Origin of the sequence: Ruegeria meonggei (assembly GCF_900172215.1) — a bacterium.
Classification (GTDB): Bacteria; Pseudomonadota; Alphaproteobacteria; order Rhodobacterales; family Rhodobacteraceae; genus Ruegeria; species Ruegeria meonggei.
Map to the genome: position 1 here is coordinate 345,174 of NZ_FWFP01000004.1, position 57,671 is coordinate 402,844.

General features: G+C 56.0%; 52 protein-coding genes (2 of these 52 cut by a window edge). 29 read left to right on the top strand and 23 right to left on the bottom strand.

Annotated elements, in window-relative coordinates; all coding sequences use genetic code 11:
- The 5 genes in view from RUM8411_RS08770 to RUM8411_RS08790 are tightly spaced (at most 3 nt apart) and all read left to right on the top strand, a layout consistent with a single transcriptional unit that may run on beyond the window.
- On the top strand, positions 1 to 5,177 hold the 3' portion of the coding sequence (locus RUM8411_RS08770) for a DUF6603 domain-containing protein (protein ID WP_085822306.1). Its footprint begins 4,591 nt before the window's first position; the window shows 5,177 of its 9,768 coding nt (coding positions 4,592-9,768); the start codon falls outside the window, past its left edge; its stop codon occupies positions 5,175 to 5,177.
- A gap of 2 nt (positions 5,178 to 5,179) precedes the next feature.
- Positions 5,180 to 7,294: a hypothetical protein gene (locus RUM8411_RS08775; protein ID WP_085822307.1), complete on the top strand. Its 2,115-nt coding sequence runs from the start codon at positions 5,180 to 5,182 to the stop codon at positions 7,292 to 7,294.
- Complete coding sequence (locus RUM8411_RS08780; RefSeq protein ID WP_085822308.1) at positions 7,291 to 8,349, top strand: hypothetical protein; 1,059 nt, start codon at positions 7,291 to 7,293, stop codon at positions 8,347 to 8,349. Before RUM8411_RS08775 ends, RUM8411_RS08780 begins: the two co-directional genes overlap by 4 nt.
- A 3-nt stretch (positions 8,350 to 8,352) precedes the next feature.
- Complete coding sequence (locus RUM8411_RS08785; protein WP_085822309.1) at positions 8,353 to 12,207, top strand: hypothetical protein; 3,855 nt, start codon at positions 8,353 to 8,355, stop codon at positions 12,205 to 12,207.
- On the top strand, positions 12,207 to 15,671 hold the full coding sequence (locus RUM8411_RS08790) for a hypothetical protein (protein WP_085822310.1): 3,465 nt from the start codon (positions 12,207 to 12,209) through the stop codon (positions 15,669 to 15,671). The genes RUM8411_RS08785 and RUM8411_RS08790 overlap by 1 nt, the downstream gene beginning before the upstream one ends.
- A gap of 553 nt (positions 15,672 to 16,224) precedes the next feature.
- On the opposite strand, the gene RUM8411_RS08795 is transcribed toward RUM8411_RS08790, so the two are convergent.
- Complete coding sequence (locus tag RUM8411_RS08795) at positions 16,225 to 16,857, bottom strand: tyrosine-type recombinase/integrase (protein WP_085822311.1); 633 nt, start codon at positions 16,855 to 16,857, stop codon at positions 16,225 to 16,227.
- Positions 16,858 to 17,040: 183 nt separating this feature from the next.
- Here RUM8411_RS08795 and RUM8411_RS08800 point away from each other — a divergent pair, with 183 nt between their 5' ends.
- The gene (locus RUM8411_RS08800; RefSeq protein WP_234995179.1) at positions 17,041 to 17,997 is read left to right on the top strand and encodes a helix-turn-helix domain-containing GNAT family N-acetyltransferase; all 957 of its coding nucleotides are present in this window, start codon (positions 17,041 to 17,043) and stop codon (positions 17,995 to 17,997) included.
- Positions 17,998 to 18,112: 115 nt separating this feature from the next.
- Complete coding sequence (locus RUM8411_RS08805) at positions 18,113 to 18,967, top strand: DMT family transporter (protein WP_200818553.1); 855 nt, start codon at positions 18,113 to 18,115, stop codon at positions 18,965 to 18,967.
- 64 nt (positions 18,968 to 19,031) lie between these two features.
- On the opposite strand, the gene RUM8411_RS08810 is transcribed toward RUM8411_RS08805, so the two are convergent.
- Positions 19,032 to 19,859: a LysR family transcriptional regulator gene (locus RUM8411_RS08810; RefSeq protein WP_085822313.1), complete on the bottom strand. Its 828-nt coding sequence runs from the start codon at positions 19,857 to 19,859 to the stop codon at positions 19,032 to 19,034.
- 81 nt (positions 19,860 to 19,940) lie between these two features.
- Here RUM8411_RS08810 and RUM8411_RS08815 point away from each other — a divergent pair, with 81 nt between their 5' ends.
- Positions 19,941 to 20,927 carry an aldo/keto reductase gene (locus RUM8411_RS08815; RefSeq protein WP_085822378.1) on the top strand — a complete coding sequence of 329 codons (987 nt, stop codon included), beginning with the start codon at positions 19,941 to 19,943 and terminating at the stop codon, positions 20,925 to 20,927.
- 602 nt (positions 20,928 to 21,529) lie between these two features.
- Here RUM8411_RS08815 and RUM8411_RS08820 read toward each other — a convergent pair.
- The 11 genes from RUM8411_RS08820 to RUM8411_RS08870 all read right to left on the bottom strand — a co-directional run bounded on the left by RUM8411_RS08820 (position 21,530) and on the right by RUM8411_RS08870 (position 30,518).
- Positions 21,530 to 21,955, bottom strand: a complete 426-nt coding sequence (locus RUM8411_RS08820) for a methylglyoxal synthase (protein WP_234995180.1) — start codon at positions 21,953 to 21,955, stop codon at positions 21,530 to 21,532.
- Positions 21,921 to 22,448, bottom strand: coding sequence for a 2,4'-dihydroxyacetophenone dioxygenase family protein (locus RUM8411_RS08825; RefSeq protein WP_085822315.1), 528 nt, complete (start codon positions 22,446 to 22,448; stop codon positions 21,921 to 21,923). Before RUM8411_RS08825 ends, RUM8411_RS08820 begins: the two co-directional genes overlap by 35 nt.
- Positions 22,449 to 22,460: 12 nt before the next feature.
- Positions 22,461 to 23,165, bottom strand: a complete 705-nt coding sequence (locus tag RUM8411_RS08830; RefSeq protein ID WP_085822316.1) for an SDR family NAD(P)-dependent oxidoreductase — start codon at positions 23,163 to 23,165, stop codon at positions 22,461 to 22,463.
- Between the two features lie 3 nt (positions 23,166 to 23,168).
- Positions 23,169 to 24,086 carry a sugar kinase gene (locus RUM8411_RS08835; protein WP_085822317.1) on the bottom strand — a complete coding sequence of 306 codons (918 nt, stop codon included), beginning with the start codon at positions 24,084 to 24,086 and terminating at the stop codon, positions 23,169 to 23,171.
- Between the two features lie 60 nt (positions 24,087 to 24,146).
- Positions 24,147 to 25,337 (bottom strand): L-dopachrome tautomerase-related protein, encoded by a 1,191-nt coding sequence (locus RUM8411_RS08840; protein WP_085822318.1) that lies wholly within the window; start codon positions 25,335 to 25,337, stop codon positions 24,147 to 24,149.
- A 73-nt stretch (positions 25,338 to 25,410) separates the two neighbouring features.
- Positions 25,411 to 26,061: an RraA family protein gene (locus tag RUM8411_RS08845; RefSeq protein WP_085822319.1), complete on the bottom strand. Its 651-nt coding sequence runs from the start codon at positions 26,059 to 26,061 to the stop codon at positions 25,411 to 25,413.
- A gap of 11 nt (positions 26,062 to 26,072) precedes the next feature.
- Entirely contained in the window at positions 26,073 to 26,717 is a 645-nt protein-coding gene (locus RUM8411_RS08850) for a bifunctional 4-hydroxy-2-oxoglutarate aldolase/2-dehydro-3-deoxy-phosphogluconate aldolase (RefSeq protein ID WP_085822320.1), read from the bottom strand.
- A complete protein-coding gene (locus RUM8411_RS08855) occupies positions 26,711 to 27,679 on the bottom strand; it encodes a C-terminal binding protein (RefSeq protein WP_085822321.1) in 969 nt (322 codons plus the stop codon). The genes RUM8411_RS08850 and RUM8411_RS08855 overlap by 7 nt, the downstream gene beginning before the upstream one ends.
- A gap of 21 nt (positions 27,680 to 27,700) precedes the next feature.
- Positions 27,701 to 28,711: a DctP family TRAP transporter solute-binding subunit gene (locus RUM8411_RS08860; protein ID WP_085822322.1), complete on the bottom strand. Its 1,011-nt coding sequence runs from the start codon at positions 28,709 to 28,711 to the stop codon at positions 27,701 to 27,703.
- 19 nt (positions 28,712 to 28,730) lie between these two features.
- Positions 28,731 to 30,017: a TRAP transporter large permease gene (locus tag RUM8411_RS08865; RefSeq protein WP_085822323.1), complete on the bottom strand. Its 1,287-nt coding sequence runs from the start codon at positions 30,015 to 30,017 to the stop codon at positions 28,731 to 28,733.
- Positions 30,018 to 30,020: 3 nt separating this feature from the next.
- Entirely contained in the window at positions 30,021 to 30,518 is a 498-nt protein-coding gene (locus RUM8411_RS08870; RefSeq protein WP_159453874.1) for a TRAP transporter small permease, read from the bottom strand.
- A gap of 121 nt (positions 30,519 to 30,639) precedes the next feature.
- Between RUM8411_RS08870 and RUM8411_RS08875 the strand changes: the two genes are divergently transcribed.
- Positions 30,640 to 31,305: a GntR family transcriptional regulator gene (locus RUM8411_RS08875; RefSeq protein ID WP_159453875.1), complete on the top strand. Its 666-nt coding sequence runs from the start codon at positions 30,640 to 30,642 to the stop codon at positions 31,303 to 31,305.
- A gap of 9 nt (positions 31,306 to 31,314) precedes the next feature.
- Here RUM8411_RS08875 and RUM8411_RS08880 read toward each other — a convergent pair whose 3' ends face one another.
- Entirely contained in the window at positions 31,315 to 31,962 is a 648-nt protein-coding gene (locus RUM8411_RS08880) for a GntR family transcriptional regulator (RefSeq protein ID WP_085822325.1), read from the bottom strand.
- A 143-nt stretch (positions 31,963 to 32,105) separates the two neighbouring features.
- On the opposite strand from RUM8411_RS08880, the gene dctP reads away from it, so the two are divergent.
- The 9 genes from dctP (at position 32,106) to RUM8411_RS08925 (ending at position 41,315) form a co-directional block, all read left to right on the top strand.
- Entirely contained in the window at positions 32,106 to 33,095 is a 990-nt protein-coding gene (gene dctP, locus RUM8411_RS08885) for a TRAP transporter substrate-binding protein DctP (RefSeq protein WP_085822326.1), read from the top strand.
- A 77-nt stretch (positions 33,096 to 33,172) separates the two neighbouring features.
- The gene (locus RUM8411_RS08890) at positions 33,173 to 33,721 is read left to right on the top strand and encodes a TRAP transporter small permease (RefSeq protein ID WP_085822327.1); all 549 of its coding nucleotides are present in this window, start codon (positions 33,173 to 33,175) and stop codon (positions 33,719 to 33,721) included.
- On the top strand, positions 33,721 to 35,037 hold the full coding sequence (locus RUM8411_RS08895) for a TRAP transporter large permease (protein ID WP_085822328.1): 1,317 nt from the start codon (positions 33,721 to 33,723) through the stop codon (positions 35,035 to 35,037). Before RUM8411_RS08890 ends, RUM8411_RS08895 begins: the two co-directional genes overlap by 1 nt.
- Positions 35,034 to 36,272, top strand: a complete 1,239-nt coding sequence (locus tag RUM8411_RS08900; RefSeq protein ID WP_085822329.1) for a malonyl-CoA decarboxylase — start codon at positions 35,034 to 35,036, stop codon at positions 36,270 to 36,272. The genes RUM8411_RS08895 and RUM8411_RS08900 overlap by 4 nt, the downstream gene beginning before the upstream one ends.
- Before the next feature lie 10 nt (positions 36,273 to 36,282).
- Positions 36,283 to 37,800, top strand: a complete 1,518-nt coding sequence (locus tag RUM8411_RS08905) for a malonate--CoA ligase (RefSeq protein ID WP_085822330.1) — start codon at positions 36,283 to 36,285, stop codon at positions 37,798 to 37,800.
- A 107-nt stretch (positions 37,801 to 37,907) separates the two neighbouring features.
- Positions 37,908 to 38,315, top strand: coding sequence for a universal stress protein (locus RUM8411_RS08910; protein ID WP_085822331.1), 408 nt, complete (start codon positions 37,908 to 37,910; stop codon positions 38,313 to 38,315).
- A 76-nt stretch (positions 38,316 to 38,391) separates the two neighbouring features.
- Positions 38,392 to 39,087, top strand: coding sequence for an adenylate kinase (locus RUM8411_RS08915; protein WP_085822332.1), 696 nt, complete (start codon positions 38,392 to 38,394; stop codon positions 39,085 to 39,087).
- 576 nt (positions 39,088 to 39,663) lie between these two features.
- Positions 39,664 to 40,746, top strand: coding sequence for a class I SAM-dependent methyltransferase (locus RUM8411_RS08920; protein WP_085822333.1), 1,083 nt, complete (start codon positions 39,664 to 39,666; stop codon positions 40,744 to 40,746).
- 107 nt (positions 40,747 to 40,853) lie between these two features.
- Positions 40,854 to 41,315, top strand: a complete 462-nt coding sequence (locus RUM8411_RS08925) for a hypothetical protein (RefSeq protein WP_085822334.1) — start codon at positions 40,854 to 40,856, stop codon at positions 41,313 to 41,315.
- Between the two features lie 622 nt (positions 41,316 to 41,937).
- On the opposite strand, the gene RUM8411_RS23225 is transcribed toward RUM8411_RS08925, so the two are convergent.
- Together RUM8411_RS23225 and RUM8411_RS22705 are read right to left on the bottom strand one after the other, a co-directional pair.
- Positions 41,938 to 42,339, bottom strand: a complete 402-nt coding sequence (locus tag RUM8411_RS23225; protein ID WP_370738035.1) for a GNAT family N-acetyltransferase — start codon at positions 42,337 to 42,339, stop codon at positions 41,938 to 41,940.
- Positions 42,258 to 42,437 (bottom strand): hypothetical protein, encoded by a 180-nt coding sequence (locus tag RUM8411_RS22705; protein WP_159453877.1) that lies wholly within the window; start codon positions 42,435 to 42,437, stop codon positions 42,258 to 42,260. The genes RUM8411_RS23225 and RUM8411_RS22705 overlap by 82 nt, the downstream gene beginning before the upstream one ends.
- A 135-nt stretch (positions 42,438 to 42,572) precedes the next feature.
- Between RUM8411_RS22705 and RUM8411_RS08935 the strand changes: the two genes are divergently transcribed.
- Positions 42,573 to 43,061: a GFA family protein gene (locus RUM8411_RS08935; RefSeq protein WP_085822336.1), complete on the top strand. Its 489-nt coding sequence runs from the start codon at positions 42,573 to 42,575 to the stop codon at positions 43,059 to 43,061.
- 143 nt (positions 43,062 to 43,204) lie between these two features.
- Positions 43,205 to 44,212: a class I SAM-dependent methyltransferase gene (locus RUM8411_RS08940; RefSeq protein WP_085822337.1), complete on the top strand. Its 1,008-nt coding sequence runs from the start codon at positions 43,205 to 43,207 to the stop codon at positions 44,210 to 44,212.
- 301 nt (positions 44,213 to 44,513) lie between these two features.
- Here the strand turns inward: RUM8411_RS08940 and RUM8411_RS08945 are convergent, their stop codons facing one another.
- A complete protein-coding gene (locus tag RUM8411_RS08945; RefSeq protein WP_085822338.1) occupies positions 44,514 to 46,493 on the bottom strand; it encodes a bifunctional 2',3'-cyclic-nucleotide 2'-phosphodiesterase/3'-nucleotidase in 1,980 nt (659 codons plus the stop codon).
- 478 nt (positions 46,494 to 46,971) lie between these two features.
- On the opposite strand from RUM8411_RS08945, the gene RUM8411_RS08950 reads away from it, so the two are divergent.
- The 7 genes from RUM8411_RS08950 (at position 46,972) to RUM8411_RS08980 (ending at position 50,962) form a co-directional block, all read left to right on the top strand.
- Complete coding sequence (locus RUM8411_RS08950; protein WP_085822339.1) at positions 46,972 to 47,337, top strand: VOC family protein; 366 nt, start codon at positions 46,972 to 46,974, stop codon at positions 47,335 to 47,337.
- A 121-nt stretch (positions 47,338 to 47,458) separates the two neighbouring features.
- On the top strand, positions 47,459 to 47,830 hold the full coding sequence (locus RUM8411_RS08955) for a YciI family protein (protein ID WP_159453878.1): 372 nt from the start codon (positions 47,459 to 47,461) through the stop codon (positions 47,828 to 47,830).
- A 3-nt stretch (positions 47,831 to 47,833) separates the two neighbouring features.
- The gene (locus RUM8411_RS08960) at positions 47,834 to 49,069 is read left to right on the top strand and encodes an RNA polymerase sigma factor (protein ID WP_085822341.1); all 1,236 of its coding nucleotides are present in this window, start codon (positions 47,834 to 47,836) and stop codon (positions 49,067 to 49,069) included.
- Positions 49,070 to 49,136: 67 nt separating this feature from the next.
- Positions 49,137 to 49,523, top strand: coding sequence for a VOC family protein (locus RUM8411_RS08965; protein ID WP_085822342.1), 387 nt, complete (start codon positions 49,137 to 49,139; stop codon positions 49,521 to 49,523).
- A 24-nt stretch (positions 49,524 to 49,547) separates the two neighbouring features.
- On the top strand, positions 49,548 to 49,946 hold the full coding sequence (locus RUM8411_RS08970) for an MAPEG family protein (RefSeq protein ID WP_085822343.1): 399 nt from the start codon (positions 49,548 to 49,550) through the stop codon (positions 49,944 to 49,946).
- The gene (locus RUM8411_RS08975; protein ID WP_085822344.1) at positions 49,946 to 50,290 is read left to right on the top strand and encodes a TfoX/Sxy family protein; all 345 of its coding nucleotides are present in this window, start codon (positions 49,946 to 49,948) and stop codon (positions 50,288 to 50,290) included. The genes RUM8411_RS08970 and RUM8411_RS08975 overlap by 1 nt, the downstream gene beginning before the upstream one ends.
- A 12-nt stretch (positions 50,291 to 50,302) precedes the next feature.
- The gene (locus RUM8411_RS08980; RefSeq protein ID WP_159453879.1) at positions 50,303 to 50,962 is read left to right on the top strand and encodes a DUF2461 domain-containing protein; all 660 of its coding nucleotides are present in this window, start codon (positions 50,303 to 50,305) and stop codon (positions 50,960 to 50,962) included.
- A 197-nt stretch (positions 50,963 to 51,159) separates the two neighbouring features.
- Here RUM8411_RS08980 and RUM8411_RS08985 read toward each other — a convergent pair whose 3' ends face one another.
- Positions 51,160 to 51,624, bottom strand: coding sequence for an Lrp/AsnC family transcriptional regulator (locus tag RUM8411_RS08985; protein ID WP_085822346.1), 465 nt, complete (start codon positions 51,622 to 51,624; stop codon positions 51,160 to 51,162).
- Between the two features lie 127 nt (positions 51,625 to 51,751).
- Between RUM8411_RS08985 and RUM8411_RS08990 the strand changes: the two genes are divergently transcribed.
- Positions 51,752 to 52,702, top strand: coding sequence for an aminotransferase class IV (locus RUM8411_RS08990; RefSeq protein WP_234995183.1), 951 nt, complete (start codon positions 51,752 to 51,754; stop codon positions 52,700 to 52,702).
- Between the two features lie 241 nt (positions 52,703 to 52,943).
- Here RUM8411_RS08990 and RUM8411_RS08995 read toward each other — a convergent pair whose 3' ends face one another.
- From RUM8411_RS08995 to RUM8411_RS09015, 5 genes are read right to left on the bottom strand one after another with little or no spacing between them, the layout of a single operon-like run.
- Positions 52,944 to 53,513, bottom strand: a complete 570-nt coding sequence (locus tag RUM8411_RS08995; protein ID WP_085822347.1) for a TetR/AcrR family transcriptional regulator — start codon at positions 53,511 to 53,513, stop codon at positions 52,944 to 52,946.
- A gap of 3 nt (positions 53,514 to 53,516) precedes the next feature.
- Positions 53,517 to 54,575, bottom strand: a complete 1,059-nt coding sequence (locus RUM8411_RS09000) for a flavin monoamine oxidase family protein (protein WP_085822348.1) — start codon at positions 54,573 to 54,575, stop codon at positions 53,517 to 53,519.
- Between the two features lie 3 nt (positions 54,576 to 54,578).
- A complete protein-coding gene (locus RUM8411_RS09005; protein WP_085822349.1) occupies positions 54,579 to 55,262 on the bottom strand; it encodes an SDR family NAD(P)-dependent oxidoreductase in 684 nt (227 codons plus the stop codon).
- On the bottom strand, positions 55,262 to 55,930 hold the full coding sequence (locus RUM8411_RS09010; RefSeq protein ID WP_085822350.1) for a cupin domain-containing protein: 669 nt from the start codon (positions 55,928 to 55,930) through the stop codon (positions 55,262 to 55,264). Before RUM8411_RS09010 ends, RUM8411_RS09005 begins: the two co-directional genes overlap by 1 nt.
- Positions 55,931 to 55,963: 33 nt before the next feature.
- Positions 55,964 to 56,584 (bottom strand): glutathione S-transferase family protein, encoded by a 621-nt coding sequence (locus RUM8411_RS09015; RefSeq protein WP_085822351.1) that lies wholly within the window; start codon positions 56,582 to 56,584, stop codon positions 55,964 to 55,966.
- A 911-nt stretch (positions 56,585 to 57,495) separates the two neighbouring features.
- Between RUM8411_RS09015 and RUM8411_RS09020 the strand changes: the two genes are divergently transcribed.
- Positions 57,496 to 57,671, top strand: partial view of a hypothetical protein gene (locus RUM8411_RS09020; RefSeq protein ID WP_085822381.1) — the 5' portion only. The gene runs 178 nt beyond the window's last position; the window shows 176 of its 354 coding nt (coding positions 1-176); it begins with the start codon at positions 57,496 to 57,498; its stop codon lies off the right edge, out of view.

The following is a 57,671-nucleotide window of genomic DNA, read 5'->3' on the forward strand; positions in this document are numbered from 1 at the left end:
CGGGCTTTGCGCTGCGGGCCCGCGACGATGGCGGCCTGGTTCTGGACTTTGCCCTGGACCCGGGTGCGTTTTTGCCTGCGGGCAGTATCGCCTTGGGCGGCGCCTTTGGCCTGCGGTTCCCGATTGCGGCCGGGCCTTCTCGGCCCGAGATTTCTCTTTTTGCCGGCGTACCCGGGGCGGTTGGTGATCGGCAGGCCGCCCATCTGACACTGACGGGCAGCGATCTGCGGGTGTTCCTGCGGCCTGATGCGGGCCCGGATATCGAGATCTACCCGGGGCCACCCAACCTCACGGATCTGCTGGCCACTGCCGTTACAGCAGCTTTGCCGCAAGTTTTGGACGCTATTGTCGATACCGGGTCACCCTTTGGCGCGTTGCTGGGCGACGTGGGTGATGCGCTGGCCTTGCGGTCAGGCGGTGCGTTTGACGGTCCAGCATTGGTGGCCTGGGCTGCTGATCCGGTTGCCAGCCTGGCCGCACGTTGGCCAGCGCTTGTGTCATCGGGCTTGGGTGCATTGAACCCTGTTTTGCCAGCCGGTCTGTCGGTGGCAAACACCGGCACGGGCTTGCGCGTATCGGTGGCCAATGCGGGCACGCCGGGCTCGACACTTGAAATCGAGCTTTTCACAGCCACCCAGGAGGTCGAATTCACCGCTGATCTGGTCGGGATACCTTTTGTCGGCGATATCGAGACCAGCTTGAGCGTCGATGATGGCGGGCTGAACCGGCTGACGGCCATGATCGGCCCCGCCCAGATACCCGTGGCCGATGGCGTGATCTTGCGACCCTTTACAGAGATTGATGTGGGTCGCGGCGCGCCGCCATCCACGCTGAGCACGGGGCTGGCCTTTGATGCGAGTGCCGATCAGGCCTTCCGCCTGCGGTATAATTTTACCTCACAGACATTCTCGCCCAGCGTGGGTGGGGACACGCCGGAAGAGATCGCCGCGGGGCTTATGCATCTGGCCATCGAACTGCTGGGCGGCTTTGTCTTGGGGCTGGATGAAGTCAGCGCACTTTTGGACCGCGACATCGGCTCTGACACGATGCGCGACGTGTTGACCGACGTGATTTTGACACCCGGTGGCGGGCTTGATGCCGAGTTCTTCCGCGCGCTGCCACGGGTCGGCGAGACTCAACAAGATCTTGTGCAGTCCAAGCTTGTGCGGCTTTTGACGCTGATCGAAAAAATTGCTGATGCAGGGCCGGGCATCACCGTGGATAATGCGGTTGAGATCGGTTTGGCCAATCTCGGCGGCTCTGTTGGGCTATCGGTGACCATCATTGACCGTTTTGAAGTCATTGGCGGCGACATTGCGATCTGGTTGGAAAATGACAGCCGTTGGATTGTGGGCGATGTTAACCCTGGTCTTGAAATCGGTCTGTTGAATATCAGTGGCGCCGCGCCTGATTTTGCTCCGGCCCTGTCGGTCAACGGGATTGGTCTGCGCATCGGCAGCTCTAACGCGCCGCTGATCAAAAGCCCGCTTTCATTGGGGTCGATCGCGATTCACGCCTTTGCGCAGGTTGGCTCTGGTCCGCTTCGCGGAGGTGCCCAGGTGGAACTGGCCGAGATCGGGGCGGCTGTCAGTGGCGGCTCTTCCGACAATGCCGTGGCCTCTGGCCTTCTGAGCGAAACGAATGACGGCAATGCCGCCCTGGCCCCCGCCTTTAGCCCGGCGCTGTCGGTGCAAACCCTGAACTCGGGCGATTTGCGCTTTGGCTTCCGCGCAGGTGAGGGATCAGGCCCCTGGTGGCTGCCGATCCGCAAGGGCTTTGGTCCGCTCTATGTCGATCAGATCGGCCTGGGCGCGCAATCTGACGAAGACGCAGGTCTGCAGTCCGTTTCACTGTTGTTTGATGGTTCGGTCACCATTGCCGGGCTTGCCGCTAGCGTCGATGACCTAGAGCTTATCTATCGCACCGATCAGGGCGGGATATTTGACAGCGCGTCCTGGGGGGCTGATCTGGCTGGCTTGGGCGTCTCTGCTGACCTTTCGGGCATCTCGCTGGCAGGTGGTCTGCGCAAGTTCGGTGACGAAGACGACATCGAATATGTCGGCATGCTGGCCGCTCGCTTTGCGGTTTATGGCCTGTCGATCTATGGCGGTTATGCCTCGGCATCGGACGACCAAGGCCGGTATACGTCCTTCTTCGCAGTGGGGTCATTCCTTGGGCCCATCGGCGGCGCGCCTGCCTTTTTCCTGACCGGGATCGGTGGCGGCTTTGGCATCAACAGGGATCTGGTTCCACCCACGGACCTGAGTGACTTTGGCGATTTTGTCCTGATCCAGGCGCTGGACCCGGCGGCTGACTTGCCAACCGATGTCATTGCGTATCTCGAAGAGGTCCGGCGCACATTCCCGGTCATACGTGGCAAGTTCTGGTTTGCAGCCGGCATCAGCTTTACCTCATTTGCTCTGGTCGATGGCATCGCCGTTGTCGCAGTGGAATTTGGCAGTGGCTTTGAATTGTCGATTTTTGGCCTGGCCCGCATGGCGCTGCCACGCCCGGGCTTTGCCTTGGTCTCGATCGAGCTTGGACTGCTTGCACGCTTTTCCACCGAAGAGGGTGTGATTTGGATTCAGGCCCAGCTGACCGACAATTCCTGGCTATTGCATGAAAGCGCCCGACTGACAGGTGGTTTTGCCTATGTCAGCTGGTTCAAAGGCCCCAACAAAGGCCAGTTCGTGCTGACCCTTGGCGGCTATCACCCAGAATTTGAGGCCAGTGGCTATCCGGTTGTTCCGCGTCTGGGGTATAACTGGTCCGTCTCATCGAACATCGTCATCAAGGCAGAGAACTACTTTGCCCTGACGTCTGAGGCGGTGATGGGTGGCGGCGCGTTTGAGGCAACAGCCAAATTCGGCCCGGTCTTTGTCTCGCTCGGTTGGGGCGTGAACGCGATTGTCTACTTTGATCCGTTCAAATACCTGGCCAATGCCTATGTGCGCATTTCGGCAGGTATTCGGATCAAGACCTGGTTCGGGACGATCAAGCTGTCGTTTAGCTTGAGCGCGGAAATCGAGGTTGCAGGGCCAGAGTTCCACGGCAAAGCGCGGGTCAAGGTCGGCCCCATCGACGTCACCGTCAAGTTTGGCAAGCAGGACAACCCCGAGCCGGAATATGTCACCTGGGTCGATTTCGCGGCCAAGTATCTGGAACTGGCTAGCGGTAACCGGGCCGAGGCGCTGTCGGGCATCACCGGGCGCGGCACCCTGCCAGCGGCAAGCGGGAATGGTGATGCATCGGACACCGCTGACGGCAGCCTGTCCAAGCCCTTTGATGTCATGAGCGAGTTTGAGCTGTCGATCACCAGCACCATCCCGCTTACTGTGATTGACCGTCCGGGTCAGAACCTGTTCGAGCGCGATCCCTCTGGGGCGCTTGGCGTTGCACCATCCAATCTGGTCGTCTCTGAAGTCACGCTGGAACTGTCGCTGCTCAAAATTGATCCGGGGTCTGACGAAGAACGACTGGATGATGTCGATAAGATCAAACTGCGCACACGCGATACCGGGGCTTTCCCCGTCGGTGTCTGGGGACCGCCGCAAGGCCTTGATGACAAGAAGGTGCCCAAAGGCGCGATCATCGAGGCAACCGAAGGCGTCGACCTGAGCTTTGGCCCGGAATTCTTTGGCCGCCGTCCTAATCCCGAAACGGGCGGGGTGGCGTTCAATCAGGTTGAGGCCGGGCCTCGCCGGCCGCTGCCCTTGCGCGACAATGGCTTTTTCTTTGGATCAATCGTCGGGTTGGCTGCCACGCATCTCACATTGTTGAACTCGATTGCAGAGGACCGAAATATCGCGCTGGCGGCGGAATTCCAGACCGCCGAGCGCCGTCCGACAGGTGCCACGGGCGCGCGGGCCTGGCGTCAGGCCAGACGTACACCGATGCGCGTCGGGCTTTTGACAGAACGGATCGTCACGGATGCGCCGCGCGGCTCCAAGGACGAGCGTGTTCGAGAGGTCAGACCACGCCGCGACATTCAGTTTGGCCAGCCGCGCCTGCGTGGCCAGTTGAGCTTGCCAAGCGTTGTAGCTGCGGAGGCCGAGGGCGTTTTGACACCGCGCGCAACGCGTGTGCCCCCAGAGTTGGCCCGTGGGCTCAGCCGGATTGAGCCGCCGTCACTGGATGCGGTTTTGGCCGCACGAGGGGTGAGGGCGCCGGCATTCCTGCTGCGCACTGCCACCGCCCCGGCGCAGGTCGGCAAGACAATCGCCGCAGAAGGTCGGGTGCCGCGCACGAAAGCAGCGGGGCTTGATGCTTCAGCCAGTGCCGAACGGTCAACCGGTGCAACCCGCAACCATCTTGCAGGCATCGCCGCGATGGCGGGTGCGCGCGGGCCGCGAGGCACCAAATCCGCGGACAAAACTAGCGGGTTGGCAGCCGGCGAGGTGGTGGTCTTTGACTTGCCGGGAGCCATGCGGTCCCGTCGATTTGAATCGGCTGGCCGTCTGACCCTGAGCGGCGCCGCGCGGGTCTTGGCCATTGGCCTGACAGGCCGGGTTCTGCTGGACAATGCCGGTTCGAAACGCAGCCTTGATTTGCCTGCCGAAACAGCGGCCTATGCGGTGATATCGGGCGACAATGGCAAGGCTTCGGCAGAAATCGCGGGTTGGACGGATGCACAGTCAGTGGCCTATCTGGGCCGTTCGATGGCGCTGTGTCGCGGTGCCATCCTGCGGGCCGAGGGCGCAAGCCGCGTTCGAGGCGGTCGGGCAGGCGGCACAGGCTGGCTGCGTGCCGCGCATATGACCGATCAGGCCACGCTGGTAGAGACCCAGTTTGACCGCGCCGCCAGCGCCGTTGCGGTGCTGTTTGATGGCCGATTGACCGAGCAGGAACTCTCGGCGCTGGCCATTTCGTTCCAGGGGGCAGAGATCGTCGAGAAACGCCCGATGCTGGTGCCCTATGATGGCAAGACGCTGGTGGTCTACACCATCAAATCCAAAGCCGGTTTCGTCGTGCGTCTGTCGGGGCTGACCTCGGGGCGGCTGGACGGTGTCATGGCGGCCAATATGACAGCCGAGCGGTTTGTCTCGCGGCTTGTGAACGAGAGCGTATCTCTCTCGGTCGGGGTTGTGCGCACTGGCAAGGCACCGCTCAAAATCGGCTGGCGCCCGCCCGCTGATGTCACCCCGCGAACCGCAGAACTTGAAAACGGAGAACCTTGATCATGGTCGCGCGAGGGCGTTTCTTTCTCTATGACAGCATTGTCCCAGCGCTGGAGGCGGGGAAGTACCGGCTGCAAGGCGATCTGAAAATCGAGGCCGAAGAAGATGGCGTCGACGTAGATGAGCTGGCTGTCCGCCCGCTTCAGACTCATTTCAACGTGACGGCACCCCGATTAAAACTACCGCCCGATCAAGCACTTATGACTTTCCCGCCGGCCAATTCCGAAGGCGCTTATGAGGCCCGGCTGCCGCAGATTGTGCTCAAGAAGAAAACCCTGCCGTGGGATCGCAAGGCAGCACCAGATGAGACCGCGTTTGGAGATCAGATCACCAGTGAGCGCACACCCTGGCTGGCCCTGGTGGTGATTGCCGAAGGCGAGGGTCAGATCGAGCATGACATTCCCTGGCAGGATTGCGTAAGCGAAGGTGTCGATCTGCCCGGCGACAAAGACGTGCCGACGGCGACACGGTTGTCGGTCCCAGTATCTGTGGTTCGAAATGTTTTCCCCACGGTCGAAGATTTGCCGCTTTTGACCCATGTGCGCGAGGTCAATATCGACGATACCGAGGCCGCGATGGGTGATGATGATGGCTTTCTGGCGGTGGTCATTTCCAATCGCATGCCTCAGTTCGATCGCGAGAATTGTCGGCCCAAGGCATACACGGCCTGTCTGATCAATCTTGAAGGTCAGCTGGGCGAATTGCCAGAACCCTTGCCGCCGCGCAACTTTTTTGACCTCTCGGACCTGGTTTTCAGTACCGAGCTGACAGCCGTGAACGCCGCGATCTCTGATGGTGCAGCGATACCGCTGAAAGCGGTGCCAGAGCCGCGCAACCTGGATGTGCGTGACGGTGACGCCATGGCCGAAGCGATCCGACGCGGCGAAGTGGTGTTTCACGACGGGGCGCTCTTCGACCGGGCCAGCGCCAATGAAGACGGCGTCAGCGCACTGGGACCCATCAGCTCGGCGGCGATGCTTGACGGCGATTTCAGCGCGCTGGAAAGCGGCGCGTTGGAGAACAGCTTTCAGGTGAAAGGCGTGTTTGGTGGCTTCTCCATTCCGCCACAGGTCGTGTTTCAGGAACGGATACTACGGTTTCCTGTACTGACCTCCTGGCGGTTCACCTGCAGTGGGGCCGGTAGTTTTGAGCAGCTGATGCGGAATCTGGATGTCGGGCTCTTGGGCCGGCGCACCGGCAGCGGTTTTGCGCGACCTCTGGCTGACTGCACGCCTGATCGCGGCGGCGCGGATTCCGGCGCGGCGCCATCCACCCGATTGCCTCTGGACGTGGCGGAAAGCGGCCATCTGACCCTGCCGTATCGAACGCGCGTCGGAGACGGTGAAACCGCTTGGTACCGTGGCCCGTTTTCACCGGTGCGGGTGCGCCGTGACATTCCCGGCGTCGGTGATGACGCGTTGGCGCATGTGAGCGACCATTTGCGCCTGATGACCCCCAGTGGAGAGGAAGACGTCTCGCTGGCAGTGGCGTTTGAGACCGGGCGACTTTTGGCGCTTTCGCAACCGTCTTTCATCGCGGCGCTCAAACGTTGGCGGGCCGAACGGTTCGGCGCCGCGCGCGCCAAGACAGGGCTCGATTTTGCGGTGGTGGGAAATCTTGGCCTCTTTGCCGGCGGCGTGGCGACCGTCGATCCAAGCGTTTTGGAAAATTTGGTCCGAGGGCGTTTCGCGCGGGCCCTGGAAGCGGATTTGATCCGCGTCTTGGCAGAGGCGCCAGAGAAAACCATTGCCACGCTCCGGCCCCGGGTCGACGCCGGAAACCCCGTGCCCAACCTTGAAGGTGATCCGCTGGAGTTCTTGGTTCAGGGGCTTGAGTTTGATCCAGGGGTGCTTGAAGGGCTGAAGGCGCGGCCCACCGATACTGCCTCGGTGACGGCGCTTATGGCCGCGAAACCCTTGGTTTCTGGCACTGGAGAGGTGACTCTGGACCGTAGGCTTGAGACTGAGCTGGTCGATACGCTGGATGTCGGGCTCAAACAACTGGTGGAATTTGCCATCGGTGCTGATGCGCTGGCCAGTGGCGATCTCGGTGCGGTTGGTGACATCGATGACCTCGATATCTTTTTGGAAGACCGATTGGAAAGGAACCGACGATGAGCCTTAGTGAGACCCTTGGGGTCGCCCAGGCACGTGCCGCTCTGGAACATGAACTCTTCCTGGCATCACCTGATGGCGAGACGGTGGCCACCGACAGCGTGTTGGAGTTTCTGGCGCGCCTGCGGATGTTGGAGGGTGTGCCGTTTAACACCCTTGTGCCCGATGCGGATTTTCTACCCGTTGAATCCATCAGGTTCTTCTATCTCGATCGCGCGTGGACGGATGCGCTGGTGCAAGGCGCGTTGAGTGTCGGCACCGCCAATTCGCTGGAGCGGGCACAGTTGGAAAAGCTCTATCCCAAGATCGAAGAAGAAATTGACGAGGCAGAGCGCCGCGTCCGATCACCCGGTTCGGAACCGACGCTGACCGGAACGGCCGGGGTTGTGACCGGGTTTCTGATGCGGTCGGCGGCGGTGGCGGGTTGGCCGGGCATGCATATCCGCGCCTATGACACGGAACCTGCCGATCATGACGAAGAGGTTCTGCCCGAATCCAATTCGGACCGGATCAAGCTGCTGCGCCTTGAACGGCTTGCTCCTTCGGTAATTTTGGCGCTTTTTGACGGCATCCCCAACGTTCTGCACATCGAAGAGCCGCGGCAGGGCCTGCAATTCGGCGTGCGTCTGGAAGAGCAATCGTCCGGCCGGTGGCGCGCATTTGTTCCGGCGCGAGACGTGCGCACGGCCGGTTATGTGGATGACGCGGGCGCGCCTGTCGTGCCGGACGAGGATGATCCGACCGCGCCATCGACCCTGGCCGCACAAATCCCCGTGCGGTTCCGGCGCGGCGCGGCGGGCGTGCTTGATCTGTCCAACACAGCCCGGGCTTTTGCGGACGCGGATGGCACAGGTATGACGGCGCCAATCCCGGGCGAGGATTTCGGCGAAGATATCGATGGGGCAGAATTTGCCATGCAGATGCTGCGGTTCCCGTACCGCCAGGTCTTTGCCCAAAGCACAACCACGCCGCAATTTCAGGATGCGGCCTTTGTTCCAAATGTAGCGGTTGTTGCAGATTTCGAAAACATCTTGCGCCAGCGCCTGGAAGAGGATTGACCCATGGCCGACCCGATCGATCCAAGGTTAATGCAAGCACTTCTGGCCCGCCCGGCCTGGAGCATGGCGGTGCATTTGGGCGATACGGCTGTCAATCGGCTCGACCGGTTTGCCATACCACCGCCTCCGCCGCCAGCGCTGGTCGTGCCTGTTGATGTTCGAGCGCTTTATGTGCCGGCGAACCACAGTGAAGAATATGTGCGCCTGCCAATGGAATTGGGCGGCCCGGCCAGCGAAGAAGACATCCCCACACCGCCATTCTCGGACCCAGAGGAACGGGCGCCGGGTATCCATCTGCACTGGGCGTTGCCCGATGGCTTGTTGCAGGGAGAATTGGCGGATGACGACGAACAAGGCTTGCAGTTGCGCAGCCTGCCGAACCGCTGGCTTGTGGTGCGCATGACCGGCCCCGCCAATTCGGCGCTGATGACGCTGAATGCCTGGGTGGTCGCGTCGGAAACCGGTCAGGTTTATGAGTTGGAAGATTTCCCGGAGGGCCCCAGCCTGGGCGATGGTGACCAGCTTGATCCCGAGGCGCTGGACGGGGTTGTGGGCGGATCACCCAGCTGGACGGCTGGTTATGATGCCACCCGCAACCGGTTTTCGTTTTTCGATCCGCTTGAGGGTGTGAATGCCAACACCATCACGTCCCGGTTGGCGAGTTATGTTGTGGTCGGCTGGTGGTCCGAGCGCGCCTCTGATCCGCTTTCGTCCAGCTATTGGCCGTTTTCGGTGTCGCGTGTGCTCGACTCGCTGGGCTGGACCGCGTCGCCCGCGCCGATGGACGGGGCCGTTGCCCAACAGGTGAGCGCGGTTAACGCAGTGAACAATCAGTTTATCGCCCAGCGTCAACAATCAACCAATGATACGGGCAGGGCGGATGCTTTGGGGGTTGCCGCGGCATCGGTTACCTCTGATCTGCGCTTGACCGAGGTTGCCTCTGCCCTGGCGTTCTCCAGTTCGCAAAGTGCCTTGGCGACCGGATATGTCGCGGCGCGGCCGGAAATTTTGACCGTTCCGTTGCATGTCGGGCAGTTTAACACGCTGTTGCATGGGTCCGTTTTTGGTGTCCGGCTGACAGGACCTGTCGGCAAGGATCTGGCGCCGCGCAGTGAGGCCATAGAAGTCGCGCTTGCCCCCACATTAGAGCGATTGATCGCATCGCAGGTGTCCAAAACTTTTGGCCTGGATGACAGCGATGAGCTGGAGTTCTCAGAAAGCCTTTTGACTGCCGTGGCCAACGGAATGATCCGCCGGCTGGGCGAGCCGGATGGGCTGGTGGCGCTGGACGAAGCCGAACACGGAGACGGGTTCGAGGCGTTTCGCGGCACCGAATTTTACGAAGATGTCATCGTCGAACGGCGGCAAGCGGATATACAGGCAGGCCGTCCGTTGCGCACCAAAACGGCACGCCTTGCCTCACCGTCTCCGCCTGAGGCCGAGGTCATGTGGCTGGGCGCGCGACCCGGCCGCACAGATGCGGGTCGTTTCAAGTTACGCCAGAGCGCGAAACGCGCCAAGGACAAGCGGTTTGGCGTTGACGATGGCCGCGAAGGTCCGGTCACCAGACGCATTCAAAGACCCGCGCCGCGTTATCATCGCGCCACCGCGCCTATCCTGGGCCTGCGGAATTTCAAACGCTCAAACCGATTTAACGACGGGCGGTTTTCGAGCGACGGTAAACTTGAATGCCTCTGGGCGCGCGAATTGCAGGTCGCCTATGGCCGTCGGTTTGTGGCACGAGATTACCTTCCCGATCTGCCCAACCGCAGCAATTTGCCCCAGCTGGTCCGGCGCCTGATAGAGAATAGTTTCCTTCTGGATCCCTACCTTGATCCGTGGAAGCAAGCCGCCATCCAGCGCCGCACAACCAATAATGCAGAGGCCGTCGCCGTGCAAACAAGGCTACGCGGAGAAACCGCACTGCGGTTCACAAGTGACGGTGTCTATGATGGAACGCCCGCCCTGGCCGCGACGGCCCCGCCCCATGCCCAGGGGATCATTCGCGACGAGTTGCTGCGCCATTCTCTGGCCGAAGGCCGAGAGCCAAGCCCCGTTGGGGTGACCTCATGGGCACAACCCTGGCTGCCGGTCTGGCTGGAATGGGAAGCGCGACTGGAGCCGGGAAGTGATCTGGCCGGCTGGTCGCTTGGACGGATCGAGTTTGCGGGGCGCTCTGAGGGTGATGGCAGGGCATTGGTCCTGCGCGGCCGGGCACCGATCACCGACGGCCTGCACGATGCCTGGAAAGCGCTGATTGCCGATTACCTTGATGCGGAACACGAACGCGACGAGGACGAACTGGGCGAGATTTCGGATGAACACGCAGCGCGCCTGGCGGAGTTAAAAGTGTTTCTGGAAGATGCCGATACCGGCTCGGTAACGCTGGACCAGCTTGGCGATGTTTGGTTGGGCCTGGAGCCCGCGCCAGATGGGCAAGAGCGCGAAGTATCCATGGTCGTGCCTGAGCCCTTGCGCGACGCCGGGTTGCCGCGCCTCATTGCCAGCGGGCGCATCTCTTTGCTGCGTGCGCGTGTCATCGATTGTTTTGGCCGCTTCCGAGACCTTGATACCGAACGAGTGGTGCGCCCGCATGCGCTGTCCAGCAAGGACGAAGATGGCCGTCCGGCGCTGGAATTGCCACCACGGCTTTCGCTTCCGGCCAGATTGATGTTCCGGTTTGTTGATCCCGCCGATGCCTCTGACACGCCCGCCGAGGCGCAGCTTGACCAATCCGACCCCTCACGCGGTGTGAACCCCATCGCGGGCTATATCCTGCCGGATTTCATCGACGAATCCGTCGAGATGTTCGATGCGGCGGGTAATCCATTGGGTGAGTTGCTGCAAGATCCGGTGACCAACGGGCTGGTCTGGGAAGGTGCGGTCGGGCGGCCCGGACCTGCGGTGAATGACCCGCAACAAGACCTGCCGCCTGCGGCCCGCGTGTTGGGCGAGATTGCCCGCGGGATGATCGATGTGGACGCCCTGCGCCTGCAAAATCCCGATCTGGTTGATGATGAAAGCGCGCTGTCGGCCTTTTTGCGTGCCGTCGATACGACGATGTGGGGGGTGGACGAAGCACAGGTCCAATCGGACGCAACGATTGCGGGCCTGGTGGGCCGCCCCGTGGCAGTGGTACGCGCCACGCTCTGGCTGGATATCCCGACGGACCTTTCGAAGATCGATGCCTTCGATGAGACGGCCATTGGGCTTTCCAAACTTCTAAGCGAAACGGGTGTCTTTGAGGCTGTCAAATCCCGGGCTTTTGAGGTCGCGTTGGGTGAAGTGGCAAAAGGACATGATGGGCTTTACGGCTATTTCGTCGGCGATGATTTCCGCCGCTTTAGGTTGATCGAGAAAACGGTGGCGGAACAGGCACCCAGGACCGGCGCAGGTCGCGGATTTCGGGCGGTTCTGGGGTCCGCAACCTTGGCTCAGCCCTCACCGCTTTCGTCGCCCTATATCGAAGGCGGTGGGCGTTTGAACGTGCATTCCGGTCAACGGGTCCAACTGACACTGCTGATGAACCCGGCGGGGCGCGTGAACGCCACGACGGGCATCTTGCCGCGCAAATCTCTGGAGCTTTTGCGCGATTGGGTGGCGCCGGGGCTTGAACGGATTGCCCCTTCGGCCCGAATAGGCCCGGTGCTTATCGACCCAGACAAAGTCCGGCTGCCAAAGATTGCGGCCTTTGGCAAAGACCAGCGATGGACCCGCCGTAACACGCCGATCACCTGGCGGGATGACCCGATACTGGCGGCAACCCAGGCCGCAATTCTGCCGGATGGACCCGTCTCGGTCGAGGAAGGATGGATTCGCATCGGCGAAGGAGGAGACGACAAAGGAGGAACGGGTTGATGGCACGATATGACTGGCCCCCCGATCTGCGCAAAGTGCCTGAAACAGTGGCAATGCGCGCCGAGGCCAACAGCGCACGCGATGCCGATACTGCGGTGCCTGGTGGCTTGGGCGATTTGGACGCGCTTGGGGATGTCGTCACTGCCGGTTTTGAAGCCGAGCGCCAATGGCTGCCCATGGGCCCCACGATCCTGCGACAGAGTACAGGCACGGGATCTCCGACCGTAGCAGGCCGCATCCGTGACCTGGCGGTGCACCCGGGTGGCCAAAGAGCTTACGCAGGGGCCGCAAACGGAGGTGTTTGGACCACGCAGGACGGCGGCGCGAGCTGGGACCCGCTGGCAAGCTGGGCCCTTTCGGGCGCGACCAGCCGGGACGATTTGATCCTGACGGTCGGCGCCCTTTTGGTGGAATGGGGTGCAACCGCAAATGACGATGTGATTTATGTTGGCACCGGCGAGTTGAAGCCAAGATTTGCCCCGCGCGCTGGCACCAAACACGGCGGCATCGGTGTGTTGCGGTTAAACGGGACCGTGGGGGCCACGCTTGCCAATTTGGGGACCAACCGGTGGCAGCGCGAGGCGGTCAATCTGATCGGGATGGGTGTCTATCGCCTGGCCCGCGATCCGGCAACACCGCTGACCCAAACCGCGGCCGATACCGCCCGCATCGTCGCGGCCACGTCGCATGGTCTGTTTGTGCGCGACGGGCCATTCGTTGAAGACGCCACCTGGACCTATCAAGACTTTACTGGCGGCCAATTTGGCCGGGACATCGAAGGGGCGTGCACGGACGTGCTCTGGACGGTGCAAGGGTTATTCGTCGCGCTGATGGGGGTTGGCGATGCGGTGGATGGGGTCTGGCATTCAACCTCGGGGCCCACGGGGACGTTTCAGCGCATCGAGCCGACCGATTTTGAGGCTGGCAACCGCCTGGTTTTTGCAGCCTCGCCGGTCGAGCCGCGGCGTATCTATGTCGCTGGCAAGAAAACGCAGCCTGTTGTGGGCAAGGAAGGACTTGCAGCGGGGTGGCTGATCGATCTGACGCATACACCGGCAGGTGTTGCAGGCACCCCGGTCGCGGCGGTGCCGATCGCCAATTGGCCCTTTGGCGTCTACACCGCCAACGTGACTTTTGATGGAACCAACTACCTGATCAATAAGCCGGACCAGTCACATTTCGACAATAGCCTTGCGGTTGTTGATGATGGCTCTGGCAACGATGTTGTCTTTGTTGGGGGGGCAGGCAAAGGGGGTGAGGCGCATATATACCGGCTGCCAATCACTGGCACCGCGGCTGCGGGCGATCTGGACGCAGGGTTCACCTTGGCGAACCAAGCCAGTGCAGGCACCACAGGTGTGTCCATCTCCGGCCCGCCGGTCAGCGATCCGACCTATGTCGGGGGGGGCATCCATTCTGATGTCCATGCTCTGCGGCCTGCGGGCGCTACAATTTGGGTTGGGTGCGATGGGGGTGTCTATACCCGCCCCGATACCGCCAGTGGCGGCGGGACATCGCGAAATGTCGGCCTACCCACGCTTGAGCCTGGCTATTTGCGCTCGCATCCGACGCTTGATGAGCACCTGATAGCAGGGCTGCAGGACAACGGTTTTATCGAGCGCGTGGGCGGTGGACTTTGGCAGCGCCGGGACAGTGGTGACGGCGGCGGCTGCGCCTATCATCCCACCCAGCCCAACCATGTGGTCAAACAGTATATCAATGCGGACTGGGACTTTATTCCGGCGCGTCAACCGCGCGGACCCGCATTGCGCCGCGCCTGGAATGCTCTTTGGCAAAAAGAAAGGGATGAAAGTTCGATTGCAAACTTCTATTCCGGGCCGCTGGCTTTGCCGGGCAGGAACGCCAACATGGCGCGCCTATTCATCGGAACGCATCGAATCTGGATGACCGACAACTGGCGCGCAGGCGGGCCGCCAAGCACAGCCTGGATGACCTGGAGAACTCTGCCCTCTGGCAGCGATCCGCATACGACGCAATCTGCGACCATTCCAGGAACAAATGCCGGCAATGACATCAATCAGGACCGTCTGACCTACAACAACCAATGGGACCCCGTTGCAGTGATTGAGGTGCTGAATTCCGGGAACCCGTCAACCTCGGCAGGAACCCGCATCGCGGTCCTCAGCAAATATACCGTTCGCGTGTTCGAGTTTTCAGCAGCGACGTCGAGCTGGACCTCGCTGACTGACGCGATCGTCAGCGGAGAACGGCCCTCGGGCACATCAGCAGGCGACGATGAGCCGGACCCGTTTCTGGAATACCTGCCTTATAACGACGGGGTGGTTTGGACCGATCTGGCGCCGCATACGGATACAGCGTTCTATGTTGCCACTTCGGGGCGCACACGACGCAATGAGAGCGGCGGATTGGTGCCCGATACCGATTATGACACGCTTTGGTGGTACAATGGCAGCGGGCGCTGGTACCCAACCGGTCTGCGGACAACCCCGCCAAACGCGGCCACCGGACGATCCGGCACGCCTGCGTCGGTCCATTCCGTTTTGGTTGACCGTCAAACGCCAAATACTGTCTGGGCCGGAACCCGTATCGGCGTGTTCGAAGGGCAAATTGATACGTCCGGTGAACACCCGTCCTGGACCTGGCGCCCGATCATGGAAGGCCTCCCGCAAACTCTGGTCGAGGATTTGTCGCTGTTCCGGTCTGGCACGGACGCAAACGCGCGCGTGTATTTGCGGGCAGCGCTGGTATCGCTTGGGGTTTGGGAGCGTGACGTCTCGCCAACCCCACATACCGTGGGGCGCAGCTATATTCGTGCCGTGCCCATTGATGGCGGTCGAGGAGAGCTTCCCGATCCCGTCTTTGAACCCATGGCAGCGCCGCCCGGACCGGCACTGGCCGTCGACAGCAGCCCTGACATCCTGTTTTACGCAAATAGTTTACCGAGCGGGCCGTGGGACGAATACTTCTTCTCGACAGCGACTTCTCAGACCACCACGATCGAGCAAAGCGACATGGATTGCCTGGTCCAGATTCACCACAGACATGTCACGCCGCTGGATCCGAGCGGCATGCGGGTCAATCTTTTCGCCCTCAGTCACCCGACCGCGACGCCGTTGAGCGGGATCACTGTCGACGCCAACCTTCGCAACGCGCTCATGAACGGGGTCAACGGTGCAACGACCCCGCGCCAGATCCCGCTTGCGACGGCCGGATTGGCGCTGCAACTGATTGAGGCAAAAAACCCCAGCGCCCCGCTGAGCTTCCGCCGCCCCGGTGTGGTAAATTTTGATTTCGTGGATCTCACGCGGGTGTCTGGCGAGGCGACGCCCGACATGGTGACCTTGATCTCGATCATCGATCCGACGAACCATCCCTTCACCGCGGCCGAGATTTCGCCCCGCGGCAGTGAAACCACCATCAATCTGGATCAGGTTCTACGCCGATCAGCCTACGTGGCCGCCCGCAGGTTGACGCGCAGCTGACGTCTTGTTTTCCGCCACAGAACAATCGCCGGATGCACCGGCATTTGCGTTGGTGCAAGTATCCGGCAGGGTTCCGTTGCAAAGTTTAGGGTGGTTCAGAAAACCGCTTTTGTGTCGATGGGGTAGGCAGCCAGTCCTGCGCCTGGTTTTGTTGCGAAGTTTCTGTCTAACATCAGATCCCTTTGATTCGCGCGTCACGATTGACCCACTATCGTGAAAGAGCCCTTTCCTGCCGTTCCCGTTCTAATTTACTGCTGCGTTTGCATTCGTCAGATTCGGGTTGTATTGCAGAGCTTCGAGGTTCGGTTGGCGAATTCACAGGACGCGGACCGAGCCGCCCCTGCGTTTTCGGGTGTTTGCTGAGGCAGCATCCCCTCGAATTTGCGGCTTACTCGTTGTTGCGTTGTATCCGATTTCCGCGTTGCGGTCATCTGGGCTTCTTGAAATGCTGCGGTATCGACCAACGTCCGCTATGCGGGTTGCGACCGCAGCATTGGGGCGGTGAGGCGAAGAAGGTCGGCTATGGGCCGCCCGCGAAGACGGCCCCTCCATTCTATATCTCAGTGGCTTCTGCAATGGCCAAAGCGTCTTCCAGCTCAACGCCCAAATATCGAACAGTACCGTCCATCTTGGTATGTCCCAACAGGAGCTGAACGGCCCGCAGATTGCCAGTCTTTTTGTAGATCTGTGTGACCTTGGTGCGCCGCATTGAATGCGTACCATAGGCTGTTGCCTCAAGACCTATAGATGTAACCCAATCGCGAACGATCCGTGCATATTGGCGCGTTGAAATGTGTAACCGCTCGTGGAAGCGGCCTGGCCACAGAAATTCAGAGCCAACCATAAGAGGGTCCTCCATCCATTTCGCAACTGATGCTCGAGTGCCTTCCGAGATTTCAAATCGAACTGGCTTCTGCGTCTTGCTTTGCAGAACAGACGCGCGTTCTTTAATCTGACCGGACGCCATCACATCCACAACTTGCATGCGAACGAGGTCACAACCTCGAAGCTTGCTATCAATTGCCATGTTGAAAAGAGCGAGGTCTCTGTGGTTTTCGGCGAGTTCAAGGCGAACTCTTATCGCCCAGACATGTTTCGGTTTCAGTGGGCGTTTCTGTCCGACGATCCGGCCCTTGTTCCAAGCAGGGCGAAGTGCGCGAATGGCAGGTAAATTTGGTGTTTCCATGACTGATCCTCCGATCCGCCATGCCCTCCCAGAACGACAACCCGACGTTGACACGCCACGATACCATACAAATGCTGCGTGGCCTCCGAGGCCAGCTGTGAGCTCCAAAGTGCCGGATTGTTGCAACGCGGGGAATGTACGTTGTTACTAGCAGGTTTAAGATTTTAGTTGTATAATACAACCATGAATCACGCACTCATAACGCCCCGTATCGACAGAATGCGCTCTGCTGCACGGAGCATCGTGCGCGAGCTTGGCTTTATGCAGAAGGGATTGGCGGGCACAGAGCTATCTCCCTCGGCTGTGCATACGATTATCGAGCTTGGTTATGGCACAGTGGAAAATGCGGGCGATCTCGGCAGGCTTCTTCACTTGGAAAAATCCAGCATCAGTCGCCTTGTTCAAAAACTTGAAAATGAGGGTTTGATCGAAGGTGGACCTCACCCAAGCGACAAACGATCCCGCATACTTAGCTTGACGCCAAACGGAAGAAACCTGCTCGGCGACGTCGAAAAATATGCGCGGCGGCAACTTCGTTCAGCTTTGGATGTGCTGCCAGCAGACGATGTCTCGCAAATCGAAACGGGGCTTATCTTGTTTGCAAAGTCTCTCCGAGCAAAACCTGAGCATGCCTCGGGAGTTGTGTCAGGGGTGGAGTTGCATCAAGGCTACCGTTCGGGCGTCATCGCATCGGTTGCGTATCTGCATGCCTCATTCTACTCGCAATACTACTGGTTTGGCTCGGTTTTCGAACGAAAAGTTGCAACTGAAATGTCCGAGTTTATGGGTCGGATCGATAACCCGATGAACACGACCTTTTCTGCCTACTTAGGCGATGAACTGCTTGGATCGGTTTCTCTTGATGGTGAGGATTTGGGCGAAGGAACAGGTCATCTGCGATGGTTTATTGTCAGCAAAGAGGCGCAGGGTATGGGTATCGGGAATCTTCTGATTAGCAAGGTTACAGCGTTTGTGGATCAATACGCCTTTGATCGCACGCGGCTCTGGACGTTCAAGGGATTGGATGCTGCGCGCCACCTCTATGAGAAACACGGGTTCATGCTGACCGACGAAGCGACTGGCACCCAATGGGGGACAGAAGTGGTTGAGCAGGAATTTGTGCGGCAACACGGCGGCTAACGAAGCGGCAGTGGCAATGTGGGCTGATGATTAGGTGGCCCATTCAAAGACTGCTGACACCCGGTTGGCAACAAGGTCTGGTAATGTTCCATAGTTATAGTCGAAGGTCGAAAGGGTGCAGCAGTCTCAGCATTTGAACGGGATCGTGCTCGTGTCGCTCTCGGCGGTCGTTTTCAGCATGTCGGGCGTCCTGACAAAGATGATCGAGGCAGATGGTTGGACCATTGCCTGTTGGCGTGGTCTGATCGGCGGATTGGCCGTCATTGTCTATGTTGAGGTTCGCCGTGGGGCGACGCCACGAGGCCAAGCATTCCGGCTGGGTTTGCGCGGCTGGATACTTGCCAGTGTCGGCAGTGTCGCCAGCATCACGTTCATCTATTCGTTCAAGCTGACATATGTAGCGAATGTTGCGGTGATCTATGCAACCGCCCCGTTTTTTGCCGCCGGACTGGCGTGGCTGGCCATGCGTGAGACTGCGAAGGGCCGCACTTTGATTGCTGGTATTCTTTCGTTGGCCGGTGTCACAATCATCGTGTCCGGTGGTCTGGGCACAGGCAAGCTGATGGGCGACCTGCTTGCGGTCGTGATGACATTTGGAAACGCAGCTTACATCGTTCTGATCCGGAAATTCGCCGATGTGCCTGTCGTTTGGGCGGGCGGGGCATCCGCCTTACAGCTCTTACTTGTGGGCGCGTTGATGGGTGCGCCTTTGAATGTCACTGCTCAAGATACCGTCTTGTTGATCCTGTTCGGGCTGACTTTCGCTGCTGCCGTAATCCTCTGGACAGAAGGAACACGCCTCACTCCGTCAGCACAATCAGCTCTTTTGGGTGCGGTCGAGATACCTTGCGCAACGCTGCTTGCGTGGGTCGTGCTAAGTGAACTTCCGCATGCAGCCGCAGTTCTTGGCGGGACAGTGATAATGTCAGCAGTCCTGTGGCACACGGTAATCGACTATCGGCAACAATAGAATGTCGACCCGCAGTAGATCGAAAACGCATGTCTGATGTGGTGCTGTCCTTTCGGGCGCTTTGTCACCCTTTTGCACAGGCCTCCGACAGTATTGCGTAGGTACGATCAATGACATGTCGCACCTCTGGCAGAAATCTGTCTTCGTGGTGGGATACAAGCCATTGGTCGTGTTCCAGATCAACAATCAGAGGCGATACCTGCTTAAGCCGTCGCTGCGAGTTCCCGATGAATGTTGGTAAAACAGCCCGGGCAACTCCTGCAGTTGCAAGATCAAGGGCGTTTTGCGGCGCAGTCACTTCAATGGCATCGCCACTTTGTGCGTTTTCCCTCAACCAAATTGCGGAAGGTGTATTGGACAATACCCGCGCCCAGGTCGAAACACTCTTGTCTACGGCATAGACAGCAAACCGAACGCGCCCGGTTTTTCGGCCAGCCAGACTGATCTCTTCCGGCCGATGATTTCGAATGCCAATCGCCGCTTCCCGGTGCCCGATTCTCAGCACGTCTTCCGAGGAAATGAACCGGAGCCGTACCGGTATCGATCCGCAGAGCTTCCCGGCAGCGCCCATCAAAACCCTGGTAACCCAGGTCCCGGCTGAAATCTTAACCAATAGTGGTGCAGTAGCGAGGCTGCTTTCGGTGATAGGCAAGATCCGCGCCTCAATGCTTGCGGCCTTTTCCAGCAACTTTTGCCCGTCTTCAGTCAGGTCATAGCCTCTCGGTTTACGCAGAAACAATTCCGCCCCGAGATTGCGCTCAAGCTCGATCATGCGTCGACCCAGGGTCGGGGCACTTTTGCCGGTCCGCTCTGCTGCTGACCCAAGTCCACCTGCTCGGGCAACGGCAAGGAAAAGCCGCAGGTTATCCCAGTCGAGATCACGTTCATTCATGAAACGATGCTTACATTCTGTGTTGTTGATGAAAAGACAGAGATGGCATTTTTTCTGAAGGGACACATTGGAGGGCCACAGATGAAATTTCTCGAAACCGAAATCTCACCACTTGGCATGGGATGCTGGCCAATTGGCGGCAAGATGTATTGCGGCGAACAATCCCTTGGTTACACCCGTTCAGACGACGATGTTTCCATTCGGACGATCCACGCTGCCTTGGAGGGCGGGATCACTTTGTTTGACACGGCAGCTGCGTATGGCGCCGGGCATTCGGAGCGGTTGTTAGGTAAAGCCTTGAAACAACGGCCCGAGGCTTTGATTGCCACAAAAATCGGCGTCGGGATTGATGAGGCGAACAAACAGATCTCATTCGATCCCTTCACCCCCGATATGGTAGCCCCCGCTGTTGACGGGTGTCTGTCGCGACTGGATCGCGATCGGATTGATCTGCTTCTGCTGCACGTGAACGATATGCCGATAGAAATGGCGGAACCGGTATTCGATGAACTGGATCAGTTGAAAGAGGCCGGGAAACTGCGCGCCTATGGTTGGAGTACCGACTATTCCAGAAGCGCCTCGGCTGTTTCAACGAGAAGCAACTTCGCTGCGGTCGAATACGTGATGAACCTGTTCGTTGACGCGCCGCGTATGCAAAGAGTGGTGCAAGAGAATGGGCTGTTTTCCCTTATACGTTCACCGCTCGCGATGGGTCTGCTTTCTGGTAAGTACGATCAGAACACCGTCATGGCAGCGGATGATGTACGTGCATCGGACGAAGATTGGATGGAATACTACAAAGATGGCAGGGCAAACCCCGATCTCATCCAAAAACTCGACGCGGTCCGAGATTTGCTGACCTCAAATGGCCGAACTCTTGTGCAAGGGGCTCTCGGGTGGATTTGGGGCCAGTTTGACACCTATATTCCGATCCCCGGAGCGCGGACAGAAGAGCAGATCAAGGGTATTGCGGGCGCATTAACCTTCGGTGCTTTGCCTGATGATATACTGAACGAAATTGAGGCTCTGATTCCGCGTGCGCCAAACGAACCAGACCGTCCAAGATAACCTAAAGGACCACCCATCGAAGGTGGATCACAAATGTGCTCGAAGTAGTTTTTGGGCCGTCCTACGATCCGCAAATTCACAGGCGACGTGATTTCGCGACCGTGGCCTATGTCCGGTATCTGGGTTGCACCTGCAGCATCCGCCAAGGCGCCGTGAGTCCGGAATGGGCCGCCCTTAACTGCGCAAGCCAATGTGAAAGTCCATATGCTGCACTGGCTCCGATGGCCGCGAAGAGCCCGACCTGTACTTTGGATTTTTGTGCTGCGCGCGCACGCAGCGGGAAAATCGATGCATTTGCAACTATCCAAGTGCAGTCATGCAGCGGAGGAACCGGCCATCGGTGCAAGGCGCAGCGAGAAAACGAGAGGCAATTCAAAGGTCGCGGGACAAAACGTGCATTTGCTGAGCGACATCATATGGCTAGTTTAGGCGCTCTGAGGTCATATAAGCCATTGGTCATCATCGAAACTTGTTGACCACTGAAATTAAGACGATGGCGGCTGCAAATCCAAAAAATTACCTCGATTGCATGCAAAGACTAATTGGAAATTGCTAAGAATCTCGCGAGTGCTTCGCACGGTTACTCGAGCAACCGCATGCGTTCATGCGCCTGTTTCGCGTTGGGAAAACAAACCCTTCAGTACGAAATTCGCCGTACTTGGACTATGAGCGCAGGGAATGTCATACACAATCGCCAACCTGCTGAGGGCTTTAATGTCGACATCATGAGGCATTGGTGACATCGGATCGATGAAGAAGAACAATGCATCGAGCTTGCCTTCACAGATCATCGCGCCAAGCTGCTGATCCCCGCCCAAAGGACCACTTTTGAGGCAAGTGAGTTTTAACTGTGGTGATGCATCAAGAATTTTGGTCCCGGTCGTTCCGGTTGCGAATAAGTCTGCTCCTTGGAGCAGGGATGTGTTCTGTCGAACCCAGTCTACTAGGTCTGCCTTTTTGGCGTCATGAGCGACCAGAGCCAACCGTAGCGGGCTATCGGATGAATTGCTCGACAAAATCTGCTCCAAGGCCTACCTCTTCATAGTGATTTCGGCACATCTCGATCTTCGTGAAAACGTCCTCATATCCCATCGTCTTTCCCCATGGATCGACGTAGAGCATGACGCCATTGACCTGAAAGTAGGTAATCATCTCACTTACGTCTTCAGGAACGATCAGCGTATGAGTCTCGCCTGGAGGCTCAAAGACGTACCCGCCTTCGCGAGCTTCCCAGTCGTGCTCAAGGTAGTGCCAACGGCCCTTGAGAACAAAGCCATGTACAGGCTGAGGATGGCGATGGCGTGACAGCACCCCTGATTGACGAACCCGCAGCAAGTTCATCCAATAGCCCTGTGAGCGATTGAGACAGAGGGGTCGAAATGAGACGGTTTCTGTTTGCGGTACCCAAACGCGCTCATCGTCGGGAACGGCGTCAGGGATGACTATCTCGTCTTGAGCGTCCTCTGGAAAAGGTAGCTGGTATGGCATCTTGGGGTCTTGATCTTCACCTTGAACCGGCATGGCGCGGCCTCCTTACATTGCTGAATATCCACCATCGACAGGATAAACGGACCCGGTAACAAACGCCGCCTCTTCCGAGAGAAGCCAGGCCACTAGTGCACCAACCTCATTAGGCTGTCCCCAGCGATCAAGCGGTGTTCTGTTCAGGATAGGGCCATTTCGGGTAGGATCAGCGCGCAATTCTGAGGTCATTTCGGTCGCAATCCACCCCGGAGCAACAGCGTTTACACGTATCCCGTCATTGGCCCACTTACCCGCAAGCGCTTTGGTCAATTGAGCCACGCCGCCCTTTGACGCGGAATAGGCGGGTACCAAAGGTCCGCCGAAGTAGCTTAACATCGACGCTGTGTTCACGATGGCACCTTTGGTGTCAGCCAACAATGGTTGGGCTGCAAGACAGCAACGCATGGTGCCGGTCAGGTTCACGTCGATGACCTTCTCAAAGATCTCAATCTCGTACTCTGCGGCTCGAGCCAAAATGCCTGCGCAGTTGACCAAGCCGTCGAGCCGATCCAAACCGGAAAAGAAGGAAGACACCGCTACGGTGTCGCGCACATCCAATTGAGCTGCGCTTAACCCGGCGTTTTGATCGACATAAGCTGCAACTTCGGTGTCATCGACGCCGGTGACGGTCACAGTCCAACCTTTTCGGCGCAGCATTTCAGCTATGCCTGCGCCAATTCCTCGTGTGCCTCCAACAACAACGGCATGCGACATTGATCAACTCTCTTTTGCAAGAAATGCACTAACGGCTTCACGAGTTGGCATAGGTGCAACGGCCCCATACCCCAGTGTTGCCAGTGCCGCTGCACCGTTAGCATAGCGCGCGGCTTCGAAAGGATCATCGCCAGCGACGATGCGGGCCAGGAATGCGCCATCAAAAGTATCGCCAGCTGCAGTCGCGTCAACCGCCGCTACTTCCTGTACCGGAACCAGCTGCCTGTCTTTCTGAGTTGCGACAAGTGTGCCTTTTGCGCCAAGTGTAAGAGCAACAATTTTTGCACCCAGACCCTGGTAGAAATCGACTATCGCGACCGGGTCGTCCAGGCCGGTCAGGTGCACTGCGTCATCCATTCCGGGAAGAGCGATGTCACAATGAAGCATGGCGGCATGCGTCACTGCCCGGGCTCGTTCGATGGGCCACAGTTTCAGGCGCAAATTGGTGTCATAAGAAACCATGCCGCCCGCTTCTTTGACGACTCGAATGGCTTCAAATACTGCGTCAGCGGCGGTGTCTGATATGGCCTGGCTGATGCCCGACACATGAAGGACCTTCGTTGTCCTGAGCGCGTCGAGCGGTAAATCTTCGGGAACAATGCGGCTGGAAGCCGAACCTGCGCGGAAATAGCTGAACTCGTGCCCGTCCTTACCATGAGTTACAAAATAAATGCCCGTATGCGCGTTCGAAACCTGTTGAACAGTAGACGTATCAACGCCTTCATTGGACCAGAGATCCATGAAAGAATTGCCGAATGTATCGTCGCCAAGGTGAGTGAAATAGCCTACGCTTGCGCCCTGTCGGGCGGCAGCTATGGCAGCGTTGGAGGTATCTCCGCCATGGCCCGGCAAGTAGTTTCCATCGGGTTGCTGATTGAACTCCAACATGGGTTCGCCAAAACAGAGAATATCGGGTGTCATGGTTTTCTCATCTTAAAAGGGACCGCACCAATCAAGGTGCGGTCAGTTTGGTCGGGAGAATTATTCGGATGTGTAGCTTTGCCCGACACCTGGAATCTTCCAGATGCGGAAGTTCGGGATTTCGGGATCTTCAAAGTTCATGTCGCCATCGACCCAGACATGCAGGTGGTTTGACACCACATACATCTCGCCATCCGGACCCCACGCAAGGGTGTCGGGCCAGTTCATTTCTGGGTGATGGACGAAACGGCTGACTTGCCTGGTAGACTCATCGAACTTCATAAGGCCATCCAAGGATAGGGCAGTCATGTAGATGTTGCCCGCATTGTCGGCAGTCATGCCGTCGGTGTTGGAAGGCAGCACTGCCGCAACCTCGACCGCATTTTCGATGACAATTTCATTGGCCTCAAAGTCACGCAAAATTTCTGTTGGCAGGCTATAGAGGTGATTGCCGGTCAGGTTGGTCCAATAAAGTGTCTCCTTGTCACCCGACAATGCTATTCCATCGGCGCCGGTGCGCATCCCGCCGTTCTTCAGAACCGGACGGTCGTCGATATTGAAGAAAAAGTTCGGTTCATCATTGGTGAAACGATGCTGATCCAGCACCCTGCGCACTGAATTGGTGTTGCTGTCATAGACAATCAAACCTCCGTGCAGCGGATCGCAAAAAATGCCGCTGTCGGCGATATAGGCAAAGCCCGTGTCGTTATCGACAGCGAGGTCGTTCAGGAAGGAGCATTGACGATCAGCTTCTTCTGCCGAGAAAACGTAACGCTGGACTTCCTTGTTCTCTTTCAGGTCCCAGAGCACGAGTTTGGCGTCACCATCCTCGAACGGAGGGCCTGCCACATGACCTTGATCCAGTATCCACATCACATCGTTGCGGTCGATCTCAAAACCCAGCACGGCTTTCAAACCGTCGGGGTTCGACATGCTGTTGATTTCTTCGGACGGAAATGCCTCCAACTCCCACGTGTCGCCGTTCTTGACCAGCTTCGACACAGTCGATGGAATCTCAGCCCCACCCCAACGGGCAGTAGAGACGTAAATGTTACCCTGACTGTCGACCTTAGCGCCCTGTATCAGCGCCTTGCCAAATATCTCGCTGCCTTCCCACGCAGATTTTGTCGCCTCATCCTTGACGGCGTAGGGCAAACTGTTCCATTCCGCGACAACCTCGGGCCCGTTCGCGAGCGCCGGGGTAGCCAGAACGGCGGTAAGGGCCACCGTGTTGATCACTCTTTTCAGCATGTATTCCTCCCTTGCTGAGGTCTGGTGTTCCGCAGGCTGTTGCGAGCAGCCTGCGGAGCGTTATTGTTTGGGGTTAGATCCGTCCGTATTTCGCGAGACCTTCGCGCAGCGAACCACTTTCAATGATCAGACGGGCTTGTTCAGCCTCGCGCGCATCAATGTCTCGGGCCATCTCCAGAACGGATTCAGCATGCTCGCGCGGGACACAAACGACTCCGTCGATGTCACCGACAATGATGTCCCCCGGATTAACGATGACATCACCCATCGCCACCTCGACATTTGACGCGATGGTTTTTATCCGGCCCAAGGTCGTGCCGGGCGAGACGGTTCTTGCGTAGACCGGGAAATCGAAATCGCGCTTGATTTCTACGAGGTCCCTCACGCCTCCATCCAAAACCGCTGCTTCGTGCTTGTTGGCCACTGCTCCGGCAGCCATCAGGCCTCCCCAAAGAGCAACTTCGGCCTGACCATTGGTGGAAATTACGATAATCGAGCCCGCTTCTGCTTCGTCAATTGCATTCAGGGCATGTTCAGGTGGTAGGAATTCAGCACTGGGCCCCTCAAGAACGGTGACAGCGGGGCCAACGATCTTGGTTTCATTGATCCGCGGTTTGATGCTTTCGGGAAGAAAGCCGGTTTTGCCAGCGACCTTGTCGACGGCGTCGGCAACAGAAGCGGTCGCCACTTCGCGAAATCCGGCTACGAGTTCTTTGATGTCCATTTTGCTATCCTCTAGTTCTTGGTGTCTTGTGAGAAAACGGCTGTCAGGGCCGAGTTGATCTGTTCGACTGCGACGGTGGTGTTGCCGACCTCAAGCGCCGTTGCGGGTAGAAGATTGCCGCCCATGCCAACACACAGGGCACCCGCATCGAGATACGATTTAGCATTCGCTGGTGTTACACCTCCGGTCGGCATCAGAGCCACGTCCGGAAACACTGTTTTCAGAGCTTTCAAATAGCTGGGCCCACCAGCCGCTTCCGCAGGAAAAACTTTGACCAACGTGGCCCCGCTACTCGCGTGATGTAGAACCTCGCCGGGTGTCATGGCGCCGGGTAGGTATGGAACCCTTGCGTCCAGAAGGGCGCGCGCCACCTCGTCGCTCCAACAGGGCGAAACGACAAATTCCGCACCAGCAGAGATTACTTGCTCGACCTGTTCCGTTGTCAGTACGGTACCGGCCCCGACACAGATCGACGGAAACCTGCTGCGAAAATCTGCGATAATCCCAGCGGCATCAGGAACCGTAGTCGTTATTTCCAGAGCTTCGATTCCTCCAGCCGCGAGAAGCTCGCAGGCTTCAAGCGCGACTCCTGGATCGTCGTGGCGGATGACTGGAACAACCCGCGCTGATCGGAGGGTAGCAACAACGTCTACCATTTGTTCACCCAATGCTCTGGTTGCTCATCACTCAGAACCTTGGAGATTTCGCGCGCCGCGCAGCGTTGCAGCATTACGACGGACCGCTCCGAATACCAAGCAGCGTGGTCCGAAACGATGGTATTGGGCGCATAGAGTAGCGGGTTATCCCGGCTAACAGGCTCCTGCTCGAACACATCGATTCCTGCGCCGAAAATCCTACCGTCATGCAACGCTTCAGCCAGGGCGGTTTCGTCCACCAATCCCCCGCGAGACACGTTCACCACGATGGATGTGGGTTTCATCATGCCGATGCGCTCAGCGTTGAGAATGTGCCGGGTTTCCGAAGTCAGTGGCGCGTGAAGGCTGATGACGTCGGCAATACCGCACAATTCGTCCAATTGAACCTGCTCAACACCGGCCATCCGTGCCGCTTCCTGCGGCATATACGGGTCCGATACCAATACACGGGTGAAACCGAGAGCGCGAAACTTGCGCGCTACTTCCAGCCCGATTTTGCCACAACCGATTAAGCCCAGAACACCGTTTTCGCGGTTTGGAATTACAGCAGATTGCCCAATGCCCCATTCGCCTCGACGCACCTCTGCATCGCGCGACGGAATTCGTCTTTGCACTGAAAGATACAACGCGACTGCGTGTTCACTGACTTCGATTTCAGCGCCGTAGTCCGGTACGTTTGCTACGAAAATGCCGCGTGATCGAGCGTGCTCCAGATCAACATTGTCAACGCCCACTCCGTAGCGGACGATGACCTTTAGATTTGGGCAGGCGTCAATCACCGTCGCATCCACAGTCCGTTCCCTTACGAGAATGCCAACTGGATCCAACGCCTGCAAAGCCGGGACCGCCTCAGTTTCCGGCGCGACCGGTGCGATCTGAACGTCCTGCTTGGCCAACACCGAGGCTTCGGTGTCATAGGCGGCGTAGCCTGGTTCAAGAATGGCTATGGTCTGGCTGGTCATGTGACGGTCCCTCGGCATGAGTTACTGCGCTTTGTAGGCTTCGACGGCAGCGTCGAGGCGATCTGGCCAATCCGCTCCAATCTCACCCACGATGTATTCGCGCACAGCAGGCTGAGCGGCAGCACGGAACATGGCTTTCTGCTCGGGGCTGACAGGCACCACCTCCATGCCTTTTTCCGACAAGATCGCGGTGGCGTTCGCGTCCTGTGCAGCGGTCATGCCACGGTGGATTGTTTTTGAGATTTCCACGCACTGCTCAACGGCACTTTTCTCGTCATCATTCAGGCTCTGGAAGAACGCGTCCGACATCAGGTAGGCGTGCCAGCTGAACACGTGTCCATCCAGCGAGACGTATTTCTGGTGCTGGTAAAGTGAGGCGTTGACGATGTTGGTCACACCGTTCTCCTGGCCATCCACTACGCCTTGCTGCAAGGCACCTGGCAGCTCAGGCCACGGAACGGGTGTTGCCGACGCACCCAAGCTTTCCACCAGGGTTACCCAGACCGGAGCGGTCATCACACGCATCTTCAGGCCTTCCATATCGGCAGGCTCGGCCACGGGTTTTACGTTGTTGGTGAAATTGCGCACGCCATTGTCGGCCACACCAAAGTTGCGGATACCGGTTTGGGCCAGCATGTCCTCGGCCAGCGCGTCACCGAATTCACCGTCCATGACCGACCAGGCCATGGCTTGATCGTCGAACAGGTAGGGCATTGCCAGAACCGAGAACGGTTTGTAGACGGCAGAGATTGGACCGTCGTGGATTGCGGCCATCTGGACCGTACCCAGTTGAAGACCTTCCATGATCTCAGAACCACCGCCCAGCTGCGATGCTGGGAAGATCTGAACGTCAATTGAGCCCGATGTCTTACCCTCGACACAGGCCTCAAAAGCCAGCGCAGCAGCATGCTTTGGAGAACTGAGATCGGCCGCCTGGAAGTGAGCATATTTTAGCTCTTTGGCTGAAGCTGCTCCAGCAGCGGTCATTGCGACAACAGCAGTTGCCGTCATCAATTTCGACATGGTTTTCATGAGGTACCTCCCTTTCATGTCAGTTCGCAAATCCAAAAGAGTTGGGGATGAAAGTGCTCACGCCCGGCACGAGAATGACCAGAAGCAGCACGATGAGTTCGGCCAACAGCAGCGGCAGGACTGCCTTTGAAAGCTGTTCGATTTTCAGTTGTCCGACCGTTGCGATGACAAACAGAACCGGGCCGACCGGGGGGGTGATCATGCCGATGGTCAGGTTCAGCACCAGCATCATGCCGAATTGCAGAGGGTCGATACCGGCAGAGTAGGCGATGGGCCCAAGGATCGGCGTCAGAATGATCAGTGCGGGCAGCGTGTCGATAAAGAACCCGCAGATCAGGGCGAACCCGGCTAGAATGAATAAGATGCCTAGACGGCTGTCGGTGATCTGAGTGATGACCTTCGCCAGTTCCTGTGGGATCTGAAGATAGGTCAACAACCAGGCGAAGATTGATGCCATTGCGACAATCAGAAACACTGATGATGTCACCACGGCAGCCCGCACAAAAGCAGCATAGAGCGTGCGTAAGGTGAAAGCCCGCAGGAGAAAGCCCAGAAAGAGCGCATAGGCCGAAGCCACCGCACCGGCCTCGGTCGGAGTGAAGACGCCGAACAAGATACCGCCCAAAATGATCGCTGGCATAATCAGCGCCGGGATAGCCGAAAGGGTTGCACTGCGCAGTTCCGACATGGTGGCGCGATGCTCGCGCCCGCGATAGCCGTACTTCGTTGACACGACATGGTTTGCGATGGCCAGCGAGACGCCCAGCAAAACACCCGGCACGATCCCGGCCAGAAACAGCCCTGCGACCGTTACACCATTGGTCGAGATGGCAAAGATCACGGCCAGAATAGACGGCGGGATAATCGGCCCGATGGTGGCTGTGGCGGCGGACAGGGCGCCTGCGTAGTTCTTCTCATACCCGGCTTCGCGCATCATCCGCATTACGATGGCCGAAGGACCGGCTGCATCGGCCAATGCCGACCCGCTGATCCCGGCAAACAGCATCGAAACCAGAATGTTCACATGACCCAGGCCACCGCGCACATGCCCGACTAGCGCGTTGGCAAACCGCAGCAACGCATTCGTCAGACCACAGGCCGTCATCAACTCGGACGCGAGGATAAAGAAAGGCACCGCCATCAGCGGGAAACTGTCGATCCCGGCGAACATGCGTTGAGTCGCGACCAGCGGATTCAAGGACCCGTCAATAAAGATCGCAGAGATTCCAGCGATCCCCATGGTGAAGGCCACCGGGACACCCAGAAAGAGCGTCGCGAAGAAGAGGATGATAAGCGTTTTTGCCACGGCTTAACCCTCAGCCTCATCGCTAACGCCATATTCGAAGTCCTGTGCGACGAAGCGTTTTGCAAAAAAGGTCAGTTGGATCAGGAACAATGCACACCCAATTGGGATCGCCAGATAAGGAATGCCGCGTGAAATGCCGGTGGACATGGTTTCCTTGTCCCATCCGAATTCGACGAACTGGATGCCCAGCCAAAGCATCGTCGCCATAAAGCCGAACATGACGATCACGATGCCCCAGCGCAAAATCCGGGCCAAGAATTCGGGAAGAAGATCAGGCACGGTGGTAATTGCGACCAACCGCCCTTCGCGTAAAGCGAGACCCGCGCCACAGAAGGCACCAAGGATCATCAAGTGCCGCGCGACTTCTTCGACCCATGCGAAGGACGCTCCGAACCCGTAGCGTCCAACAACATTGGCAAAGACGATTGTAAAAACTGCTGCCAATGCGACCGCAACCAAAGCCCGGTTAGTGGCTACAATCCATGTCTCCAGCTTCTCCACTTGCGTCCTCCCAACGCTCTCGTCATGGGCAATATAACTGGCATACAGTATGCTAGCTGTCAACACTACCACATTGTATGCTAGATGTTTTGCTGTTATCTTTCAGCCAGAGGAGAGCGCAATGAATTCATTCAACAGGCCAAAATCATTGACAGAATTGGTGACGGAGAACTTGAGAGATCGTATTGTCACCGGGGAGTTTGAGCTCGGTGATCAGCTTTCCGAAGCGCGAATCGCCAAGGATTTGAACGTAAGTCGCACACCTGTTCGCGAGGCCATCAATCGCCTCGAAATGGAGGGACTACTGGTTGTGGAACCACAGCGCGGATCGTTTGTTTTTAGTCTGGAGTCCAGTGAACTGGCAAAGCTGTGCGATGCGCGCGTTTGTCTTGAAAGCACCGCGCTTTCACAAGCAATCAAGGAACAACCCAGAGAGTTGCATGAAGCTCTTAAAAGCTGCACCGAACGAATGACCGCTGCTAGAGAGGCTGAAGACGACGCCGAATACCTGGCCCAAGACACGGTATTTCATCAATGTCTGTTTGATTGGGCTAACAACAGGTTTCTGAATGATGCCTATCAGACGATCGCACTGAAAATGGCGGCGGTCAGAAATCGATTGGGGCGACACCAAGAGCACATGGCAAAGTCATATATAGAGCATGTCCAGATGGTGGACGCCGTCGAAAGGCGCGATGCTGAGAGCGCACTGGAAATCCTTCGCTCACATATCGACCGTAAAGAAGGCTCATATTGGAATGACGCCACAGTTGGTGTGATCAAGTAAAGATTGGTTTCATTGATTGAGACCGGCCATGAGCTGCTGAAATTTCTCACCTTGAACGGTGACATGGTTTCGGAGTGTCGTGGCCGCAAGTTCGGCATCGCCAGCTTTGAGCGCATCAACGATAGCCTCGTGCTCCGAAAGTGACTGAGTCATGCGTCCTCTAAAGCGAAGTTGGACACGCCGATATGGCTTCAATCTGTTTTGGAGGCGAAGGGCTTCTCTCTCCAAAAAGGAATTAGTCGCACCGCGATAGATCTCTTGATGAAAAGCCTCGTTCTCCAAATAGTATCCGGCAGAGTCATCTCGATCGACTGCATCCCGGCATCGTTCGTTGGCTCGCGCGAGACGCTCCAAGCCTTCATCTGACATTCTGGCCGAAGCGAAACGACCGCACGCGGCTTCAAGTTCTGCCATTGTTTCGAACATTTCCAGCAACTCGACAGGTCCAGGTTGACGAACGAAGACACCCCGGCGGGGTATTTGTTCCGCCATTCCAGACAGGACTAGCTTTTGGAGGGCTTCTCTTATCGGAGTACGAGAAACACCAAATTGATCGGCCAGCTTGATTTCATCCAGACGGTGTCCGTCTTCATATTCGCCTTTAAATACAGCCTCTTCCAGCGTCTCGGCGATTTGATCAGCGCGTTTTAACTCCATGCCAAAAGCATACTATAGAACTGCATTCGGACGCAATATCGATATTCTTGTATACAAGAACGTTGACTTTGAATGCGAGATATACAAACATGGGTTATCTGCCCGACTCGTTTCGTGGTGGATATCCAAAGGGAGGAGAACCTATGAAATCCAAGTTTTTGACAACCGTCGCTATGATCGCTGCGATGGGTACAGCCAGTGTAGTGAATGCAACCGAGCTACGCCTGTCACACCAATGGTCAAACAAAGACATCCGTCACCAGGTCGCCCAGATCGTCGCCGATGAAGTGGCGGCGGCAGACGTCGATCTTGAGATAAAGATCTTCGGCTCGAAGTCGCTGTTCAAACCACGAGAGCAATACCGCCCACTGAGCCGCGGCCAGCTTGATATGACAGTCTTGCCGCTCAGCTATGCTGGCGGCCAGCAACCCGCATTTAACCTGACTTTGATGCCAGGATTGGTAAAAAATCACGATCATGCGGCTCGGCTCAGCAACTCCCCCTATATGGACGCGCTGGAAGAAAAAATGGCCGATGACGATGTCATGGTGCTGGTGCATGGTTATCTTGCAGGCGGTTTTGTTGGCAAGGATGGCTGCATCACAAAACCCGAAGATGTTGATGGCCTCCAAACCCGCGCCGCAGGCAAAGCCTTCGAGCAAATGTTGGCTGGCGCAAACGCATCGATCACGTCAATGGCGTCATCTGAAATCTACAATGCAATGCAAACAGGCATTCTGAACGCGGCAAACACGTCGTCTTCGTCTTTCGTATCTTACCGAATTTACGAGCAGGCAGCCTGTTATACGCCCGCGACCGAAGATGTCGCGCTGTGGTTCATGTATCAGCCGCTGTTGATGAACAAGACAACTTTTGAAGGGCTGACGGAAGATCAACAGGCCGCACTTCGGGCCGCTGCTGAAAAGGCCGAAGCCTTCTACCTGGAAGAAGCCAAGAAGCAAGATGCTGCGTCGGTGGAAGTCTTCGAAAAGGCTGGTGTTGAAATTGCCGAAATGACGCCTGAAGACTTCGAAGCATGGCGCGCACTCGCCCAGGAAACGTCCTACAAGCTTTTTGTTGAAGAAGTGCCTGATGGACAGGATTTGCTCGATAAGGCGCTCGCTGTCGAGTGACCCGCTGCACTGCGGCAGCCAAGAATGGCTGCCGCTAACTCCAAAATTCTTCGACTTTTCCAGGAAGGAAAGCTGTCATGGCTGGCCAAAGCTCAGCTGTCGCTTCGCGCACGGGAAACAATCCCTTCTTACGCGCAGTTGCAGCCCTCTCAACCCTCGCCGGATGGTGTTCTGCGGCCATGATTGTTGCTGCCGTCGCCATCACCTGCCAAATGATTTTTGTTCGGTTTGTAATGAACGAGTCCACCGTTTGGCAGACCGAAGCCGTAATCTATCTAGCGATTGGAGCAACTCTGATCGGCTTACCTTATGTGCAACGCCTCCGTGGTCACGTGAATGTCGATTTGATACCACTCTCGCTCTCTAAAACTGCCAGATACTACATGTATCTTCTCACAATGGGCCTTTCGATTGTGATTGTCGCCATCGTCCTCTTCTACGGATATGAGCACTGGCACCTCGCCTATGAACGGAACTGGAAATCGGACACGGTTTGGGGGGTACGCCTTTGGATTCCGTATCTGTCGATCCCAATAGGGTTTGGCCTGTTCCTGCTTCAGCTAATCGCTGACTTGATCGCAGTTCTTCTGAAAATTGACGCACCCTTTGGTTTGGAGGACGTGTAATGGACCCGATCTTACTTGGCGCTATCGTCGCCATGGCCACAATTCTTGTTCTCTTCTCTGGTGTGTCTGTCGCCCTAGGCTTGCTCATTGTTTCGACCGGTTTTTTGCTCATCTTCGACGGTTTGCGTTCGCTTGAGCTGATTCCAGAGATCCTATTTGGCAAGCTCGATAACTTTGCGCTCTTATCGATCCCGATGTTTATCATCATGGGCTCGTCAATCGCTTCAACTAGGGCCGGCGCTGATCTTTACGAAGCCCTCGAAAGATGGCTGACGCGTGTTCCTGGTGGTCTTGTGATCTCGAATCTTGGTGCCTGCGCGCTCTTCGCGGCGATGTCTGGGTCTAGCCCGGCCACCTGTGCTGCCATTGGCAAGATGGGGATTCCGGAAATGCGCAAACGGGGATACCCCGACGGCGTTGCGGCAGGGTCAATCGCTGCGGGCGGCACGCTGGGTATTTTGATCCCACCATCCGTAACGATGATTGTCTACGGAATTGCAACTGAGACATCGATTGGTCGTCTATTCCTCGCTGGCGTCATACCTGGGCTGCTGCTTGTCCTCTTGTTTATGATTTGGTCGCTCTACTCGACATGGCAGTCTGGCGACAAACAGCTACTCACGGCAGGCAATTACAGCTGGAAAGAAAAATTTGAAATCCTTCCGCGGGTCCTACCGTTTCTGGCGATTATCATCGGTGTTCTCTATGCCATGTATGGCGGGATCGCCACGCCGTCTGAAACGGCCGCTGTGGGTGCGCTCCTGTGCTTGCTGATTGCGATGCTGATCTACAAGCTCTGGAACCCGAAAGACCTCTGGGTCGTGCTTCGGGATAGCACCAAAGAAAGCGTGATGATCATGTTCATCATCGCAGCAGCTGGTGTGTTTTCCTACATGCTGTCGAGCCTGTTCATCACACAGGCGATCGCAGAATGGATCGGCACGCTTGACGTGAACCGGTGGGTATTGATGGCATTCGTCATGTTGTTCCTGTTGGTCGCGGGGTTCTTCCTTCCGCCTGTGGCTGTGATCCTGATGGCTGCACCCATCTTGCTTCCGATCATTACGACCGCTGGTTTTGATCCAATCTGGTTTGCGGTTGTGCTGACAATCAACATGGAAATCGGACTGATCTCGCCGCCAGTTGGTCTCAACCTGTATGTGATCAATGGCATCGCGCCGGACATTTCGCTCAAGACCATTCTCAAGGGGTCGCTGCCTTTCGTGGCCTGCATGGTCATCGCGATCATCCTGCTTTGCTTCTTCCCCGGTTTGGCAACCTGGTTGCCTGACGCGATCATGGGAGAGGCGGTATGAGCTACTTTGGTGATCTGATTTCGACCGTTTTTGACCGTCGCTATCGGAAGGTCAGATCGGATGAAGTCGACAAACGAACCACGTCCGATCTCTGCGAAGCGCTTCTGAGCAGCCATGGAGAGGTGTCAGGCGTCACCCTGGCACGCAATCTCCTGGACCGCTATGGAAGTATGAGCTCAGTAGAGAAAACTGCCTTCTTCGAGTTCATGATGCACGAGCTTGAAATCGATCCTGATGCCGTCCTCAGCTCTCTCAAAGCGTATAGCGAAAAACCAGGCAAAGGCTCGTATCGAGCCTTTGCCGCAGCCTGCGAACCCAGGCGACAAGAACTGGCCCGCCGACTGAACCAAGTTCCTGGCGCCACTGGTCAGCTCGTAGCGATGCGCAAAGACCTTTTAGGCATGATGAGGGAACGTCCGGATCTTGAACCGCTAGATGTCGACTTCAAACACTTGTTTTCGTCATGGTTCAATCGCGGATTCCTGGTCCTTCGCCCGATCAATTGGGAAAGCCCCGCCGAGATACTTGAGAAGATCATCGCTTATGAAGCGGTACACGCCATAGACAGTTGGGATGATCTGAGAAGGCGCTTAAAGCCAAGTGACCGGCGGTGTTTTGGTTTCTTTCATCCGGCGATGGCCGACGAGCCCTTGATCTTCGTCGAGGTGGCTTTGACCAAGGGCATACCAAACTCAGTTCAGCGCCTTCTGGCAGATGAACGCGAGGAAATTGAGGCCGAAGATGCTGACACGGCGGTCTTCTACTCGATATCGAACTGCCAAGCCGGGCTGGCAGGCATTTCATTTGGCAATTCACTAATCAAGCAGGTTGTATCGGATCTGTCGAAGGAGCTGCCTGAGCTCAAAACTTTCGTAACGCTCTCGCCAATTCCGGGCCTAAATCGTTGGCTTGGTGGCTCAGATTTGGAAGCGTTGAAGTCCGCCGAAAATCAGGCTCTTGCAGCTCACTACCTGCTGGAAGCAAAGCGACCTGACGGCATGCCCTTTGACCCGGTTGCGCGCTTTCATCTCGGAAATGGCGCCTTGGTCCACGCCGTTCATGCGGATGCAGACGTTTCCGAGAACGGGCTGCGGCAATCCAACGGGACAATGGTCAACTACTTGTATGACCTCAATCAGATTTCGCAAAACCACGAGCATTTCGTGGGCGAAAAGACAGTCGTTGCCTCGGACGCAGTAAAAGCACTGAGCGCTTCGGTGACACCAAGAGACTAGGAGATTGAAGATGGCAAATCCTCTCTACGACACGCTTTTTGGGCAGCACCAAGGCAAGAACACTACCTTTTTACAGATGGCCGACGGCTCGGTCGTGACCCATAGCGACTTTCTGCAACTCGCGTCTCAGTATGCCAACTTGTTTACCCAACTTGGTTTGCAACCAGGAGACCGCTTGGCTGCGCAGATTGTAAAGTCACCGCAAGCCTTGGCGGTCTATGCCGCATGTGTTCAGGCCGGAATTGTCTTCTTGCCTTTGAATACTGCGTATACTGCTGCCGAAGTTGCGTATTTCCTCGAAAACAGTGGTGCAAGATTAATGCTAAGCGATGGCAAGGCATCTCAGGCACTTGAACTTGTGACCAGTGCCTGTGGTGCTATTCTTGAGACAATGAATGCCGATGGAAGCGGTAGCTTTGCAATTCAGGCAGAGACAATGCCAGTCGGTTTTCAGACGGTCGAACGCTCTGAAGACGATCTTGCTGCCTTCTTGTACACATCAGGTACCACTGGTCGCTCGAAAGGGGCCATGCTGACGCAAGGCAACCTTTTGTCGAACTGTCAGGCTTTGGCCAGCGAATGGAGGTTCACGGCGGAAGATTCCCTTTTGCATGCGTTGCCCATATTCCACACGCATGGTCTCTTTGTTGCGACTAACATCTCGCTCTTGGCAGGTGGAAAGATCTTGTTTCTGCCGAAGTTTGACCTCGATGTCATGCTCGATCTGATGCCGCAGGCAACAACAATGATGGGTGTACCGACTTTCTACACCAGACTCTTGGATGACAACCGGTTCACACGCGAGGCGGCGCAGCATATGCGTTTGTTCGTCTCCGGCAGTGCACCTCTTTTAGCGGAAACGCACATACAATTCGAAGAACGGACCGGCCATCGCATCTTGGAACGTTATGGCATGACCGAAACAAACATGAACACGTCAAACCCGTATGACGGTGAGCGTCGCGCTGGCACAGTGGGTTTCCCTTTGCCGGGAATAGAGATCAAGATCACCGACAGCAATACTGGTGAGACACTGCCTCAAGGCGACATCGGCGAGATCGAAGTCCGCGGGCCGAATGTGTTCAAAGGTTACTGGCAGATGCCTGAAAAAACTGCCGAAGAACTACGTGAAAACGGCTTCTTTATCACGGGTGATCTCGGCCAGATCGATGAAGACGGCTATCTACACATTGTTGGTCGCAACAAGGACCTGATTATCTCAGGCGGCTACAACATCTATCCAAAGGAAATTGAACTTCTCCTCGACGAGGAAACAGGCGTATTGGAAAGCGCAGTCATCGGTGTTCCACATCCGGATTTTGGAGAAACGGTTGTCGGGGTGCTCGTCGCAGAGGGTCAGGGCGATCTGGACCTGGACGCCATTAAAAAGAACATTGGTGGATCGTTGGCGCGGTTCAAGCATCCCCAAAAGCTGGTGGTCCTCCCAGAATTGCCCCGAAATACCATGGGGAAAGTCCAGAAAAAAGAGCTTCGTGAACAATACAAAGACTTGTTCATGCCAGCCTAACCTTCCTCCCCGGGCCCGTGGCGCTGCAATTTGGCGTCGCGGGTCAATTTCCTAAAGCCCTCGGTTCAGTTCGGGGTTGCCCCAAGTCTGCCAACGGAGAAGTTTCCATGTATCGCAATATCCTTGTGCCAGTCTCACTTGACACCGACAGAGATGCAAATTCCGCTCTGAATGTCGCCCAAACGCTATGTGGTGAGGGCGGCACGATCTCCGTCTTGCATGTAGTGGAGCATCTCCCTCAATACTCAGAGGATCTGCTTCCAAAAGACCATTTCGAAGCCGCCAAGCAGGCGATCGCGGAAAAGCTCGATCCAATGCTTGAAGGTATCCCGAGGGCATCGCTGGACATTGTGGAGGGTCATTCCGGACGTACCATTCTGGACTATGCAGCTTCGCACGATGTGGACTGCATTATCGTTGCCAGTCATCGTCCGGGTCTGCAGGACTATTTGCTTGGGTCGACTGCGGCAAGGGTCGTACGGCATGCCAAATGCGCTGTCCATGTTGTCAGATAACTCACATCGCAGCTCCAACGAATTGCGTCTGGTTCGAGAACGAGACCAACGGCGTGCAAGATGAAAGGACCCAGTAATGGCAACAGTAGACTCGGATCAGCCAACCAAGATTGTGGTCATGTTTGGCCCACCAGGATCCGGCAAAGGTACACAGGCCCGGCGTCTGGCCGATGAACTGGGATACATTCAAATTTCGACAGGAGATCTGCTGCGTTCGGCGGTAGAAGCACAATCTACATTGGGTTTGATTGCTAAGGCAACGATGGAGGCCGGTGGACTGGTAAGTGATGACATTGTGCTTGCATTGTTGAAAGAGAGACTGGCGGAGCCAGACACTCAAGCGGGTGTGATCTTCGACGGGTACCCTCGCACAGTCGCTCAAGCCAAGGCACTCGACCTTTTGCTTAAGCGGTCAGGCCAGCGAGTCGGGAAAGTAGTCGAACTCAAAGTCAACGACGACGAACTTGTCGAGAGGATCACAGGACGGCACACATGTGCAGACTGCGGTGAAGGGTATCATATCCGCTTTAAGAGGCCAAAATTGGAAGGGGTGTGTGATGTTTGCGGAGGTACAAGATTCAAGCGCAGGGCAGACGACACCGCTGAGACAGTTCGCACAAGGCTAAGCGAGTACTACGAGCAAACACTTCCTGTGCTTTCGTATTACGTGCCGAAAGGCGCAGTCAGTACACTGGATGGTGCTGACAGCGTCGATGAGGTCTTTGCCGACCTTATGTCAGTAGTTTCTGCAAAATCGAGGGTAGATACGTGACTCGCGACGTATGTCCCCAGATGCAGGGCACGACGTCATCGATATCCGGAAGCTGTATGGCAAAGCTGATGCCTTCCCACATGACCTTGGATTTACATCAACTGCATCATGTGGATCTCTACAGTTCAGTTTAGAGCCCGGCGAGGTCAACACCGGTGAATGGCCGGTTCGGTGAAGCCTGCTACGCCGCAGAACAAATCGCGCCAAACGGGCGCCGGCTTTCTGCGTCAGCAATAGCCGCAATTGCACAAGTCCGCTTTGTCCCGCATACCCGACCTCGTTGACCTTCCGGCTTTGCGCTTGCAGCGAATGTCTCCTCTGACGGGCCGCACTGCAGCGATGGCGGTTCTTGATCAACGGCAGGAATGGGCCGTCCGCATGATCAGTTATAGGTGGGGCAGGGGCCCTTTCTGCAACGGCACCGGAGTCTGGTATGAGCCCAAAGTTCCGAATGCCGCGCCTTGCACAAACGACTGCATAGAGCAGTTCTTGGCCCCGCAACTCATCGATTTTGGGCATCGCTTTGTGTAAGCTATAGCCTCTAGCTGCCTATCAAAGCACATTTGGGAGGATTTTATGGGCGACAAGAGTAGTCCAACTGAGGGAATGGTTGACTATGCGGTAAATTCCCTCCCGCAGAAGCACTCTATTCAATCCCGCGCAGACGATGTCCGGGAGATGGCCGACAAGGTCTTGGCCTCATCAGACGAGATACACATTGCTGACTATGGCTGCGGCACTGGATCAAACGCGGTTTTGTCCATTAAACCTGCCGTAGAGTCCTTTGCCGATCGCTATCCAGATTACTTCATCTACGTTCACCATGTCGATCAGGCGGAGAACGATTGGAATACCCTGTTCGATTGTGCTGCTGGCCAAGACGGTTACACAAACCTCTCTGCGAATATTCGCCCTACCGCAAGTGTGGGTAGTTTTTTCTCAATTGCTGCACCGGCATCGTCTATAGACGTTGGAACTTCGTTTGGTGCGAGTCATTGGCTCAGCACACAGCCTCTTATCGCTTCTAAAGGCACGTTTTGGTTCGCAGATCTACAGGGTGAAGCCCGATTGAAGCTAAAAAGACAAGCGCAGCGAGATTGGGAAGCCTTTTTGGCATTGCGGCTTCGGGAGTTGCGTAGCGGGGGCAGGCTTATGGTCTCGACGCTAGGAGCTGTCCCTGATGCGAGCGAGCTCAACGGAATTTGCAGTTCTGGCCGATATACGTATCGCGCAATGTACGGCATTGCCGAAAAGATGGTGAATGACGGATTGATATCTGAACACGCGCTCCGCGATTTTGTTGTGCCAGTCTGGTTTATGTCCAGGAAAGAGGCGCTAGAGCCATTTCAACGCAACGAAGAATTGGCAGACGGCTTTTTGATTGAGAGAGCAGAGGTTGCTCCGGCTCAGCAAAACCCGGAGGATATCTTCGCAGACCAGATCAATGCTCCCGAAAAGTATGCTGCAAGCTATAAGGGTTTTGTTCGTTCCTTTACCGAGTCCACATTCAGGCAATCTTTGTTCCGCAGTGAATCTGCCCATACGACCGAAACTCTACTGAACGAGTTTTATGACCGTTTTGAAGCGACCATCAAAGAAGGAGGGGCCAAGTACGCCTTTGAAATCTGGTTATTGACGATTGAGCTTAGAAAACAATGAGCGGATCTCGATGCCGGTCTACGTCAATTCAGTTCTATCGCAACGCTAGTCTAACTAGTTCGAAGTATATTTCGTACAGCCGTTGCAATCTTTATCGGAGTGTCAAAATGCGTTTTCTTACTGTACTGCTTCTTGTCTCCCATGCCCTTCCGGCTGCAGCCGAAAACACACCGGAATGCGGCCAATTTTCCGTTTACTTGGAAGACCTGAAAATCACGTCTGGTGGCGACAGTTTCGGAGTTGTCGCGGTCGGGCACGTCACGGTTTTCAATGAAGTGGGTCAGGTTATTGGTATGCAGGACGTCACGACGTTGATAGCTCCCGGCGCAAGTGAAGGTGAAACCCAGCTCATCGTTAACGCTTACCTGACAATCGACGCCAACCAACTGGTTTATTATGGTTCCTACCCAGCCCCCGACCAACCCGACACAGTGCCTCACTTTGAAACCCAATTGGCCGTTGTCGGCGGCACTGGAGTTTTCAAGGGCGCAAGTGGCCAAGTGAAGTTCCTCAAAAAAGACGACAAGCGAGCTGCTGAGTTTGATGTCACGTGTTCGGGGAAACCATAGTCTTCAAGTACTGAGGATGGTCAGAAGCAACACAAGTTGCCGGTCATTGAGACCCAAAGTAGGCCAGTGAGTTGTGTCTTCAATCTCGGACGCCAACTGACCGCTATCCGTTGATGATGCAGGCCGCTGTCGAGGGGCACGGAATCGCATTGGGTTGGAAACGTGCAAAAGACGCCTTTTAGGGGCAGGCAAGCAGGTACGTCCCCTCAATGAGCATGTGCGTGTTCCTGAAAGTTTTGGTGTTCACCAACCCGCAAATTGGAAATCAAAACCGGGAACTCCCAAAGTCCTGGAATTGGATAATGGGTGAGTTGGCTTACTGGGTTAATTGTTCGGTAAACGGACGTTCAATACATTGCTGCGAGCGGCAGCTCTGTCCGCACAGTATAGGTTGCGGGTTTGTATTCGAGCATCGGCTACGGAGAAATGGACAAATCCCCAGCCCTCAGCTCGTGATCGTGCTCTATACAAACGCCGACTGCACCGGCCTCCGGACGAAACCAGGACGGAACACTTCCCTGCAGCCCGAGCGCCTTGAAACGATTTAAGTGTCCGACATCGGACTGCGCGCATTTTCAGGACAGGCGGGCGCTGAAACCCAAACTCGGTGGCGCTCAAATGCCTAACCGAGCTTCTTCACCATCAGCAAGGCTTCTGTTGGCTCTTCGCCAAAGCGAGACAGGTCGAACGGTCGCCGCGCGCGCTCAGTGTATCCGGCTCGCCGATAGAGACTTATGGCGTTCTCGTTTGTGGCGGCAACGATCAGAGCGAGACCTGGGCAAGAGCCTTCTCGTGCTTGCTCCTCAGCTTTGTTCAGTAAAGCAGCGCCCACACCTTGCCGTCGCCCTTCAGGCACGGTGGCCATAAAATTGACGTACCAATGACCCGGGACGAGTTGCGCGAGTTCTTCGACACCGACAAATACCTCGGGAATGTCGGGCCCTACTGGCTGCGGTGTGGTCGGAAGGACATACCGATCAGTCCGCCTATTTCCACACCATCGCGTTCGGCGATGAACCCGTATCGATAGCTGAATTCGCCCTCCGTTGCGGCAACCATTGCGCGCCCGACGCCAATGCCGTCCATGTCCGGAGGGGCCATCTCAGCCCAGAGCGTAGGCACCACTGGTCACATCAAAGTCAGCGACTTTTTCAACAACATCAGCCCAAAGCGGTCATCCAGAAAATTGTGTTATCAATGTTTGCAACAGTCTACGCTTGCAGACATCACTTTTGGACCGAGATAACAGGGGCGAATATGTTGAGTGGTCACACGGGCGGCTGCCTTTGCGGAAAAGTACGATATGATACCGGTAGTGAGCCACTTTGGATTACGATTTGTTATTGTCGTTTCTGCCAACATGCCACTGGCTCGGACCGAATGATCGAACCAATATTTGAGCGCGATACTTTTGTGTTCACTCAAGGCCAACCCGCGCTGTACACGCTCCAATCGGATGGCAGTGGAAAAGATATTCAGGTTCAGTTCTGTTCAGATTGTGGGACAAAACTTGCTCTGACATTCGAACGCTGGCCCGATAGGTTGGGGATTTATTTAGGCACTCTCGACGATCCGGCATCGATTTCAACCACACCTGAAAACAGCAAGCACATCTTTGTATCTGAAGCTCGCCCAGGAACGATCCTTCCATCCGGATTCAAAACATTCGACCACCACGCGACCGAGAACGACGGTACTCCGATTGAGCCTATCATTCACACTTCACCACATTTTGTCAGGGCCTGACGTGTTAGACCAGCTTCAGTCCAAAGGCAGTTCTGAACCCAAAGCAAGCAGCTCTAGTTGGTAGTCAAAAGGATGTCACTGACCGTTGCATATGCAATTCATCGTCGTTCAGATAAATTGCAGAAAGCGTCATTGAGGATCATATGAGACTGACTGAAGCAGAAATCCAAGTGCTGGCCTCCATTGCTGTGTTGGAAGCGGACGGAAAATCGACGCTGAGGAAAGACGTTGAATCGCGAGGCGATGCTTACTGGATCTATAAAGAGAATTGGTCGGATGCCTTTGACACCCTTGTCACTAAAGGCCTTGTCGAAAGCGATAAGTCCGTACTGACACTAACAGAAACAGGCCGCCCTCACGCCGAGAAGTATCGGAAGGAACGACCTGATCTCTACTGGTATCAATACCAAAAATTCTACACTGCCGCGCATGCAAGCAAAGCGCATTCCGAGCTTTGCAAGCGTGTCTTCGGCAGGGATCTTTGTCAGGATGGGCAGACTGACATGCCAGCTCTAATGCGTCTCCTGGACTTGCTTAAACTTCGGCCCGAAGACAGGGTTCTTGACCTTGGTTGCGGCGCTGGCGTGATTGCAGAATTCATATCGGATGAAACCGGAGCTAATGTCGTCGGCCTTGATTATTCTCAGTCAGCCATTGATGCCGCTAACGAACGTTCGCTAGCAAAACGCAATCGTATTGAGTTCGTGACCGGAAATTTCAACGACCTTGATTTTCCCGACGCAAGTTTCGATGCGATACTTTCGCTGGATACGCTTTACTGGGCTGCTGATCTGAAAGAAGTGACCGAGCGTTTGCTTTCAATGCTCAAACCATCTGGTTACATGGGCGTGTTCATGAATCACCACATTGACCCAACAGACCCGCCCGATAGCTTGACAGTGAGCTATTCGGACTTCGCAATTGCGCTGGACAGTATTGGCCAGCCGTATGAGAGTTTTAATTTCACTAAGGAAATCGGCGATTTCTGGAAGAAAAACTGCGCGGCAGCAGAAGAGCTTCTGCCACAATACGAAAATGAAGGTAACGGATTTATCGCTGAAGGTCTTATCCGGGAGTCGCGCGAGGATTATTTGCCTGACATAGAGGCAGGTCGCATAGCAAGATACCTGTATTTGGTGCGCCATCAATAAGCGCTTTTGTCGATTCAATTGCTAGACTTTAGTGCGGCCTTTGCGACAGAGATGATCGCCATGCCGCAAGCCTTGGCTGCCTTGCTGGATGCGCAAGGTGTGCCTGTGTTTGCGCGCGGCCAAGGGTTCACCTATTCGCAGTCCTAGCTGAGCCTTTTCGCGCCCACAGCGAATGTCCGGAATGCGGGCGCAACCGCAGCATTGCAAGTGGCTGCTGGATGTCAGCAATGGGCCGTAGTCACCAATGTAAGCCCACCACCAGCTTTATTTGGTGGCGGGTGGTATTCTTGCTCCAATTGGATCAGAGCTTGATCCGGAAGGCTGCGAAGCCGTCGGTGCCTTCTCCGGCGTCCTCGATTGTGACACCTTTGACGTCGCCCATATAGTCCCGCGCTTTTGGGCCGGTCTCGAACAACACTGTCGTGTCCCCAAGCGGCGCAAAAGACCAGTTGGCATCTGCCTTTGGATCAATCGTGCCCTGCTCGACAATAAAGCGCACAATGACGTCGCGGTTGGTATCCGGGGCTTCGAATACGATTGTGTCACCCAACGCTCCGGGGAATGAGCCACCGCCTGATGCGCGATAGTTGTTGGTGGCGATGATGAACTCCATGTCATCAGTAACGGGTTCGCCATTGTAAGTAAGGTTTACAATCCGCGCGGCATCGGAGTTGATCTCTTCGCCTTTGGGCCCAAAGCGCGAAGGCTGGGACAGGTCAATCTGATAGGTCACACCATCCATCACGTCAAAGTTGTAGGAAGGGAATTCCGGGTTCAGCAGGACCGCATCCTTCGAACCCGCTTTAACCTGATTGAACATTCCGGCCGAACGTTCCAACCAGCCCCTGACATGCGCACCATTCACGCGGACTGCTCTCACTGTGTTCGGATAGAGATACAGATCGGCTACGTTTTTGATGGCAACGTCACCAACGGGAACATCCGTGTAGTATTCCGGACCACCGCGGCCACCAGCCTTGAAAGGTGCTGCTGCTGACAAGATCGGCAAGCCTTCATATTCTGTGCCTTTCAGCATCTCTTCGACATACCACTTCTGCGCGATTGATACGATTTGGACTGACGGGTCATCTGCAACCAATGCGAAATAGCTGTGCAGAGGTGCTGAGGTCTTGCCAACAGCGCGGCGAACATAGACCAGCGTTTCGTCGTGATCTGTCGCAACCGAGTCGAGGACTCGCTGATCATCTCCGACCAGCGCGGTGATTGATCGGTCCTCGTTCCTTCGGGAAATAGGTCGCGCCTCGGATGTGGTGGTCACCACCCGCCATTCGTTTCCATCCCGTTCCAACAGCAGATCAAGCAGACCAAGATGCGACCCCCAGAAGCCGCCCATTACGGCGGGTTTGCCCATCAGCGTGCCTCTATCAACATCGATGCCGGGACGGCCTGCAAATGTTGGCGAGGGAAAGACCAAGTGGTTGTGACCCGTAACCAGCGCGTCGATCCCGTCGACACCAGCAAGCACAACCGACGCGTTTTCCATACCATCAGCGTGATCGGCTCCCCCAATTCCGGAATGCGACAAAGCGATGATCAGATCGCAGCCTTGTTCCTGCATCTCAGGCACATAGGCCTTGGCCGTCTCAACGATATCCCGCGCTTCGACATTGCCTTCGAGATGCTTGCGATCCCAGTTCATGATCTGCGGAGGGGTAAAACCGATAATACCGATTTTGATTGGATGCTTCGTGCCGTCACCCAGTTCGATTTCGCGATCGAGAATTGTGTAAGGCTGGACGAGCGTCTTGTCTTCGCGCGGGCTCGCGCCTTTCTCTTTTGCTACGTTGGCAAGAACCACTGGGAAATCTGCACCGGCCAAAGATGTCTCAAGGAAGTTTAACCCATAGTTAAACTCATGATTTCCCAGTGTGGCTGCATCATAACCAACCGTGTTGAACGCGGTGATGACTGGGTGGCTATCCCCCTCCTTCATACCGCGTTCATAGGCGATGTAATCGCCCATCGGGTTGCCCTGTAGAAAGTCTCCATTGTCAACCAACAGCGAGTTTACTGCCTCAGCACGGATTTCATTGATGATCGAGGCGGTGCGGGACAGGCCCACCGTATCCCGAGGTTTGTCGGCATAGTAATCATAGGGGAACACATGAACATGGATGTCGGTTGTTTCCATGATACGAAGATGCGCCTGATTGTTGGCCGCATCAGCCGAGAAAGGGTGAAGCGTAATTGCAGCGGTACTCGCAGCTGTTGTGGAGAGAAACTGGCGACGCGAAAACAATGTACGGTTAGAGAAAGACATTGGGCACCTCTCAAGTTGGTTGGTTAACGTGCCTTTTGCAGGCTTTCCGCGACATCCGTATGACATGGGTTGCGAGAACATCTGTCGCGCTATTCACGGTTGGTGGTAATCAGCACCATACCCAAACATCAGGGGTTTGCTAAGGTACCGCAAGTGGTGAACCTGAGCATCCCTTTGATTGGTCAATTCAAAGTAGAGATTTCTCGATCATTCGAGGCTAAACAAAGCAAAACACCAAGCCGAAAAAGGTCTGTCTTGTCGGATATGCTCTCATTCATGCACCCTTCCTTCACCACAATGTAGCAGACGGTTGATTTTGCTTCAGACTGTGAGTTCGCAGTCGCAGCGAAGGGCTGGTTTCGTGGGCTGCGCCGCAGAATCTCAAGTTGATGCCGTAGGTCGGCTATGGGCCGCACTTATCAAATTCCACATATTGGAGTAGTCTTTTTCGATAGCGTATCCGGGTTTGAAATCGAAGATGGAAAAAGTACTGGGCTTTGGCGGGTTTTTCTTCAGGGCAAACGAGCCCGTCGACTTGGCGGCATGGTATCGTGACAATTTGGGCATTGATCTCGTACCAAACGACTATGAAACACCGTGTTGGAAGCAAGAAGCAGGCGAGACTGTATTCGCCCAGTTCGAAAAAGTGACAGAGTATTTCGGGAACCAAGAAAAGGCATTTATGCTGAATTTTCGTGTTCGCGACATTGAGAAAATGATCGCACAACTCGAATCTAAGGGTGTTGAAATCCGTCGCGATCCAGATTCGCCTTATCCAAATGGCAAGTTCGCGTGGCTCAACGATCCAGAAGGAAATCCAATTGAGCTTTGGGAACCTGCCTAGCATTCGATTAGCGCCTAGGTGTTCCAAGTGGCTATTTTGCGATCTTGCATTTTGGACCGGTTGTCGGATTTGCATGTCCTCGCGCGTCCTTGCACCATGTGAATGAAGCATGGAGGCGAATATGATATACGCAATCACGATTTATGGGGAGCCGGGCGTATTCGAAGCGCTGCCCAAAGATCGCCAGAACGAAGTGATGTCGGGCCATAGCGCATTGCAATCGGCGCTATCAGAGCGCGGGGAGTTCGTGTCGATGAAATTGATGCCGCCGACCTCTGCCGTGATGGTCGAGCCCGCTCCAACCGAAGGCTCAGCGCCTTTGATCACCGACGGTCCATTCGCCGAGACCAAGGAGAACTTCCTTGGGTTTTATGCTGCTGAATTCAAAGACCTTGATGAGGCATTGGAATACGCGAAAATGATCTCATCCCCTGTAGCAAGGCTTGAGGTGCGACCGGTGGCCTGGGCTGGCGGCGTGATCTCGTCGGTATAGAACATGTCGGACTGGCTCGAGGTCACTTTCACTCTGCACCGACCGCGTGCGCTTGCTGCCCTGATCCGGATGTTTCGGGACATCGATATTGCGGAAGAGGCGTTTGCCGATGCCTGCCTGAAGGCGCTGATAGTTTGGACAAATGATGGTGAACCTCGTGACCCGTTAGCATGGTTACTGACGACTGCACGCAACTCTGGCCTTGATCATGTGCGCAAATCACAACGCCGCGCCGCAATCCTGTCGCGTCATGTGGAGGAGTTTAAACCGGTGCCTGCCGAAACCCCGGATCCTGACGAAATGCGCGATGATGTTTTGCGGCTTCTGTTCATCTGCTGCCATCCGGAACTCGAGCGGCGGGATCAGATTGCCATTGCACTGCGCGTGGTCCTGGGGTTGAGCGTAGACGAAATTGCGAGTGGATTTCTCATCAAGCCCAAGACTATGGAACAGCGGATCACCCGTGCCAAAAAAAAGATAGCGAGCAATCCGGTTGCCTTCGAAACACCCAGTCCGGCTGAGCGGGGTGCGCGCTTGGGTGAAGTTTCTCTGATGGTTTACTTGATGTTTAGCGAAGGGTGGTCAACCTCGGCCGGTCCAAAGCAAATCAAATTTACCTTGTGTGAAGAGGCGATCCGTTTGGCCCGTCTACTAGCGGCGCTATTTCCAGCGATGGGGGAACAGGCCGCATTGCTGGCGCTATTGCTGTTTCAACACGCAAGGCGGCGTGCGCGTATTGATCCAGAAGGCAAGCTTGTCGCGCTGGACGATCAGGATCGCAGTCTTTGGGATCGTGCGAACATCGCCGAGGCGACGGGTCTTTTGCAAAAGGCCCACCGGACGGGACATCAGGGCGTTTATATTATTCAGGCTGCAATCGCAGCGACACATGCCCATGCGGCCTCGGTTGATCACACGGACTGGGCATCGATCGAAAGTCATTACGCCGCTCTCTATGCATTGCAGCCAACGCCTGTTGTGCGACTTAACCAGATTGCAGCACAGGCCAAGCTGCACGGCCCGATTTATGCGCTAAAGGCGATGGAGCCTTTGGCACAGGAGTTGTCCACTTATCGCTGGTACCACGCGATGCGCGGCGGGCTTTTGCAAGAAGCAGGTGACCACCATGCTGCGATTGCCGCTTTCGAAACGGTGATGACGCACAGACCAACCACGCCCGAACGTGTTGTGATCACGGAGAGAATTAAGATCAGCCAAGAAAGTTTGCGCGGCATGTAGGAGTCACCGGGCTTCGCGCGTCCTTGGATCAGACCCGTATGTGCGGGTGTAATCAAGGGAGAAGCACATGAGTATTCTTGAGATGACCACTGTCGGAAACTCCGGCTGGATCGGACATTCTGGCCCAGATCAGGGTAAAGCCAAAGCGTTTTATCAGGAGGTGCTGGGCTGGACGATCAACGACATGCCCATGCAGGATGGGTCGAGCTATTCTGCCGCCGCGGTGGGCGAAACCGCAATTGGTGGCTTTTCCCCGATGCCAGAGGAAAACGGTAGCTGGACGATCTTTTTTACGGTGGCCGATGTGGACGCCAGTGCCGCCAAGGCCGAAGCCAATGGTGCCGCGATTGTTCAGCCTGCTATGGATATGCCGGGGGTTGGCCGCATGGCCACTCTGACTGACCCGCAAGGGGCACGGTTCGCGCTGATCACTTATGAAAGCATGGCGTCTTAAGCGCGATCATAGAGGAGGCATAACATGGAACAGTTTCCGCAGATCGCGCTGGTCGTCACAGCCATTTTCGTTTTGATGAGTATTCCGATGGCGATTGCCGTTGGTGTGCGTCGCACCAAGACTGGGATATCTTTGCTTCACGGTGAGGATGAAAGCTTGCTGAGGCTGATGCGGGCGCATGGGAACTTCATCGAATACGTACCGCTTGCGCTTCTGGCCCTAGCGGGAGCCGAGATCGCGGGAACTGCGCCCTGGCTGGTCGCTGCCTGCGGTGCCGTGCTGCTGCTCGCCCGCCTCATTCACTATTTCAGCCTCAGCACTTCGGTGAATGGCAAAGGGCGCGCGGTAGGGGCGGCGCTCACGACTTTGGCCATGCTGGTGCTTGCGCTGGCGATCCTTTGGCAGCTGTGGATCGGCAATTGATGCCGGTAGATGAAATACTCAACGCCCGCATGCGAGACGCTCTGTCCGCGCATGTGGGCATATCTGAAAAGCGGATGATGGGCGGCCTGTGCTTCTTTTTGAACGGCAGCATGCTTTGTGGTGCACGCAGACATCAGGATGGCGTGGGCCGGTTCATGTTCAGGGTGGGAAAGGTGAACGAGCCTGCGGCATTGCAGGACCCCACGGCCCACGCTGTGGTTCACGGAACCCGCAAGCTGGGTGGTTTTGTCCGTGTGGACGAAGCAGATTGCAAAGTCGCTGCTTTGCTGCAGTGGCTGCACCTGTGCCTCGAGCATGCCGCAGCGCTGCCCAAGAAAGACTGAATGGAGGATCTTATGGCCCAATTCGATTGCTTTGCTGCCGAGGTAGTAGGCTTCCTGCAAGAACTGAAGGCCAACAATACCAAGGACTGGTTTGCAGCGAACAAGTCGACCTATGAGACGTACATTAAGTCACCCTGCAAGCTGTTCGCCGAAGAGATGGAGTTGGCGCTACGTGACCTTACTGGGCAAGATCACGGCAGCAAGATCTTTCGAATTCACCGAGATGTTCGGTTTTCCAAAGACAAGACACCCTATAACGCGCACCTGCACCTCGCGTTCATACCGACAGGGCAGGCGGTACAGCCGCCGATGTGGTTCTTTGGCCTTTCCCCAGAAAAGCTTTCCCTCGGCTGTGGGATTTTTCAGTATGAAAAAGGATCGTTGGACGCATTCCGCGACGCCATGGTGGGACCCTTGGGGGCAGAGTTAATGCAGACCACCACAGAGTTGCGAGAACGGGGTTACAGGATCGGTGAGCCGGAGTTGAAGCGCGTTCCCTCCGGTTTTGACAAAGACCACCCCCATGAGGAAGCGTTGCGGCGCAAGGGCTTTGCAGTTTGGATGGATACCGAGACCCCAGCCTTTGTTTTAAAGTCGAATCTGACGGAACGAACAACTGCCGAGTTCGCCAAACTGATGACCGTGTTTCAACTGCTTTCTCGGATCAAGTGACCCCACTATTGCGAACGCAGCGAATGGCGGCTTTGACGGGCGCACCGCAACTTGGTTCCGATTGGATGAATAACCGCTCTGGGTCGCGAGCAAGATTAGTCTGAGTTGGGGCAGGGGGCAATGCTACACCGCCTCTGATGACCGGATTGAGCCCAAACTGACGCCAACCATTCAGTAGATGGCTTCTTCTCAATGCACTACAGCGGGACCTTAAGCCCCGCCTTTACCCGGTTCACAACAACGTTAGAATGAAAGCGGCGGATGTTTGGGTTATCTGTGAAGACTTGACGGCTGAACTTCTCATAGGCCGCCATGTCTGTCGAAGTGACAATCAGAATGAAATCGGTATGCCCGGTGACGTAATAGCATTGCTGCACATCCTCGTGCGCCAGCATGGAGCGGCGAAATTCGTCCAGAAGGTCAGTACGCTCTCGCTCCAGCTCAACCTCAACAATGAAGGTCATAGGGCGGCCCACTGCCTTTGCGGACAACACGGATATGTCGGCTTCGATGATCCCTTCCTCCCGGAAGCGTTTCATGCGCCGCTGCACCGAAGACCGCGAAATGCTTATCTGATCTCCCAGCTCATCAGCCGACAACCGGTTGTTTCGCTGGAGGATATCAAGAAGCCTTTTGTCTGTATCGTCGAGAGGATATGGCATTCTGTTCGACCCCGCCTTTGAATTTGATGCGTTTTGCTCGAAGAGCCTAACCTAACGGGGTAAGTTGCCCAGGATTTTCCCATACGCTCGACCTAATGAGCCAAACCCGTTCACTGAAAGCCCGATCATGAGCAAATTGCCTACTCTGTCCCAAAGACACATCGATCCTCGCAACTATCCCCCGGGGGTGGCCTATATGGACGGTCAGTACCTGCCAATGCAGGAGGCAAAGCTTTCGGTGCTGGACTATGGGTTTCTGCATTCGGATGCGACCTATGATGTGGTCCATGTGTGGAAAGGTGCCTTCTTCAGGCTGGACGATCACATGAACCGCTTCTTTCGCGGAATTGAAGAGCTGAATATGTCCATCCCGTATGATCAGGCGCAGGTGGTTGAAATCCTGCATAATTGCGTGGCGCTATCCGAGTTGCAGAACGCCTATGTCGAGTTTATTTGCACAAGAGGAACTTCCCCGACCTTCAGTCGCGACCCAAGGGACGCCGAAAACCGTTTCATCGCCTTTGCCATCCCTTTCGGCTCGGTCGCCAACAAGGAGCAGATGGAGCACGGACTACATCTAGCGGTGACCGATGTGTTGCGCATCCCGCCAAGCTCGGTTGATCCGACCATCAAGAATTATCATTGGCTGGACATGGTGAAGGGGCTTTATGCGGCCTATGATCAAGGCGCAGATACTGCGGTTCTGGTCGATGGAAAAGGCAATGTGTCCGAAGGCCCCGGGTTCAACGTTTTCGCAATCAGGGATGGCGTGGTTTCAACCCCTGACACCAGCGTCTTGCTGGGAATTACGCGCCAAACCATCTTCGATATCTGCGTAAGATTGGGCATCCAATGTCGCACGAAGGACGTGTCTGTCACAGACCTGAAGACCGCTGACGAGGTATTTGTGACCTCGACCGCCGGGGGTGTCATGCCGGTCACCAAGATCGATGGGCAACCTGTCGGATCGGGTGTTCTAGGTGCCCTCTCGGATACCATCTTGGCAAAGTATTGGGAAATGCATGACGATGACACGCTCCGAGATGTGGTCCTTTACCCGGAAGCAGTGGAGCTGTGATACCACACACACAATCTGCCGATTCAGTCGAATGGCAGCTTCGCTAATCCTCGGGCAATGGCAGCAATGGGCCGTCCACAATCTGTGTAGGGCAGGGCGGGCAACTGATGCCGTATCGCCTCCGAGATCCGCCGTGAGCCCAAAACGACCAATGCTGCAGAGCGCAGCAATGTCTGTTTTTAAACGTGCTCAAGTCCTAACGGACAAAAGCCAGCGTCAGGACGAAGGGTCGCGCATTGGTTTATTGAACCAATCGCTTGGACAAAATCTGGACTGCCGCTTCAAACCTTTGCGGGTCCTGTGCCACTCGGGCTGCCAGTTGTGCGCCCTCGAGCAAAGGCAGTGTTGCGGCGGCTTCTGCTGCCGGATCGGCAACATGCAGGATCGTTCCATCGCCCTGACCCAGTGAAAATACCCTCGCAAGCCATTCGGTCATCATTGTGCGAAAACGGTTCATCTCGGCAATCGTGTCTGCTGACAGATTTTCTGTACTGGTCGAAAAAGACACGCACAGGCACAAGCTTTGACCACCTTCAAGTGCGCCAAGATACCGCTTGATCAAAGCGGCCAAGCGCGCCGCCCCTGTTGCATGATCTTGATCAATCTCGCCACAGGCGGTTTCCAAATCTGAATAATACCGCTGCATCAGCGCGACGGCCAAAGCTGCCTTGCTGGCGAAATGATGGTGAATGCTGGCCTTTGTGATTCCGACGTCGGCGGCCAGGTCGGCATAGCTGAACCCATCAAAGCCACGCCTGCGCGCGGCCCGTTCAGCCGAATTGAGCAGAGTTGTCTTGGTGTCGGTCGCCATGTGTTATCCAAGGTTTTGGGCGTTTAGGCTGTGTAGGACATTCTCTGCCGCTTCCAAAGCACCTTCGATATAGCCGCCGAAAACCGGGGCGACCTCTGTTCCTGCGAAATGCAGCTTTCCGTTCCACAGATTGCTCATCGCCTTCGGTAGACCGTATGTCGGATGGGCATAAAGCGGTGCCTTATCCGCCTCAGTTGCAGTGTAGGGATCAATGGCCCAGTCTTTCAAGTAGAGCTTTTGGGGCTCGGCGGCCTCAGGCCCGAACAACCGTGCTAATTGTGCGTGCAGGTTCTGACGCAGCAGTTGTTCGTATGCGCGACCTTGGGGCGGTACACCGATGAAGCCAAAGAGCGCGTATGGTCCGCTCTCGAGGGGGGATGCATCATGGATTTCGACCATCGGTCCTTTCCGGCTCATTGCATCACCGGACAGTCCTTGTTTGCGCCAGAATGGTTTGTCGTACACCGCAACAGCCTTGGCTTGACCCGCCATCCATGTCGCGATGTCCTTCATGGCTTGGGTGGCTTCGGCAGGCAATGCGGGCGAAAATGCGATTTCGGCCGCAACACGTGGGGGCACAGCGAGGACAGCTTGATCCGCATGGATCTGTTCACCCTTTGCCGTTGTTGCAATGCATTGATCACCGGACATATCCAGTTTGACAACCGGCGCGTTTAGCTGTTTGCGATGATCCGGCAGGCGGTTGGCCAGTGCGCCTGTCAGAGCAGCCAACCCTCCCTTTAGCCGCCATGACCCTCCCAATGATGAAAAACCCTGCCCGCGTTGCACGTTGCCATTTTCATCCTCAAAGGTCAGAGCGCCATCGGCGAATTGGTCGAACTTTGTCAGACCAAACCGATCAATCAGAGCTGCAATAAGTGGCTGGCCCGGCCAGAACCAGGCAGGCCCCATGTCAAAGTAGCCTGCCTCCAGATGCTGCGTCATGATTCGCCCGCCAAACCGCGGGCGGGCCTCAAGCAGCATATAGTCGCGCCCTTGCGCCTCAAGACGTTCGGCTAAAACAAGCCCTGACAACCCGCCGCCGACAATCAGCGTTTGCATGCGCTAGAACCCTTCGGATGCCGGACGCAGATCAAGCTCGTGCGTCCATGTGGATTTGGGTTGGTGGGCGAGGCCCCAGTAGGCCTCTGCGATGTCCTCGGGCTTCATCATCTTGCCCGGATCAAGGTTGTGCAGGTCCCGAGATCGCGCTGTATCAATGATACCGTCCAGAATCGCGTGGCAGACATGAACACCTGCTGGTTGATACTCCCGTGCAAGCGATTGCGTCAGGCCGCGCAAGGCGAATTTTGCGCTGGCAAAGGCCGAGAATCTTGTACCACCCCGCAAAGACGCTGTGGCGCCAGATACAATGAACGTACCACCGCCAGCGCGGACCATCGGTTGCAGTGTCGATTGGGCAAGCAAAATGGCAGACTGCACCATGGATCCCCACGTGCGTTGATAATCAGCAAGCCGGGTTTCTGCGAAAGGCGCGATGATCAGTTCGCTCGTGTTGTGGATCACAACCTTGGGCGGGCCATGTTCTGCGATAACCTGCGCCAGGATGCTGGGAACGGCACTCTCGTCCGTCAGGTCCATCTCAAAGAACTGGCCAATCACCGTTTCAGGTTGCGTGCGTCCCAAGCCAACGGCAGCAAAGCCATCTTTTGTGAAACGGGACAACAGGGCCTGACCAAGGCCAGCCCCCGCGCCGGCCACAAGGACCAAAGGTTTATCATCACTCATCAGACGGCAGGCGGTTTGGCGTGGGGCAAATGACCCGTCTTGATCCACAACTTTGCCCCATCAGGGCCAGCCGTTGCAGACAGACGCGCGCCTTCCGGCAGTCGCAGCCATGCTCCTTTTTCAAGCGTATCGCTGCTTTCGGTGACGGAACCGGCAATCACCAGCATTTCGATCCCACCCACATCGGTATTTTCCAGTGTCGCGCCTGCATCAAGGTGGCTGTAGGTCACTGTTTCACGCGCATCACTGTGTAGTTCAGCCGTTGTGACACCATCCACAGGATCGGTCAGTTCTTCGGCCATGGTTTTGCGAAACTGATTGCGGTCGGCCATGTCGAACTGCCACAGCTTTACAAAGATCGTGCAGCCCGGCTCTGACCCCGGCGTATGTGCAGTGGTGGGAGGATTGCGCACATATGTCCCTTCGGGGAAGTCGCCATGTTCGTCCTGAAATACACCATCAAGCACGATGAATTCTTCGCCACCTGTATGGGTGTGTTCCGAAAATTTGCTGCCCGGCGCATAGCGCACAATCGTCGTGGCACGGGCAACTTCGCCGCCGATGCGGTCCAGCATACGCCGATCCACACCGGGCATAGGCGAAGCGTTCCACTCAAGCTGTTCAGAGTGAACAACCACGCGTGTTTTAAAGTCTGCGTTCAGTTCCATGTTTTTCCTTTCGGCTTGAGTGGTATCGCGTCCTTAACCTGCGATGCTGGGCCGTGCCGAGACCTTTGCCCGCCATGCCGTCAGATTGGAGAGTGTTTCTGGAATGTCGACCTTGGCAAAGTCCGCAAAGGCAAGACCGGCAAACGCCGTGATATCAGCAACCGAAAACTCAGAACCAGCCAGATATTCATTGTCAGCCAGAACTTCATCCAAGTAAGCCATTGTCTGACCAGCAACTTGCTTTTGCTTGTTGCCCCATTCAGCACATTGATAGGTCTCAAGGTCTGGACCAAGACCTGGTGTGGCATGGTGAAAGTAGGTTCCCACAGCATTCAGCAGACCATTTTCTGCACGCAGGTTCATCATCGAAATTTGCGCACGTTGTTTTGGTGTCTCTCCGGTCAGCGACGGGCCTTCGAAATGGTTGTCGATATATTCTGTAATCGCATTGCACTGCGAAATATGTGTACCGTCCGCCAACTCAAGGCAGGGCACAACGGCATCGGGGTTCTTGGCCTTGAAGGCCTCGGTGCGATGTTCGCCACCCATCACGTCAACCGGAACGAATTGGACCTGGTCTGTTGCGCCTTTTTCAGCAAGCGCTATGCGCACACGTGCGGGGTTTGGGAAACCCTCAGTATCATAGATTTTCATGTTGTCTCTCCTTGCGAACAAATACCAACCTACTAGTTGGTAGATGTTTTGAGCAAGATGTACTTTGGTCGTTGCGATCACAAGGTTGTTACGATGATAAGTTCAGCAGCGTCTGGGTTTGATGCCAGCTTCCTTCGTGCGATCATTTATATCGTCCTAATGAATGACAATAAAGTCCCGCAAAATGTAAATTTGTCCAGCACCCAATTTTGCGGTTGCAGCGAATGTCGGTAATGCGGGCTGCGATCGCAGCATTTGAAAACCGTGCTCAAGGTCGGCTCTGGGCCGACTGCGATCGGGAACTGAAGCGATCCTGAGCAGATGCTGCACTGCCTCCGATGTCCACAACGAGCCCAAACTACATGTTTTCTGTGATGCAGCGAATGTCGGCTTCAGAGTGGCATGCTAATGAAGCTCCATAAGTGGTCACGGATTTGCCGATACACAAGGCGAATGCCAAATTGAAACCATTCCTTTCATCGGCATCCGGGGCCTTAGAAAAAGCGTTAGGCCCACGAACGTTGTAATACCGTCGCCAAGTGGTTATGTTAGGTCCACTAAAGTTCTGGTTTTCTGCGGCCTGGGCGTATCGCCTGCCAGAGTGAACTAAGTTCTTCCATCATGAAAATTCAGCTGTCACGTCCTCTACTTGGATCTGATGTTTGGGAAGGTTGCCGATGTTTTCGCGCACAACCACATCGCTTGTGACGTTTGTTGATCCGTTTTGGTGATCAGACGCACCGTTGGTTTGCCAAAGAACCACAACGCAACTGTTGATCAAACGAGCTTCCGGTAGGCCCGAACTGCGCCTATCGGACATCGCGGCTTGGGAATGGCTCAAGCGCGAGAATAAGAATGCGCAAAAAGACACAAAACAGCGCGGCGGCGCTTTCTCCGCCAGAGGATCCAAAATGACATTTCCAGAATGGACGAAACCAGGCATCTACGGTGCTTTGTGTGGTGCAATTGCGGTCTCAATCCTTGGCTTTACCTGGGGCGGTTGGACAACCAGCGGCAGCGCTCAAGAATTGGCGAAGGACCATGCAAGTGAAGAAGTGACGCTCGCGATGGTGCCGGTTTGCCTGAA

Bases quoted from the DNA above. Each gene is read 5' to 3' on its own strand.
- RUM8411_RS08775 (WP_085822307.1), top strand. From the start codon at position 5,180: ATGGTCGCGCGAGGGCGTTTCTTTCTCTATGACAGCATTGTCCCAGCG.
- RUM8411_RS08780 (WP_085822308.1), top strand. From the start codon at position 7,291: ATGAGCCTTAGTGAGACCCTTGGGGTCGCCCAGGCACGTGCCGCTCTG.
- RUM8411_RS08785 (WP_085822309.1), top strand. From the start codon at position 8,353: ATGGCCGACCCGATCGATCCAAGGTTAATGCAAGCACTTCTGGCCCGC.
- RUM8411_RS08790 (WP_085822310.1), top strand. From the start codon at position 12,207: ATGGCACGATATGACTGGCCCCCCGATCTGCGCAAAGTGCCTGAAACA.
- RUM8411_RS08795 (WP_085822311.1), bottom strand. From the start codon at position 16,857: ATGGAAACACCAAATTTACCTGCCATTCGCGCACTTCGCCCTGCTTGG.
- RUM8411_RS08800 (WP_234995179.1), top strand. From the start codon at position 17,041: ATGAATCACGCACTCATAACGCCCCGTATCGACAGAATGCGCTCTGCT.
- RUM8411_RS08810 (WP_085822313.1), bottom strand. From the start codon at position 19,859: ATGAATGAACGTGATCTCGACTGGGATAACCTGCGGCTTTTCCTTGCC.
- RUM8411_RS08815 (WP_085822378.1), top strand. From the start codon at position 19,941: ATGAAATTTCTCGAAACCGAAATCTCACCACTTGGCATGGGATGCTGG.
- RUM8411_RS08825 (WP_085822315.1), bottom strand. From the start codon at position 22,448: ATGCCGGTTCAAGGTGAAGATCAAGACCCCAAGATGCCATACCAGCTA.
- RUM8411_RS08830 (WP_085822316.1), bottom strand. From the start codon at position 23,165: ATGTCGCATGCCGTTGTTGTTGGAGGCACACGAGGAATTGGCGCAGGC.
- RUM8411_RS08835 (WP_085822317.1), bottom strand. From the start codon at position 24,086: ATGACACCCGATATTCTCTGTTTTGGCGAACCCATGTTGGAGTTCAAT.
- RUM8411_RS08840 (WP_085822318.1), bottom strand. From the start codon at position 25,337: ATGCTGAAAAGAGTGATCAACACGGTGGCCCTTACCGCCGTTCTGGCT.
- RUM8411_RS08845 (WP_085822319.1), bottom strand. From the start codon at position 26,061: ATGGACATCAAAGAACTCGTAGCCGGATTTCGCGAAGTGGCGACCGCT.
- RUM8411_RS08850 (WP_085822320.1), bottom strand. From the start codon at position 26,717: ATGGTAGACGTTGTTGCTACCCTCCGATCAGCGCGGGTTGTTCCAGTC.
- RUM8411_RS08855 (WP_085822321.1), bottom strand. From the start codon at position 27,679: ATGACCAGCCAGACCATAGCCATTCTTGAACCAGGCTACGCCGCCTAT.
- RUM8411_RS08860 (WP_085822322.1), bottom strand. From the start codon at position 28,711: ATGAAAACCATGTCGAAATTGATGACGGCAACTGCTGTTGTCGCAATG.
- RUM8411_RS08875 (WP_159453875.1), top strand. From the start codon at position 30,640: ATGAATTCATTCAACAGGCCAAAATCATTGACAGAATTGGTGACGGAG.
- RUM8411_RS08880 (WP_085822325.1), bottom strand. From the start codon at position 31,962: ATGGAGTTAAAACGCGCTGATCAAATCGCCGAGACGCTGGAAGAGGCT.
- dctP (WP_085822326.1), top strand. From the start codon at position 32,106: ATGAAATCCAAGTTTTTGACAACCGTCGCTATGATCGCTGCGATGGGT.
- RUM8411_RS08890 (WP_085822327.1), top strand. From the start codon at position 33,173: ATGGCTGGCCAAAGCTCAGCTGTCGCTTCGCGCACGGGAAACAATCCC.
- RUM8411_RS08895 (WP_085822328.1), top strand. From the start codon at position 33,721: ATGGACCCGATCTTACTTGGCGCTATCGTCGCCATGGCCACAATTCTT.
- RUM8411_RS08900 (WP_085822329.1), top strand. From the start codon at position 35,034: ATGAGCTACTTTGGTGATCTGATTTCGACCGTTTTTGACCGTCGCTAT.
- RUM8411_RS08905 (WP_085822330.1), top strand. From the start codon at position 36,283: ATGGCAAATCCTCTCTACGACACGCTTTTTGGGCAGCACCAAGGCAAG.
- RUM8411_RS08910 (WP_085822331.1), top strand. From the start codon at position 37,908: ATGTATCGCAATATCCTTGTGCCAGTCTCACTTGACACCGACAGAGAT.
- RUM8411_RS08915 (WP_085822332.1), top strand. From the start codon at position 38,392: ATGGCAACAGTAGACTCGGATCAGCCAACCAAGATTGTGGTCATGTTT.
- RUM8411_RS08920 (WP_085822333.1), top strand. From the start codon at position 39,664: ATGGGCGACAAGAGTAGTCCAACTGAGGGAATGGTTGACTATGCGGTA.
- RUM8411_RS08925 (WP_085822334.1), top strand. From the start codon at position 40,854: ATGCGTTTTCTTACTGTACTGCTTCTTGTCTCCCATGCCCTTCCGGCT.
- RUM8411_RS08935 (WP_085822336.1), top strand. From the start codon at position 42,573: ATGTTGAGTGGTCACACGGGCGGCTGCCTTTGCGGAAAAGTACGATAT.
- RUM8411_RS08940 (WP_085822337.1), top strand. From the start codon at position 43,205: ATGAGACTGACTGAAGCAGAAATCCAAGTGCTGGCCTCCATTGCTGTG.
- RUM8411_RS08945 (WP_085822338.1), bottom strand. From the start codon at position 46,493: ATGTCTTTCTCTAACCGTACATTGTTTTCGCGTCGCCAGTTTCTCTCC.
- RUM8411_RS08950 (WP_085822339.1), top strand. From the start codon at position 46,972: ATGGAAAAAGTACTGGGCTTTGGCGGGTTTTTCTTCAGGGCAAACGAG.
- RUM8411_RS08955 (WP_159453878.1), top strand. From the start codon at position 47,459: ATGATATACGCAATCACGATTTATGGGGAGCCGGGCGTATTCGAAGCG.
- RUM8411_RS08960 (WP_085822341.1), top strand. From the start codon at position 47,834: ATGTCGGACTGGCTCGAGGTCACTTTCACTCTGCACCGACCGCGTGCG.
- RUM8411_RS08965 (WP_085822342.1), top strand. From the start codon at position 49,137: ATGAGTATTCTTGAGATGACCACTGTCGGAAACTCCGGCTGGATCGGA.
- RUM8411_RS08970 (WP_085822343.1), top strand. From the start codon at position 49,548: ATGGAACAGTTTCCGCAGATCGCGCTGGTCGTCACAGCCATTTTCGTT.
- RUM8411_RS08975 (WP_085822344.1), top strand. From the start codon at position 49,946: ATGCCGGTAGATGAAATACTCAACGCCCGCATGCGAGACGCTCTGTCC.
- RUM8411_RS08980 (WP_159453879.1), top strand. From the start codon at position 50,303: ATGGCCCAATTCGATTGCTTTGCTGCCGAGGTAGTAGGCTTCCTGCAA.
- RUM8411_RS08985 (WP_085822346.1), bottom strand. From the start codon at position 51,624: ATGCCATATCCTCTCGACGATACAGACAAAAGGCTTCTTGATATCCTC.
- RUM8411_RS08990 (WP_234995183.1), top strand. From the start codon at position 51,752: ATGAGCAAATTGCCTACTCTGTCCCAAAGACACATCGATCCTCGCAAC.
- RUM8411_RS08995 (WP_085822347.1), bottom strand. From the start codon at position 53,513: ATGGCGACCGACACCAAGACAACTCTGCTCAATTCGGCTGAACGGGCC.
- RUM8411_RS09000 (WP_085822348.1), bottom strand. From the start codon at position 54,575: ATGCAAACGCTGATTGTCGGCGGCGGGTTGTCAGGGCTTGTTTTAGCC.
- RUM8411_RS09005 (WP_085822349.1), bottom strand. From the start codon at position 55,262: ATGAGTGATGATAAACCTTTGGTCCTTGTGGCCGGCGCGGGGGCTGGC.
- RUM8411_RS09010 (WP_085822350.1), bottom strand. From the start codon at position 55,930: ATGGAACTGAACGCAGACTTTAAAACACGCGTGGTTGTTCACTCTGAA.
- RUM8411_RS09015 (WP_085822351.1), bottom strand. From the start codon at position 56,584: ATGAAAATCTATGATACTGAGGGTTTCCCAAACCCCGCACGTGTGCGC.